This is a genomic window from Mucilaginibacter sp. P4_A11, from assembly GCF_056402535.1.
On sequence record NZ_JBFUHE010000025.1, the window covers coordinates 1 to 57,671 of the forward strand.

Annotated in this window: 44 protein-coding genes and 1 tRNA gene (1 of these 45 running past the window's edge); 14 read left to right on the forward strand and 31 right to left on the reverse strand. The window is 40.4% G+C overall.

Annotation, left to right across the window (positions count from 1 at the left end):
• Positions 1-14 precede the first annotated feature (14 nt).
• From AC1DUD_RS29610 to AC1DUD_RS29625, 4 genes are all read left to right on the forward strand, one after another.
• Positions 15-110 (forward strand): hypothetical protein, encoded by a 96-nt coding sequence (locus AC1DUD_RS29610; protein WP_477361193.1) that lies wholly within the window; start codon positions 15-17, stop codon positions 108-110.
• A gap of 468 nt (positions 111-578) precedes the next feature.
• Positions 579-2,300, forward strand: a complete 1,722-nt coding sequence (gene dptF / locus AC1DUD_RS29615; protein ID WP_477381302.1) for a DNA phosphorothioation-dependent restriction protein DptF — start codon at positions 579-581, stop codon at positions 2,298-2,300.
• Positions 2,301-2,303: 3 nt separating this feature from the next.
• Positions 2,304-3,764 carry a DNA phosphorothioation-dependent restriction protein DptG gene (gene dptG, locus AC1DUD_RS29620; protein ID WP_477381304.1) on the forward strand — a complete coding sequence of 487 codons (1,461 nt, stop codon included), beginning with the start codon at positions 2,304-2,306 and terminating at the stop codon, positions 3,762-3,764.
• 5 nt (positions 3,765-3,769) lie between these two features.
• The gene (locus AC1DUD_RS29625; RefSeq protein WP_477381306.1) at positions 3,770-9,097 is read left to right on the forward strand and encodes a helicase HerA domain-containing protein; all 5,328 of its coding nucleotides are present in this window, start codon (positions 3,770-3,772) and stop codon (positions 9,095-9,097) included.
• A 31-nt stretch (positions 9,098-9,128) separates the two neighbouring features.
• Here the strand turns inward: AC1DUD_RS29625 and AC1DUD_RS29630 are convergent, their stop codons facing one another.
• The 7 genes from AC1DUD_RS29630 to AC1DUD_RS29660 all read right to left on the reverse strand — a co-directional run bounded on the left by AC1DUD_RS29630 (position 9,129) and on the right by AC1DUD_RS29660 (position 21,755).
• The gene (locus tag AC1DUD_RS29630) at positions 9,129-11,153 is read right to left on the reverse strand and encodes a ParB N-terminal domain-containing protein (RefSeq protein WP_477381308.1); all 2,025 of its coding nucleotides are present in this window, start codon (positions 11,151-11,153) and stop codon (positions 9,129-9,131) included.
• On the reverse strand, positions 11,140-11,772 hold the full coding sequence (locus AC1DUD_RS29635) for a hypothetical protein (RefSeq protein WP_477381310.1): 633 nt from the start codon (positions 11,770-11,772) through the stop codon (positions 11,140-11,142). The genes AC1DUD_RS29630 and AC1DUD_RS29635 overlap by 14 nt, the downstream gene beginning before the upstream one ends.
• A gap of 1 nt (position 11,773) precedes the next feature.
• Positions 11,774-12,877, reverse strand: a complete 1,104-nt coding sequence (locus tag AC1DUD_RS29640) for a phosphoadenosine phosphosulfate reductase (RefSeq protein ID WP_477381312.1) — start codon at positions 12,875-12,877, stop codon at positions 11,774-11,776.
• The gene (locus AC1DUD_RS29645; protein ID WP_477381314.1) at positions 12,874-16,095 is read right to left on the reverse strand and encodes a hypothetical protein; all 3,222 of its coding nucleotides are present in this window, start codon (positions 16,093-16,095) and stop codon (positions 12,874-12,876) included. The genes AC1DUD_RS29640 and AC1DUD_RS29645 overlap by 4 nt, the downstream gene beginning before the upstream one ends.
• Positions 16,085-16,957 carry a DUF4007 family protein gene (locus tag AC1DUD_RS29650; protein ID WP_477381316.1) on the reverse strand — a complete coding sequence of 291 codons (873 nt, stop codon included), beginning with the start codon at positions 16,955-16,957 and terminating at the stop codon, positions 16,085-16,087. Before AC1DUD_RS29650 ends, AC1DUD_RS29645 begins: the two co-directional genes overlap by 11 nt.
• Positions 16,958-17,244: 287 nt before the next feature.
• Positions 17,245-17,646 carry a hypothetical protein gene (locus AC1DUD_RS29655; protein WP_477381318.1) on the reverse strand — a complete coding sequence of 134 codons (402 nt, stop codon included), beginning with the start codon at positions 17,644-17,646 and terminating at the stop codon, positions 17,245-17,247.
• 8 nt (positions 17,647-17,654) lie between these two features.
• The gene (locus AC1DUD_RS29660; protein WP_477381320.1) at positions 17,655-21,755 is read right to left on the reverse strand and encodes a protein NO VEIN domain-containing protein; all 4,101 of its coding nucleotides are present in this window, start codon (positions 21,753-21,755) and stop codon (positions 17,655-17,657) included.
• Positions 21,756-22,473: 718 nt separating this feature from the next.
• Here AC1DUD_RS29660 and AC1DUD_RS29665 point away from each other — a divergent pair.
• Positions 22,474-23,619 carry a redoxin domain-containing protein gene (locus AC1DUD_RS29665; RefSeq protein ID WP_477381322.1) on the forward strand — a complete coding sequence of 382 codons (1,146 nt, stop codon included), beginning with the start codon at positions 22,474-22,476 and terminating at the stop codon, positions 23,617-23,619.
• Between the two features lie 287 nt (positions 23,620-23,906).
• Here AC1DUD_RS29665 and AC1DUD_RS29670 read toward each other — a convergent pair whose 3' ends face one another.
• The 4 genes from AC1DUD_RS29670 to AC1DUD_RS29685 form a co-directional block, all read right to left on the reverse strand.
• On the reverse strand, positions 23,907-25,454 hold the full coding sequence (locus tag AC1DUD_RS29670; protein WP_477381324.1) for an MFS transporter: 1,548 nt from the start codon (positions 25,452-25,454) through the stop codon (positions 23,907-23,909).
• A 111-nt stretch (positions 25,455-25,565) separates the two neighbouring features.
• Positions 25,566-26,138: a TetR/AcrR family transcriptional regulator gene (locus AC1DUD_RS29675; RefSeq protein WP_477381326.1), complete on the reverse strand. Its 573-nt coding sequence runs from the start codon at positions 26,136-26,138 to the stop codon at positions 25,566-25,568.
• Positions 26,139-26,201: 63 nt separating this feature from the next.
• Positions 26,202-27,716, reverse strand: coding sequence for a catalase (locus tag AC1DUD_RS29680; RefSeq protein WP_477381328.1), 1,515 nt, complete (start codon positions 27,714-27,716; stop codon positions 26,202-26,204).
• Between the two features lie 14 nt (positions 27,717-27,730).
• Positions 27,731-28,216 (reverse strand): ankyrin repeat domain-containing protein, encoded by a 486-nt coding sequence (locus tag AC1DUD_RS29685; protein WP_477381330.1) that lies wholly within the window; start codon positions 28,214-28,216, stop codon positions 27,731-27,733.
• Positions 28,217-28,738: 522 nt separating this feature from the next.
• On the opposite strand from AC1DUD_RS29685, the gene AC1DUD_RS29690 reads away from it, so the two are divergent.
• A complete protein-coding gene (locus AC1DUD_RS29690) occupies positions 28,739-28,864 on the forward strand; it encodes a hypothetical protein (RefSeq protein WP_454801432.1) in 126 nt (41 codons plus the stop codon).
• 151 nt (positions 28,865-29,015) lie between these two features.
• Here AC1DUD_RS29690 and AC1DUD_RS29695 read toward each other — a convergent pair whose 3' ends face one another.
• The gene (locus AC1DUD_RS29695) at positions 29,016-31,343 is read right to left on the reverse strand and encodes a sensor histidine kinase (protein ID WP_477381332.1); all 2,328 of its coding nucleotides are present in this window, start codon (positions 31,341-31,343) and stop codon (positions 29,016-29,018) included.
• 381 nt (positions 31,344-31,724) lie between these two features.
• On the opposite strand from AC1DUD_RS29695, the gene AC1DUD_RS29700 reads away from it, so the two are divergent.
• Positions 31,725-33,353, forward strand: coding sequence for an NADP-dependent glyceraldehyde-3-phosphate dehydrogenase (locus AC1DUD_RS29700; RefSeq protein WP_477381334.1), 1,629 nt, complete (start codon positions 31,725-31,727; stop codon positions 33,351-33,353).
• 118 nt (positions 33,354-33,471) lie between these two features.
• On the opposite strand, the gene AC1DUD_RS29705 is transcribed toward AC1DUD_RS29700, so the two are convergent.
• The 8 genes from AC1DUD_RS29705 to AC1DUD_RS29740 all read right to left on the reverse strand — a co-directional run bounded on the left by AC1DUD_RS29705 (position 33,472) and on the right by AC1DUD_RS29740 (position 38,972).
• Positions 33,472-33,927, reverse strand: a complete 456-nt coding sequence (locus AC1DUD_RS29705) for a macro domain-containing protein (protein WP_477381336.1) — start codon at positions 33,925-33,927, stop codon at positions 33,472-33,474.
• Position 33,928: 1 nt separating this feature from the next.
• A complete protein-coding gene (locus AC1DUD_RS29710; protein ID WP_477381338.1) occupies positions 33,929-34,768 on the reverse strand; it encodes a PRTRC system ThiF family protein in 840 nt (279 codons plus the stop codon).
• Positions 34,765-35,478: a PRTRC system protein B gene (locus AC1DUD_RS29715; protein WP_477381340.1), complete on the reverse strand. Its 714-nt coding sequence runs from the start codon at positions 35,476-35,478 to the stop codon at positions 34,765-34,767. Before AC1DUD_RS29715 ends, AC1DUD_RS29710 begins: the two co-directional genes overlap by 4 nt.
• Positions 35,475-36,572, reverse strand: a complete 1,098-nt coding sequence (locus AC1DUD_RS29720; protein WP_477381342.1) for a hypothetical protein — start codon at positions 36,570-36,572, stop codon at positions 35,475-35,477. Before AC1DUD_RS29720 ends, AC1DUD_RS29715 begins: the two co-directional genes overlap by 4 nt.
• 53 nt (positions 36,573-36,625) lie before the next feature.
• Positions 36,626-36,844, reverse strand: coding sequence for a PRTRC system protein C (locus AC1DUD_RS29725; protein ID WP_454801439.1), 219 nt, complete (start codon positions 36,842-36,844; stop codon positions 36,626-36,628).
• A 17-nt stretch (positions 36,845-36,861) separates the two neighbouring features.
• Positions 36,862-37,425 carry a hypothetical protein gene (locus AC1DUD_RS29730; RefSeq protein ID WP_477381344.1) on the reverse strand — a complete coding sequence of 188 codons (564 nt, stop codon included), beginning with the start codon at positions 37,423-37,425 and terminating at the stop codon, positions 36,862-36,864.
• A 43-nt stretch (positions 37,426-37,468) separates the two neighbouring features.
• The gene (locus tag AC1DUD_RS29735) at positions 37,469-38,512 is read right to left on the reverse strand and encodes a DUF932 domain-containing protein (RefSeq protein WP_477381346.1); all 1,044 of its coding nucleotides are present in this window, start codon (positions 38,510-38,512) and stop codon (positions 37,469-37,471) included.
• Between the two features lie 67 nt (positions 38,513-38,579).
• A complete protein-coding gene (locus AC1DUD_RS29740) occupies positions 38,580-38,972 on the reverse strand; it encodes a single-stranded DNA-binding protein (RefSeq protein ID WP_477381348.1) in 393 nt (130 codons plus the stop codon).
• A 563-nt stretch (positions 38,973-39,535) separates the two neighbouring features.
• On the opposite strand from AC1DUD_RS29740, the gene AC1DUD_RS29745 reads away from it, so the two are divergent.
• Positions 39,536-40,303, forward strand: coding sequence for a Cthe_2314 family HEPN domain-containing protein (locus AC1DUD_RS29745; RefSeq protein WP_477381350.1), 768 nt, complete (start codon positions 39,536-39,538; stop codon positions 40,301-40,303).
• A gap of 297 nt (positions 40,304-40,600) precedes the next feature.
• Here AC1DUD_RS29745 and AC1DUD_RS29750 read toward each other — a convergent pair whose 3' ends face one another.
• From AC1DUD_RS29750 to AC1DUD_RS29760, 3 genes are all read right to left on the reverse strand, one after another.
• Positions 40,601-42,925 carry a tetratricopeptide repeat-containing sensor histidine kinase gene (locus AC1DUD_RS29750; RefSeq protein WP_454801444.1) on the reverse strand — a complete coding sequence of 775 codons (2,325 nt, stop codon included), beginning with the start codon at positions 42,923-42,925 and terminating at the stop codon, positions 40,601-40,603.
• A gap of 262 nt (positions 42,926-43,187) precedes the next feature.
• Positions 43,188-43,919 carry a hypothetical protein gene (locus AC1DUD_RS29755; RefSeq protein WP_477381352.1) on the reverse strand — a complete coding sequence of 244 codons (732 nt, stop codon included), beginning with the start codon at positions 43,917-43,919 and terminating at the stop codon, positions 43,188-43,190.
• A 136-nt stretch (positions 43,920-44,055) separates the two neighbouring features.
• Positions 44,056-44,727 (reverse strand): Rossmann-fold NAD(P)-binding domain-containing protein, encoded by a 672-nt coding sequence (locus tag AC1DUD_RS29760; protein ID WP_477381354.1) that lies wholly within the window; start codon positions 44,725-44,727, stop codon positions 44,056-44,058.
• A gap of 607 nt (positions 44,728-45,334) precedes the next feature.
• On the opposite strand from AC1DUD_RS29760, the gene AC1DUD_RS29765 reads away from it, so the two are divergent.
• The gene (locus tag AC1DUD_RS29765; protein WP_477381356.1) at positions 45,335-45,970 is read left to right on the forward strand and encodes a GIN domain-containing protein; all 636 of its coding nucleotides are present in this window, start codon (positions 45,335-45,337) and stop codon (positions 45,968-45,970) included.
• A gap of 249 nt (positions 45,971-46,219) precedes the next feature.
• On the opposite strand, the gene AC1DUD_RS29770 is transcribed toward AC1DUD_RS29765, so the two are convergent.
• Positions 46,220-47,539: a site-specific integrase gene (locus AC1DUD_RS29770; protein WP_477381358.1), complete on the reverse strand. Its 1,320-nt coding sequence runs from the start codon at positions 47,537-47,539 to the stop codon at positions 46,220-46,222.
• A gap of 218 nt (positions 47,540-47,757) precedes the next feature.
• Positions 47,758-47,831 (reverse strand) — tRNA-Asn (locus AC1DUD_RS29775).
• 317 nt (positions 47,832-48,148) lie between these two features.
• Here AC1DUD_RS29775 and AC1DUD_RS29780 point away from each other — a divergent pair.
• Positions 48,149-49,063, forward strand: a complete 915-nt coding sequence (locus AC1DUD_RS29780; RefSeq protein ID WP_477381360.1) for a PfkB family carbohydrate kinase — start codon at positions 48,149-48,151, stop codon at positions 49,061-49,063.
• Between the two features lie 60 nt (positions 49,064-49,123).
• Here the strand turns inward: AC1DUD_RS29780 and AC1DUD_RS29785 are convergent, their stop codons facing one another.
• Genes AC1DUD_RS29785 through AC1DUD_RS29800 form a run of 4 tightly spaced genes read right to left on the reverse strand, consistent with a single transcriptional unit; the run spans position 49,124 to position 51,436 of the window.
• Entirely contained in the window at positions 49,124-49,366 is a 243-nt protein-coding gene (locus AC1DUD_RS29785) for a cytochrome b5 domain-containing protein (RefSeq protein WP_477381362.1), read from the reverse strand.
• On the reverse strand, positions 49,363-50,043 hold the full coding sequence (locus AC1DUD_RS29790) for a lycopene cyclase domain-containing protein (RefSeq protein WP_477381364.1): 681 nt from the start codon (positions 50,041-50,043) through the stop codon (positions 49,363-49,365). Before AC1DUD_RS29790 ends, AC1DUD_RS29785 begins: the two co-directional genes overlap by 4 nt.
• Positions 50,040-50,585 carry a hypothetical protein gene (locus tag AC1DUD_RS29795; RefSeq protein ID WP_477381366.1) on the reverse strand — a complete coding sequence of 182 codons (546 nt, stop codon included), beginning with the start codon at positions 50,583-50,585 and terminating at the stop codon, positions 50,040-50,042. The genes AC1DUD_RS29790 and AC1DUD_RS29795 overlap by 4 nt, the downstream gene beginning before the upstream one ends.
• Positions 50,585-51,436 carry a phytoene/squalene synthase family protein gene (locus AC1DUD_RS29800; protein WP_477381368.1) on the reverse strand — a complete coding sequence of 284 codons (852 nt, stop codon included), beginning with the start codon at positions 51,434-51,436 and terminating at the stop codon, positions 50,585-50,587. Before AC1DUD_RS29800 ends, AC1DUD_RS29795 begins: the two co-directional genes overlap by 1 nt.
• 82 nt (positions 51,437-51,518) lie before the next feature.
• Between AC1DUD_RS29800 and AC1DUD_RS29805 the strand changes: the two genes are divergently transcribed.
• Both AC1DUD_RS29805 and AC1DUD_RS29810 read left to right on the forward strand, forming a co-directional pair.
• Positions 51,519-53,000: a phytoene desaturase family protein gene (locus AC1DUD_RS29805; RefSeq protein WP_477381370.1), complete on the forward strand. Its 1,482-nt coding sequence runs from the start codon at positions 51,519-51,521 to the stop codon at positions 52,998-53,000.
• A 102-nt stretch (positions 53,001-53,102) separates the two neighbouring features.
• Entirely contained in the window at positions 53,103-53,711 is a 609-nt protein-coding gene (locus AC1DUD_RS29810; protein ID WP_477381372.1) for a helix-turn-helix domain-containing protein, read from the forward strand.
• Between the two features lie 90 nt (positions 53,712-53,801).
• Here AC1DUD_RS29810 and AC1DUD_RS29815 read toward each other — a convergent pair whose 3' ends face one another.
• A complete protein-coding gene (locus tag AC1DUD_RS29815) occupies positions 53,802-54,338 on the reverse strand; it encodes an RNA polymerase sigma factor (RefSeq protein ID WP_477381374.1) in 537 nt (178 codons plus the stop codon).
• Positions 54,339-54,601: 263 nt separating this feature from the next.
• Positions 54,602-55,621 (reverse strand): UDP-N-acetylmuramate dehydrogenase, encoded by a 1,020-nt coding sequence (gene murB, locus AC1DUD_RS29820; protein ID WP_477381376.1) that lies wholly within the window; start codon positions 55,619-55,621, stop codon positions 54,602-54,604.
• A 395-nt stretch (positions 55,622-56,016) separates the two neighbouring features.
• Here murB and AC1DUD_RS29825 point away from each other — a divergent pair, with 395 nt between their 5' ends.
• Positions 56,017-56,394 carry a BlaI/MecI/CopY family transcriptional regulator gene (locus tag AC1DUD_RS29825; protein ID WP_477381378.1) on the forward strand — a complete coding sequence of 126 codons (378 nt, stop codon included), beginning with the start codon at positions 56,017-56,019 and terminating at the stop codon, positions 56,392-56,394.
• 5 nt (positions 56,395-56,399) lie between these two features.
• On the forward strand, positions 56,400-57,671 hold the 5' portion of the coding sequence (locus AC1DUD_RS29830; protein WP_477381380.1) for a M56 family metallopeptidase. Its footprint extends 723 nt past the window's final position; 1,272 of the gene's 1,995 nt are visible here — the first part of the coding sequence; it begins with the start codon at positions 56,400-56,402; the stop codon falls past the right edge of the window.

Below are 57,671 nucleotides of genomic sequence, written 5' to 3' on the forward strand. Positions count from 1 at the left end.
CCATCGCTGATGCGATCCTTGACCGCATTGTTCACCACTCTTTAAGGGTCGAATTATATGGCGAATCACTAAGGAGAAGAAACTCTAAATCAGAAAATGTATTTTTGTAAAAATAATAGTTGTTAAACCGGACAAAAACATCCGCTCCAAAGAGCCTATCTGTACAACAACTTTACTCTCTTTCAAACCCTAACTCAGAGGGGTCACTTTAGATTGGCGAAGAGGGGTCAATATCATTGGTATATCCACCTTAAGCAAAGATTGGGGCATCATTAATTATCAACGTTTTTTAACTCTGTTATTTGTGCTGGTTGCATATTATCACAGTACTTCTATGATTTGATCGACTAAAACAAAACTTATTAAATCTTTAAAAAAGCGTTAATGCATCGTGAGTTAATAAAAGTATTTTATAAATCTAAACAATGTCAAATACTTACCAAACACTTCTTAAATTCACTATTCATTTATCGTATATTGTAGTTTATTATTACAATATTTATAAAATTTAATCGCAACATTGACTTGTTTTCCGGAGCTGGAGGCTTTTGGAATAAGTAAACCTAAGCTATTTTTTGATGTTCAAATCACTTTTAGACAAACTCAGCATATCTTCTAAAGAAGCCGTAATCGACGGAAATTCTAACAGTTTCGATGAATTCAAAACCTATTTGCATCTTAACCGATTTGTAGAACAAAAATTTGAAGAGATCGTTTTATCAGCTGTTAAAAGCCCCTTACCTCAGCTCATTCTATTGTCAGGTAATGTTGGTGATGGAAAWTCCCATATTCTATCCAGGATGTTCATGAAATATCCAGAAGAAATGAAGCAAGTAGAGGTACGAAATGATGCTACGGAAAGTCGTGATGTAAATAAAGATTGGGTAATGGAGCTTAGGGACTTTCTTTCTCCCTTTACTTCTAAAAACTTAAAAGATCCAAACAATTCGGCTAAAAGAATTGTCGCGATAAACTTGGGCGTACTCTCCTCATTCTTAAATCTATCTAAAGAGGATTTTCCCGAATTGGCACAGTTTGTCTATGCGAATGGTATCATAGATCGCGTTTCTTTGGGTAATAAGTTCGATGAAAAATGTAATATTCAATTCATTAATTTCGCAGATTATAACCTTTTCACGCTTTTATCTGACAAGGCTAATTCCGCATTAATTTACGACCTCTTAAAAAAGGTAACGAATCCGGTTAACAGTAATCCGTTTTTCTCCGCCTTTAATCAATATTATTATTCCCATCCGAATAGTGACGCTTGTCCAATGCGGTTCAATTACCTGCAATTGTCTAAGAGTGATGTTCAAGAAGGCTTGGCAAATCTTGTCATTCATGCCATTATTAAATTTAAGCTTATTCTGTCGGTCAGGGATCTATTGGATTTTCTATACAATCTAATTGTCCCAGCCGAGTTCGCGCCTTTAACAGGAGAGGAAATCAAGGATTTATTCCTGCTTGGAAAAAATCCGAAAATGATGCCGAATATTCTTTATAACGTTCTGTTTGACAACACCGGAAAATCGGAGCTTTTTGATTCTTTGACGCTTCTTGACCCTGTGCGTTACCGAAGTTTTACATTGGATGACCTGATATTTAAGGTTAGCTCTACCAGTAATCCGGAAAAATTATTTGAGGAATTTGGCTTGGATTTCAAATTTACCTGGCTTGCTAACCAAAACCCCTTATTGGATAAACCTTTGATTGTAAAGACTTTTATTCGCAGCTTATTTCTTAATAAAAATCAATTCTTCAAGGAAGAGCTAAATTATTATCACTTATTCACCAAATATCTTTTCGCTTATTACACAGGGGACAAGAAAGGATTATTACCACTTTACAGAGATCTTATCAAGGCGATCTATTACTGGAATGGTAATTCAAAATTGGATAAGGAAGTAAATATTCCGATAGGCAAAAAACAACTGGAGTATAACATAACTCAGTCAATATTGCTAAAGGCTGATGTAATAATTCAGGAAGGAATTTCTGCAACTAAAGAAGTGAACGAATTCGACACAACTTTTCCCATAGGCATCATTGTAAACAACGATAAATTATCTTTTAAATTGGATATTGACTTGTTCGTTTTGCTACAAAATGTTATTAAAGGCTATAGTCCAAACAGGCTAGACCGAGAAAGTCACGTCAATTTCCAGCAGTCAATTGATCAAATGACGGTTCTTGCGGGCCAGGATCAGTCGATCAATTTCGAGCGCTTAGGCGGGAGTACCCGCGAGAAATTCCAGTTAAGTTTTGATCCTTCATTCGGGTATGAATTCTTTAAATTATAATTAATGGACTTCAAAATTAACGAAATAGAGTACGCCAAAGTCTTTGATAAAAAGGTATTCAACCATACGCGTGGAAGGCTGCTTAAACTTTTTCCCCTATCCTCTGAAAGACCGGATCTAATCGATTCTATACCAGATATGGAGTCTTTTGTAGGCATTACTGGCGAATTTTTCCGAGCTTGTCACGACATGCAATACGCCCATACCCCAACCAATAAAGAACTGCTCGACTCGGTTATTTCAACTGTGACAACTGATGAGCCGACACAATTGAAGGCCATTATTACTTCCCTTTTATTTGATGAGAATGATGATGTTTATTTATTCAGCGCTCAGATTTTGCCCCATTTGAAGCTGAGGTCTAATAACAGTAAACTCCAGGTTCTACAGGAATTCGTAGCTAATTTGCTGATCGACGATGAGGTAAAGGCCTTGATTAGACGTTCTAAAGGCGATAGTCATGAAAATATTTTATACAACCTTATCATTGAACATCTGAATAAACTATCCTCCGAAACCGTGAGAGAATGGAACAAAGAAGGTTATTACCACGGCCAACTGGCTTCAGATATCAGGGCGCTGTTTAAAACGGATTTGGCTAATTTATCGAAGCTGCAGGAATTCTACATTGCTAACGTTTCTCAGCTGATAAAATATTACTACTTTCATTACATTACTCAGCAGAGTTTGCGTTCCGCCGATCTCTTTGATCAAAAAAGAGAGATTCACCCCCTCTATTTTACACTGAATTGGGAAAAATTGTCAAGATCCCGCCTCGCATTAGAGCATGGCTGGAAAAAGGTCGAAAGCAATGCGACCGCCTTGTTTGCCCACGCTAATACCCTGGAATTGTTGAATATGATAAGTTTCAACAAAAAATTCGTTTGCGCACAGGGGCCTTTTACCTACTGGGAGATCCGTGAAGACGTTCAAAAAATGACTCAGGACGAAGAAAATGATTTTACAGCATCTATTTATAAAATTATTCGCGCCTATCGTCAAAAGATCGTAGACGTTAGCTGGGAATCATTTGATGAAATTTATGAACCCCCACAAGGCGACATATATCAGCAATTTCATTCTTTGAGCCTCATTCATCAGCTATTTTCCGCGATTAAGTATCAATTTGAGAATAGCGCACGCAGTACAAGTTATCGGGAATTTGGAAACTGGTATAAGACATTCGTTAAAAGTAGCTATTTCAAGTTACGTGGTTCTTTAGGAGGTTCACTTAAAATAGATCGCGATTTGTTGCTGATGATGACGGAGCTTTCAATTATGTCGCAGGGCGACGGACAGGACAAAATTCTAGTAAGTAAACTTTGGGATCAACTCGAACTGCGCGGAATTTACCTGGACGAAAAGACCAAGCAGGCGGTCATTACCTTTTTCGGCAAGATTAATACATTAGAAAAGAAAAGTGATAGCGGTGACGCACAATACATTAAAAGACTTTACCGGTAAAACGAATGGAAAATAGCCTATATTTTTACTTATCCCAACTGATATTCAGGTATTTTCTGAAAAGAGACATCCATCATGGCAGTCGCTATCAGATATATTTTGAAAAACCAGAACACGTGAAAAACCTATATGAATGCATGAAGTTTTTCGCAGCAACTGCTTATGAAAAGGAAATTGCCGTTGGAGAATATTCATTTTACAACTATGATAGTTATTACCTCGAATTTAACGGTAAAAAGCTGATTATTGCATCGCACCCTAATGGGGATTTGCTGACCGGGCTTCGCAACTATTTTGATCAGATCAAAGGTTTTGAGACAAATACTGCTATCCTTTTTTTACACAATACAGAACTGGAAAGTATTATCAAAGGTGCTGAGAATTTGGCTAATAAAGGTATGCCACTTCATATTGAAAGCGTACGCACAAATATCATTCAGACCTTTAGTGATGAGGAGGAGAATAGTTTCTCTAAAACGCAGAAAGAGTTTTTGAGGCAGCTTCTTAACCTGGAGAATGTTGACTATCAAGTGGAAAGCACCAATTTATTTGATCTGAAAAAATATCTGGACATCTTGAACAATAAGCAGTTGGAGCGGGCTGACTACAATAGTTTAGGTGTCTTTTATGATGAACAAGTACAGAATGGTGCGGTTCCAAAAGCCCAGGTTGCTAGCCGGCTGGCAAAAAACAACAAATGGTTCACTGAAATTTCCCGAAACGAGCAACTGGGAACATTACCGGATTACCTGGGAAAAGTCTTCGATAAAGAAGGTCAAAATAAATTAAAAAACCCGACTAATTGGGTTAATGTTTCCTTTGATGACCTGTTGAAATATGAAGATAATCGAGGAAATATCAAGTTCAATGAATACATTCCTAATACAGATGAACAAAATGAGGATCTTGATGTCATTTGGGATAAAGCCGACGGACCGTCAAAAACCGCCAGTCAGAACAGAAATATTTTAATTTTCAACCCAAATCATAAAGCTGAAATTAAATTCAAAATTTTTTTCAAGCGAAAGCCATCTATTAAAAATCTGATTGTTCATGGGGCATCAGCGATTGTTTCTGAATCAGAAAATTGTTTTGATGTCACAATTTCATTAACCAAACCTCAGGATTTTCAAAACTGTTATTTACAATACCACGAAGAAAAAGAAGGCAAGAAGAACGACCATAAATTTAAAGTATTGGTTGTTCCATTCGGCGCTCATCTATTTGTCGGTGTCAAAGCCATTTTTAAAGTTCAAAAGCAAAAAAATGGTTTGGAGTTTTTCTCCGACAGTGATTTAATATTTAACGACCAAGGCGCGGAGACGGATCCAATTCCTTTTGAAAGTAATCGAAAATATGAAATATCGGAAGATAAACAGCTTATTCTCAAACTTGATGAGTTGAATATCACTGATAGCAGTGAGTTTTCTTTTACGCTCGCCTATGATCAGGCTTCAATTTTTTCACGGGTTACCATAAATGGAATCAAGCCGATTGGATTAACCGGATGGCAAGTGTGGCGTAAAAAAACGGGCACAAAGAAGTCTGTTCATTATACAACCAAAATTGACGAAAAGAGCGGCCGTACAAACATTCTGCTGGAGCATGGTAATCAAATTTTTTTTCCAACAGGGGAGTTTAGGGAAACCTTATTACTTGAGGAGAAAATTATAGACAGCGGCAAAGCCTATCATCGCTTGCTTGCAGATAACGAGCTGGATGGTTATGACCAGTCATTACCAACGGAGTTTAAGCTGGTTTACGATCATATCATTGCTTATTTCCGGAACACCAACCGGGGTATCTACAGGTTACTGCCGAGTACGGCTTTCGTTGATGAAGAGCTCAAGCAGTTATATGTGAAGTACGTTCAACTTTATCTGCATTACATCAGTGAGATTGAGCCTAATCAAGTATTGTCTGATCAGCATTTGGCTTTGCTTCGGGTAGCCAGTGTACAGGACAGTTCCATATTAAACAGATTTAGGTTAACCCCGCTACATCCTTTGATTGTAGCTTACCAGTTAAAACTTTCCGAGCGGGCGGGTGACCAGGATCTGCCATCGCAGATATTCAACAAATTCACAGCGCTCAATTTGCTTCCGTATATTAATAATGGAGTTAACCCCAAGGATTATTTTATCGCTGTAAGTCAAGAGCACAGTCCTGAGTGGATTTTCTACGTCAGCGCACAAATGGAAGGTCAGTCCATCAATAGGAAAAATGCTCCGCAAATCATCGCATCTAAAATCAAAGAATTTGTCAAGCATTTTTCTTTCCTATATATTGATGTAGAAGCTCCGATCCGAATAAATTTAATCAACGTTGGTGATGGACTGGAAGCATTGAAAGGGGTATTCCAACACCTAATAACAACCATTAAGCGGTTGGCAAAAGACGAAAAGAACCTGATGGATGTTCATCCAATTCTGATTAATATTTATGGTTCTGGCAGTTATATCACCAAATTCGAACAATTTTCAAAGTTCGATGATGTACAGGAAATAAAAAAAACCTTTCAAATTGACTTATCCGAGATTGATGATCTGATTCATCCGGATGATCTGTTACGCCTGTACCATCAAAAAGTGCAGTTTTTTATTAAAGACGATCAGGGATTAAATCAGGATTACGAATATGCCCATATCTCGTTTTATCAATTTAATGAATCGGACCTGGAAAAATCTGATAATAATACCCGGGAGATTTCAACCGGAATTTCGTTAGAAGGCATTATGAGTGACCTCCCCTCGGTATTTAACCAGGGAAATTATCGTACGGGATTTGGCGTAAGATCGATGCCTGATCAACCTAATGTATTAACCGAAATAAGCAAAAAGCTCAATTCAATTGCACACGTTTCCGGCACTTCCAGTATTTACAAAAGCGATTTGGCTTTCGCATCTGTAATTAATACGAATGTTCGGGAAAGGTTGACAATAGTCTATGAAAAATCCCAATGGATAACTTTCATAAATCCGATGGTTGATTTAAGTTTTTTCAAAAATGACCAAGATGTCGTAATCATTCACTATACTGACCAGTACGGAAATTCTTCGGGATATGATTCCATTACAATAACTGCAAAATGGGAGCAGTATCAATTTATTTTAAAGGAATATTTAACCCCAAAGGTTGAGAACGTCGAATCAGCCATCAAGCCTGTAATTAATATGTTCAATGCAATTAATGGCTATTGGTTATTGAAGCTTGGTTCTCAAAATCTTTATGAAACTATCCAAAAGGAAAAGATAAGTATTCTTTCCGCTGTAAAAGAAATGCTTGCGATATTGGATCATCCTAACATAACTTGGGTGATTCTATCTTTAGAAGAAATACTCAGGGTAACCGGTTCCGCGGGTCTTTCGCAATCAGATGGTTTATTTACTAAAAAGAATCTTGATAAGACAGGCCCTTACAGTGATGATCTATTATTGATTGGGCTGGAGGTTATCGATGAGCAATTGCAGTTGTATTATTATCCGGTAGAGGTTAAGATTGGAAATAACAGCGCGGATACTATTGCTAAAGCTGTCGTTCAGGGAGAGCAGACTTTTTCACTGTTAATGGAAACGCTTCAGCAAAAAGGATTCGCAGGTACGATCTATCGAAATTATTTTTCCAAATTAATATTAACTGCGGCACAGAAATTGGCCCTTTACGATGTTTGGCCAAGCTATGCTAAAAAATGGGAGGAAGTAGAATTACTGAGAGGAAAGCTGCTCAATGATGATTTCAGAATAAAAACGCTAGATGCCCAGATTGGGAATTTTGCCGTGTTATCCTTCAAGAATAATGAATTCATGAATAGGGGAATTAAGTATGGCCGCACGGAAAAAGCTTCCTACCTGCTAATAAATCTTTTCCAGAGTGACGGATTAAATGATCTTGTTCAGACAGTGGACGCCCTCCAGGCACGTTATAACGCGCCTACAGCGGTAGGTATTACAACCGATGATTTAATGGCAAGCGTTTATAACTTAAGTCCTGAAGCGCTTACCGAATTTCGTAATATAACATTTACTGAAGTTGATGAATTAGAGGAAACTCAAGTCGGTGAAGACAGTGCGCTGCCTATAGAAGCCGAAGATCATACGCCAATTTACTCGGCGGAATTTACAGCGGATGATGATGATACTTCGGCACCGTTGATAGCGGCAGAGCCCGCTGTAAGATATGAGGTAAATATCAGCCGCCCTTTAACCGTAAAATTCGGTCACCGGGCCAATGACGGTCGTGTAGTGGAATGGCTGCCCACTTCTACCGATAAAGTGATGCATACCAATACAGGAATTATTGGTACAATGGGTACTGGTAAAACTCAGTTTACGAAGTCGCTGATTACCCAGCTGTCCAGAAATGGTGCTGCTAATGTTGATGGTAAAGATATCGGCGTATTAATTTTTGACTATAAGGGTGATTACATCAAAGATGATTTTGTAAACGCTACTAATGCAAAAGTTTATAATTTATACCACCTTCCATATAATCCATTAGCGTTATTTGTGGGTAAGAATCCCAAAAAACTTCTACCTCTGCATACAGCCAGTACTTTGCAAGACACTATTTCAAAGGCGTTTACGCTTGGAAACAAACAACGAGCCTTATTAAAGGATCTTATTATGTCAGCTTATGCAAAAGCAGGTATTGATAAGAGTACAGAAAGCACCTGGGAAAAGCCCGCCCCAACTATTGCGGACGTGTGTGATATTTACCTTTCCGACGATGATTCCAGCATAGATAGCCTGCATGCTGTATTAACCGAGCTGTATGACTTTGAAATTTTTGAACCAGACGGTAAAAAAGCAATCGGACTTTTCGAGTTGCTAGAAGGCGTTACCGTGATTAATCTAAGCGGTTACAGTTCTGAGATTCAAAATTTAGTTGTTGCGATTACTTTGGATCTCTTTTATTCGCAGATGCAAAACTATGGACACAGTAAAATTGAAGGCAACTTTCGCCAGATCAACAAAATGATTCTAGTAGATGAAGCGGATAACTTTTTAAGCAAGAATTTTGAATCATTGCGTAAAATTTTAAAAGAAGGGCGTGAGTATGGTGTGGGAACAATTTTATCTACTCAGTTTCTCAACCATTTCGCAACCAGTGACAACGAATATTCGAACTATATCTTAACTTGGATTATTCACCGTGTAAATGAGATTAAGGAACGTGAGGTCGGATCATTATTTGATTTGCCAAATAAATCAGATAGAGAGGATTTAATAACAACTATAAAAGGGTTAGAAAAACATTACAGCATCGTAAACTTAGCAGGAAGTAAACCAATCAAGATAAAAGATACAGCATTCTGGGAATTGATAAATGGCTGAATTTGAGCCGGAATACACTCTGGCTCAAATGTTATTTTTTAGGAGGTGGATTAAACTTCGCTATCAATTCGTTTACAAGTGTTGTAGCGACGGCTTTTTCATCAACACCCGGTATTTCTACGACATTCGCTTTTTTGAACAGCTTATCTAGTTCATCTTTAGCAATTTTACCCCATTTGTTAACGTTTGTAAGCTCAATTATGTCAATACTTAGATCTGCATCAGAGATGTCATCTTTTGTTTCCCACCAGGAGTTAAATGACCGGTTGATACTGCTCTTAAAGATCCTGCCGTCAGGGGAGTCCAAAAAGTTCTTTTCGTGGTAATATATCCTTTCACCATTTTGGATTACACGCAATATCAGCTTTTGATATGCAGGCCAAATTTTAGGGTCAACTCCGGGAATCAATGCCGACTTGATATCATTTAAGATAAATACCCAATCATTATGCGGAATCGCATTGATTGCGTTGATAAAATCTTCCACACCGTCCGAAAAAGATTCGTTTCCTTTATATACATCGAGCGCCATAAAAAGGCCAACTTGAAATGCCTTAGTGTTCGCTGATTCGTAAGCGGAGTTTACCTGATTTTCTGGAATTGGCGTAAAATACGCAGCTCGCAGTTGTTTAAATTTCTTTTCTATTTCGTCAATTCCAGTGATATATGACTTGAGGGTATTATTAGCTTTCCCTTTAATAGCCTTGCTTTTAAAAGTATAATATAAGCCTTCGCCGCCTGAAAACACCTCATCCCAAACCGTTCTTAACGTGGTATTCATTTCATCATCGTACCATTCTCCGATTTGTGCACACGCTTTATAGTGGGGTTGGAAAAGTTTAAAATTGTTAAAAATTGAATATAATACAGGCTGTAGTCGAGATAAGTACTCGCTTTCGAAAGCGTCGATTTTCTTGTCGTCTACTATTGCGACGATTTTATTATTCAAAGATTCTTCATCGGGGCTAATATCCGTACTATTGAAGCTTTGAGAGTCAAATATTTTTGAAAATTCAAAAACATTATTCTTGAAAAAGTTTAGGCTTTTATAATCATTGAGGTCATTGTACTTCCTCGAACCCAGCGTCAACCAGGACAATATTTCATAAATAAACTCAGGATTAGTAATGGCTAGTACATTATTTGAGGAAGTGTTTATGTCGGAATCTTTGTCGAACTCGGAGTGAAACAAAGAAAAATTGTATAGTTCAAATGAGTGCTCATTAGCAAGTGCTGAATAAAAAAACCTAGTCATTAAAGATGGGATTTCATAGTCGTTCAGTAAAATCTTTCGCGATTTACTTACTTTTTTCGCAGAATTGTTCACGTCTACAAATAACCTTCGTGAAACGAGTTTAGGATTGAAATCCTCTTCCTGATCTTCAAACCAAATCAAAGTGATTGGCAAATCTGCCTTTAGGTTTTCACTTGAAACAACATCCTTATAAAATGCAGGATAAACACTGCTGTCTTTATCAGAAAAAGCACCGCTAGCTACTCTAAATGCATTTGCACGATGTTGACCATCAAGCACAATTACATCGATATCGCTGATATCTATTGATAATATTCCCAGCTTGCTGGTTACATCACCTATATTAAAAAGCTCTAGTTTCCATCGATCCTCATAGTTGAAAATTTCATTGTTGGAACCATCAGTAGCTTTGCTTTTGGTTACATTGGGATACTTAGAAGAGGATTTCAGATTTAATAATGTTTTAGGCATTAACACTCCTAAAACCGCCGGAAAAAAAGCAATGCTTTTACCTTGCGTCAAATACGGAACTAGCTCATAGGCCACTCTGTAATCGTCTAAATTGCGTTGTAACAAAGAAGCCAGATCTTTGATCTCACTCGCTTTCACGCGCTCTCTCATAGGCTTTAATTCCTTCAACAAAGCATATGAGTCCACGTCCTGCTCATTACCGGACGCCATTGTAGAAAAATATTTAACCTTTACCGCTTTCTGCGGTAAATCAAATGATCCAAACATCCCATGTAGGGTGATGTATTTCCTTTGATTCGTGGCTTTTCCAGCTATTTTATTTCCTACCATATACAGGGTTATAAGTGCGGTTTAAATACTTTTCTACCTTTTGCAGATCACTCCAAATATACGTTGATGGCATTTCGATTGTTCGGATGACTAATGCGTTAAGGCTTATTTTGTTGAATGACGTTATGCTATGTCCCACTCTTTGCGCAAAATGAGCGGATTCTACAATTGTGTCAAAATCCGTTTTTCCAAGAGGGGGCGGGGTCATTAATTTGACTTTTTTAAAATAGATGTCCTGAAGCTCTTTTGCGTGTACAGCAAGACGTGATTTAAGATCCTTTGAAATTCCAATATATAAAGGTGGGCTAAAAGCCAAACTTGCGACTTCACACAAATCAAAATCGAGGCCAGGGTTATGGTAGTCCGAAGCTTTATAGGAGTGTTTAACCTCGCCGATGTAATTTTCTTTCAGGTGCCCAGTAACTTGAACCCCTACCTTTTTTTGTTTGAAAATTTTAAAATAGTCGTCAGCGTTTGACCTATCCATTTTCAGGTACCATGCATAGATGCCTGGCACATTTGGTATCTTATGCAAATCCGCCAAACTATAGACACAATGGTCGTTGATCTTTGAAGTTTTTAGGGTACTGATCCAAAAATTATCAATGGAATTGCTCATATTAAATGAAACATGACGCGCAGCCTACCTCTTCAGCATCATCCAAAAGATCAAGTAAATAGGGCGATGTGTTTTTTACGCTATTGGTCCTTTTTAAATACTCTAATTTGATTTGGCGTGTACGTTCTGGCTTAATAAGATCCATCAATGATTCACCATCATTCCAGGTGTGGCCACCTTCCAGTTCATACTCAGTTGCTTCTTTAAAAAGATCTGGGTGTTGTTCATAAAGCCAGATCCATTCGATTTTTTGTTGGTAAAAACAAAAGAAACAACCAGAACGGCTTCGCGAATATGATCCTTTAATACCGTCGACTTCGAATTCAATGGCTTTGTAATACTGTGGTACGCCAACATTGCTATCTTCTAAAATATCGAAGATATCTTGTCTGACCAGGTTATCCTGATTATCCAATAACGGAAAATTTTCTTCTCTGGAAAGTGGATAATCTGTCATTTTAATAAAACCGTTAACGACGAGGTTAAAGTCAATGATATCTAAGTTCAATAACTTGTTGACTTTAGTGGTAATATCAAATTGTGGAGTTACCGGTGTAGCGAGTACCTGACTAAAACGGTCAGTGATACCTTTAGAATGCAAGCCTGCATAAATCGACATCAATAGTTCGTTGTTTACTGGTGCAAATACCTTGCGCATGACATCTTCACTCCAAATGTTCCTTCGAAAGGGAAAGATCGACTGAATATTAGGTTTAGATGAGATGTAACCTTCCCGATCTTCATCCCCTCTAATACCCACATAGGAAATAACTGGATCTGTACCAATAAATCGCTCAAATAAGTCCAGTTTTAAAGTCTTTGTGCACCACCGATTCAGCGGAGAAGGAAGGAATCCTCCCAATGTTTTGAGTTTATGATCGAACGGCGATTCAACGCTGTTTTCAAACGCTTTGAGTTTAATAATCTTTTTACCCAAATAAACTTCCAAGTTATCAATTAACTCATAAGTCTCGTTAAGTTCTTTTCCCGTATCACAAGTATAGTATTCGATATCGAATTGGGGGTAATTCTGATGCATATAAATGGCCAGGGCAGCACTATCCTTACCTCCAGAAATACCTAATACGTGACGAACCTTTTTCATTCATTTTCGATTAAGTCCTTTAACAATTTTGTTAATGCAGCAATATTAACGGTTCTATCCGCTGATAATGTCCGCTTCAGGTCATCTTCAGCTTTTCCAATTGCCTGGTTCAGGTTTTTAGGCACTCTGACGATTTTTCTTTGTAAGCCTTCACCGAATGAACTAATATCCAGATGAAGAACATCTTCCTTACTTTCTTCGTAATTAATCTGAGAAAGCTCAGTCAGACTATCGAGTTCTAATATCGTAAATTTTAATTTGTCATAAAATGCCCATTCTGTCTCATCGTTGAACTTTTCCAGCGTTACCCCCATGACACCTTGAGCGATGGAATTAAACCAGGCTGTGCGATCATCCAATTCGGAATTGATCCGCTGCACAATAACCTTTTGTTTTTGAAGTAATAAATGCAGGCGAATTTGACGGTAGCGATTTTGCAACTCTGTTTTAACCTCAGGAAAAACCATTTCTCCACCTACAACATCGTTGGTCAAAAATGCCTCAACCCGATTGACCAGCTCAGCGTAGCATGTGCGCAGTTCCCGAATAGCCGTTTGCAATACTTCAACATATTGCTGGAGCTTTTCAGGTGATTGTTGCAAGCCTTGTAAGGTAAAGCCCAAAGCTGCAGGAAAAGCTTCGAAAAATGTTTGCTCAGGATCTTTTGCTTTTACAATGGCTTCTCTTAAACGCATTGCTTCGGCACTTAATCTTTGGGTGTTTTTAGCGTAATCAGGAAGCCCTTTGTAAAAAGTCAGGAATGGCTTTATTGTATCGACAAAATCCTTATTAGTCAGATGTTGCTTTGTTGTTTGCTCAACTAAAACACGATAATTGTTAAACAAATTTAATTTTACTCCGCCGATATCGAATGCTTTAACTTCGTAATCTGCCGGAGACTTAATTAATATCTCCAGGATTTCATCGTTAATATTGGCGACATAGTTGCCTTTATAAAACAACGAAAAATCATTTCGTTTGATAAAGAGAAAGCTAACCAGCCAGAAATCAATTAACCCCTGCTTTAATTTGAAGGGTTTAAGCGCCAATAAATCATTCAGCTCTTTTACCGAACGCCTTGAAGCTCTGGAACTATCCAAAAATTCATTGCTAAAGCTCCATAGAAATTGAAAGTCATTAGCCTCGTTAACCGCTATCTCATAATCGTTGTCCTCATGATAAAGGGTAATTCCATTACTCTCTAGTAGGGATAAATAGATAGTTTTTTCCGGCGGATATTTATCTTTTGCAAAGCCCAACTGCGGTTTATCCCAATTGTTGACTAAAGCTTTGATATAGTTACGTTTAGCTGTATGTATTGATGGTGATATTTTGTTTTTGTTGACCAGCTCATTTTTAAAAATGGGCGCATGGCTGTAAACATCATTGATAATTGCCGACAGTTGCTGATTGAGCGCACGTTTACTGGGAATATTTAATACCTGTCCGCGATAAATCCAAATTACCTCGCGCTGGTTGTTATAAGTGCTGTTCAGTATTTTATGCGTCAGCAAATTTTGCTGATGCGTAATTATATTTGTCAGCTCCTTGACTGCTATATCGTCATCTGTATTTTCCTCAATTACCTTCTTAGTTTTTTCAATCTCAAAAAGAAGATCTTTAATATGTCGCGCGTTTTTATAAAAACCGTAAAGGATAGCTTCAGTTTGCCCGGCTGAATATTGAATGAGATCCGTCTCTTTCAGGTTTTCATTAAAGATAAGATTGATAAAGCCGTCAATTTCTCCTTTTGCAACTTTCTTTTGTGGAATTGTAGAAATCAAATATTCAAATAATCTGRGAGTTCCCCTGCGGTACGAAACTTCCTTGGCTACGACCGGCGGAAATTTATAGTATTTGTTGATGAGTCCGGTGACATCAACAACTTGATCAACCTTGTTACCTGCTTCGAATAAAGCTAATTGTATATCCAGGTCTGTGCCTTCAAAAAGGACATACCTCCGGCTGTAATTTCTGAATAAAATAACCTTGCGGTTTTCAAGCTGAGTCAATAAATCAGCGGCATTTAACATGTTAAAACATGTCGCCGCATATTGAATAAGAAACGGTTTGTCTATAATAGAGCCATTAGCAGCAAAGATATTGAACAGACCGATTGTCTGGATCAATTGCGCTATGCCCGTAAGATCTTCATTAAATATCCGCTCCGACACTTCAAGCGCATGTTGAATGCCTCTCCAGGCTGCAATGTCTCGGTTATAAGGTGAGTTAATATAAGAGTAAAAGTTGTAGATCAGATATTGATATACGTTAGCAACATTATAAAAATTTGGGCTAGCCTGTTGATGTGCAAATATGCTGGTGTGGTCCGTCGATTTTAAAAATGAAAACAATGACCGTTCATTTTGCCCATAACGCTGCAAAGCAAGCGTAACCATATTGGCGGCAAAAATATCCAGCGGGAATAGTTTTTCGGCAATTTCAAGAAGGTATACCGGATTGGTGTCAAACGATTTCGATGTCAGGAATAATTCGATCACCTGCGCAATAGTATCATTGGGGATATCAGCAGATCGCTGTGACTCCAGATGGCTGGCTGCTAAATAAAGCAGTTGCTCTACTGGCTCATTAAAAGTAATTTCCCGGAAACGTCCTTTTATTTTCGACCATTCCTGTTTTTGAAGTGACGTTAGCGCCAAACCATAAGCGTCAATGCTTTGATGAATGGTGGAAATTAAAATAATGCCTCTCTTTGGATCATTAACAAATTCTAAAAGCTGCTGAATGAAATACAGTTCCTGTTCAGGTTGATTTGCGGCAGCATATTCTAGAAATTTACCAAACTCGTCAATGCACAGCAGTAATAAAGGATTTTTATTTCCGAGGTCATGATAAGCATTGAATAATTCTGAGAAAATTAATTTTTCAGAGCCCTGGGCTTCCAGACCAAAATGTTCCTCCAAAGCCTGTTTTAACGATATGTAACTGCCGACGATATTAATGACGCCAGTACTTGCCGCCTTGATGAAAGGTATGTCGAAATGATTTGATTTCTTGCTGAAACTTCTTTGGAAAGCCCAAAGGAAAGAAGATTTTCCAGTTCCGTAAGATCCAATCAGCGAGAACGAGTGAACACCACTTTTGAAGTCACTACCTATTTGAGCGGCTGAACGCTTTGCATTCGCAGTTGGTATATAACTGATCTCCCGTTCAGCATCCCTAACGATATTGACAGATGTATTATAGTTAGTTTGCATAGTAACGGGCTAATATCTCAAATGGGTCATTCAGTTGTTTAAATTGCAGTTCTCTAACACCGGCATGATCGCTGAAAACTACCTCAGGATATTTTTTAGCGATATCCTGGATTTTGCTGGTCAAACCAGTACGGTTGATAGCAAACACAGCACCGGCTTGCCCTGGGTCCTGTTCAATATTAGTTAAGTTAATAGAAGCACTTTCGCCGGCGTTATCAAGAATGGTATAGAAAATGATTTCTTCCGGTATTTCTTTCTTTTCAGAATTCTCAACGGCATAAAAATCCTCATCACGTTTTCCTTTATGCCTAAGTAAATTTAGTTCGGTAAAAATTCCGGAAAAGCTATCTTCGGTATCCTTTTGTTGAGCATCGGTTCTGATATACATTTTTAACAGTACCCCGAAATCGTCACCTAGGGTATTTTCATTAACGATAAAAGGATTGGCTTCCGCTTTTCTTTTGACAAAAGCAATAAAGTTTGACCGAGAAAACTCGATACGTTCGCGTCGCAGTTCATTAAAAATCAAATTATAGGATGACGCAGTACTTTTCTTAATCAAATGGTAATGCAGCAACCATAAACTAGCTTCATCTTCCAGATAGGGGTCCCATCCATCATCGGCAAATATCCGATGTGCAAGCTCCGTTAAATTATCATTGTTATCGAGCAGGTCAAAAGCACGCATCCAATAGCGAATAGCAGAAACCATATTCTTTCCTACACCAAGATAGACGACCGCATCTTCTTCATGAAAAGACCGGTTTGCCAGCTTATGATCATACCCCTTCTTTAGCCACTGCTGGCGGCATTGAAATGAGTCATGGCCCGAGAAGCTATATTTAATGTTGGTGCCTATCATAGGTTGAATTTAAGCATTGTCATTATATAATGACAAACTTAATTATAATTTTAAAAAAATACTAAATTTGTTAGCAATATTAATGTGTGACAGGATGATTCTCATCCGAAGTTTTCAGGCCACGAATATACAAGTAGTTTAATTAATGGAGAATTAGGTTCCTAGTTATTTGATATCTACTTTAAAGGCGAATCGGTTTATCCCTAAATGATCGTTTTCAATTAAATTAAGAATACATTGAAGCCTAAAATTACGAATGAATTGTAACGCATTGTTTCAAATTATAGTCAAAGTTCGCTCACTTCATCCTCGGAAATCAAGTATACGATCAACCCGAGTTTGTCAAGGGATGGCTTTATGGACATCAGCAATTTCCTATGATTCTCAGGAAAAGCCATTCCGAAATGATTGGCTTGCCCTGGAAATTCGTTGATGATAGAAAGTGTTTTTAACAAGGCCACACTTACATGTGACCAGATCTGGCTGGGTTTAAAAGGAAGCCCGAATCTGGCCGAACCGTAGCGTGCACTGGTCTCGCCTTTCACTTCGATATAATGCATTCGCCCGGTAGTACATTGTGCTATCAGGTCTATGCCTTTTTGCCTGGTTGTAAGCTGTTGTTTTATAACAAAGCCTTTTGAAGTTAAATGATCGGCAAGCAGTTGGGTAATATGATTTTCAGTTAGCATGAAAATTTTTAAATAGTAATCGTCAGCGGAAATTCAAGAGGTCTGATGTCCCCCCGTAGCAGTGCTTCAAGCGCTAAGCATCGAACCGATATATTGGGAGCGCTACCTGCATTGTTTACTCGATATACGTAATAATTTTTTGGATTTGAAAGCATGCAATTCCACTCGCTTTCCGGCATCATAAAGTGATTGTTTGACATAAAAGTAGTCTTGACTTCTATGTAGTCGATCACCCCGTCTTTTTTTAAGGAAAAGTCATAAGGTAGGCCGCTATCAAGCAACGTGCGTAAATCCGCCGTGATCAGCGCTTTATTATTCCAGACAACTTCCACGCTCGGTCGATCAACCGGACCTGCAATAAAGCCGGTTTCGTTTTCGATAATATCTGTTCCCGCAGCCCAGTTTTCAGTTTTCAACTGTTGGTACACGTATCTCTCCCCCTGATTACCGAGCAGTTTTAAAAAACTGTTATCACTTTCCAGAACGACGAGGTTGGTATTGATTCCTAAAAATATAATCACTTCGCCAGTAAAATCGCATGCGGCAATTTTACTATCATCGTTGATTTGATCTTTGTACAAAGCAATATTAGGGAATATCTGGTCGGGGCTTTTGAGTCCGCCGTCAAGACACGGAATAGAATTTTTGTTAACTATTCCCGTCCTGAACTTAGAGTTTGTGTTTATTTCATCTACCTTAAAATATTTTTGAAAGTATGGCCAGAACCGTAGTGCGAAATCGTAATGAATAAGATTCTCCATATGGTAAACCTCGAAAAGGTTGCCGGTGCCGGAAAATGCAATGATCTCTTTTACTCCAGCAACGGTTAGTAAATTACGCCAGTATTCGGCGTCCGCAGGTTTTTCAATTAGAACAGGAGAAACAAAACCTGTGTAATAACCGCCCATAAGATCTTCCATGTCACTCTTCGGCGCGAAACCGTTAGAGAAATAAACGATACCGGCCTGACATGCCGATATTGTACCGTTCAGTAAGGGCAACTGTATATCTTTTAGTTTTTGCTTACACGCGTTGTCGTTCATAATTATTGATGAATAACTAAAAATATAGCGCCAGACCTTTGCTGCAGTATCGAAATCCGTGATCGGCAAACTGGATATTATCTTGAGAAATTTCTTTTTAACGACGTCAGCTTCGTTCAATTCAGTTACACCTGCCGCGAGAAGAAAAACTTTCCAATCCTGTTCTGAGGTTCTGTCATAGGCGGAACTGTATTTTGGGCTCACCAAGTTATCTAGTTCATAGTCTGGCAATATGCTGCTGTTCTGCGGGGAACCGAAAAAGCAATAGGCAGAAGCCTGAAGTCCGTTTTTTTCCGTTAGCAGCTTCAGGCTTTTCAGCACATTGTTTTCCGTTACATCAAATTTGCTTCTGTTATTCCGGTATACTTCAAATATGAACCTTGTGATGACAAGGCAGTTTTCCTCAGTCAGCCTATTGGCCGATATAAGGTTTTTTACGTTAAGCCGGTATAGTTCCCACCCTTCAGATTTTCTCGCGCCGCACTCATAGAAAAGAGATCGCCAATCCTCGATTTCTCTGGATGCCTCGACGTAATCGAAACCGGCAAACAACAGTCCGGTAAGCCCGATCTGAGCGGCAACCTCTTCAATCTGATAGGTGGTCTGGTAATTGCCGGAAAGATAACACTGATTAAGCGAAGTGAACTGCTTGTCGGCAGTACGGACATAAAAATTAGCGAGTTTTGCTTTATCGTTGGCTGCAAGCGACTTTCTGTACTTAAAGATGAAGCGCCAGAACCCAAGGTTTATTTCCGGATCTGAAATCATTTTATTAATCTGCAGATAGCGGGGAAGAATATCCTGTATATATCTTATCGGATCGAATTTACTGATGCCGAGCTCGTTAATGAGGATCATTTCGAACTCCGTATTGCCGGCTGCAATTTGCTCCAAGTCATCACTAACGAAATTCAGGCCGGTATCAAAAGAAAGTGCTTCACTATCGTGCCTATCTATATAAATGAAAAGCTCATCTGGGGTTTTAAGAACACCATCCCTGCTGAGTACTGACGGAAACTTTTTTAGTATCCCGGCCTTTTTACCTTTGTTCAACAAACGGATAAACGAGGCATTTTGCTTTTTGTCCGACTTCGGGCTGAAATTTTCTAACAGAAAAAGTCTGTAAATATCACTTTCATCAAAAACGGTAACTTCGAATCCATATATCTCCGGTTGGCAAAGTTTATCCGACGCATACAGAAGGTGATAATGAATTAGCTCTTTGTCCGGATAGAGTTCCTTAAAACTGGTTTGAAAATGGTGTCTAAATATGCCGGTCTTGTCGAGTACCGCATCGCTGACTTTCAATAACTCCGGCTTGACTGCTGCGGGAATGAACGGCACTTCTGAAATTGCTTGTGCTAAACCAGCATTGAATTTTTCATGTATTTCTTTAACATCGGTCTGTATTTTTGGCAAAAGCTGCAAAATGGAGTCCTGCAGATTCTTGACCCTGTTTTTCAGGCTGTACAAAGCAATTTCGGCGATCCAGCAAATACTTTGATATCCGATATTATAAAACAGGTAGATGTTCCAGAGATTCTCTTGGATGATTGTTTCACGGTTTGTGGTAGTAATGAAGTCAGCGTTCACAAGGAAAGGTAGACCGAAACGGGTGTCGTTTGTCGGGAGATAATTAAAAAGGATTGCCTCGTTTTCCTTCAACCTAACAATTTTCTCTTCCTCAATCTTTGCAGCGAAAGCTATCGTTGTTCGGCTTAGTCCGGCAAGTTTCTCCGGAATATTATTAAGATCTGAGCCATCCAATTTTTTAAAAGATAATTTTTCCCCGTCATCGAAAATCATAATCGGCACATCAACTTTCTTGAAAGCCTCATTATTGATCTCAATATTATAATTGCCCCGATCTGTGATGTAAGTAACAAGATGATTTTCCCTGTTTTCCTTATCCGTACTTGTGATAGTCTTTAAATTGCCCTCAACCTGGATATCGACCGTAAGGCCGATTGTGTCAGATGAGGTATTTATATTCCGCACGTGCCGCAAAAACAGTAAAAACCTTGGCTCGCTGAACAGATTTTTTAAGATAAGGTTATAGTTCTTTGCTACAATTGTATTATTCCCTATTTTCAGGGCGATACCAACTTCCTCCCTGAAAAAGGCAGGTACATTCTTTATTTCTTCGGGATAGTCATGATAGTTGGTCCAAAGCGGTTTAATCTGCCAGGGAATATTCTCGATCATCACCATCTCTTGCTCTTTACCCTTGTACCGGGCGAGGAAATTCCTTTTTGCATCGTCATGCAGATCGGAAATATGTGACTGATAAAGTTCTTCAAATTCAATTTGTTTATAGTAATCCTGATCGAAGCGAAAACTGAATCCCCCTGAATGAATATAAACCGTCCTAGCGTCAGAGAATACAGACTTGAATCCGATACCTTTATATCCCGTTTTTTGAGAATCGGCTTTTTTAGTGCTTTTCCCGGCATCAGCTATTGCAGATACGTTTTCAGAAGTAAAGGGAAGTCCGTTATGTAGGAAAATAAAAAAATCCGTTTTCAACATGAAGTCAATTGATACTCCCTGCGGCGATTTCGGCATGTCATCCGCGTTTTGAATCAGCTCAAATATGAAACGTTCAGTTTGAGTATATAATTCAAGTTCGTTTAAGCGAAGTTGCCTGGCAGTACGGGCGGCATCATCCGGAGATAAGCCCCTAATGTTAAAAATATCCTTTATAAAATGCTCATTACTGCTTTGTGATAACTCGTATCCAGGTATGGGAATAATAGGCTTTGAAAGGTCCACATTAAGCGCATATGGATTTTTTTCCCTCACTCTTTCCGGGGCAAGGCTACAATAAAACTGGTAGAATGTCCCTGAAACAAGAGTGTCAGCGACGCGACAGTATGCGCTTACTTTACCATACCTCTCGGGATAACTAATAGGTTTTTTGTTGAGCAGAACTGAATTAAAAAATGCGCCCTTTTCGGTTTTCACTAGCTGTCCGATAAATTTCAGCTCAGGGATATTCCAGTGTTTTTGTAATTTTCTTACGATATCTATCTCAGATTTGCTTGAAGGAAGTTCTTTTGAAAACATAAAACGTTGTGATAAGTTGAGAAGTGAAGATAACTTTTTACTTATAAAATTCCTTGAGAAAACGCTATTTTAAGTAGCCAGTTCCCAATAGGACTTCGAAGTTCTAGAAAGTTTATCTTTTCCGAAAATTCAACTGCAGTTAATTATATCTGCCGATTTTAGGTTAGCCCGCTCCCGATCTGTGTCCTCCAACTGGAGCAGGGTTTAATTAATTTAGAATTGATAGTATCCGCAAGAAGCGGCCAAAAAGTATAATCAGCAAAAAAGGGGGTTTGGGAAACTTTCCTTACGGCTAATTTACTAATTTTATTTTTGGCCGGTAGCGGAACCCAATCGTTCTTAAGCAACCTTTAACTCATTTAAAATTTTCAATTGTTCTATCATTTGGTTCGAATTATGTCCAGTTTGGGGAGCCCCAAAATCAATGATTTAACCCCACTCGCCAGAGTGAGATTTTTTTATTCGCATAGTTTTTCAATATTCGCATAGTGGAGTCAAAATTCCTTAGTTTGGCAATAAATCCTATTTAAGCATTCATTTGCTTTAAAAAACGACTGGCTAAAAAAGTAAAATTTATTAGTTAAGCAAGGCACGATAAATACCGATTGGTATATATTTACATTACTTTTGTTAATAAAAAGGATAGCGATTGCCGAAGGAGAAACACCTTAATAAATTGAATTACTATCAGAAATATAAAATAGATTAAGCTATAACAATGAAAAAAAGTTGGAAGAATGTATTCGCACTTATTGCGTTAGCCATTACTTATGGAGATTTGAAGGGACAGGATTTACACTATGAAATTAAGGCCCAGGTCGGGAAGTATTCAGATCCCGCCAAAGCTTACCTGATGTATTTTAAAGACACGCAGCAACGTGTTGACTCTGTGGGTATAATCAATGGAGGTTTCGCCTTTTCTGGATCGACCGACAGCCCAGGTCCTGCAACCCTGTTTATTAATACCAAAGGATCAGGATGGATGTCGAATGATGCAGGTTTCTTAAACTTGTATCTTGAGCCTGGTAAAATATCAATCAGCGATAGCAGCTCACTGGACAAAGCGAAGCTTTTGGGCGGGCTATTGAATAAAGATTATAGCGAACTGAAACTGGCCTTTAAAGAAACAGACGAAAAGTCAGACAAGGCAAACGAATTATTTTTTAATGCATCTCCGGAGAAACAGCAGGTAGCAAACTTTAGAGATAGCATTGTCAAAGTAATCCTTCAGATAGAAGAAGAGAAGAAGTTGGTCGCATTGCGTTTTCTAAAAAACCATACTTCGTCTTTGGTTAGCTTAACCGCCTTAGAAAATTATGCCGGCCTATACCCCGATTCCAGATTGGTAGAACCAGCATTCAATCTTCTGTCGGCTGACGTGCGTGCAAGTAAAGCCGGCGTTAAGTACGCGGGTAAAATCGCCGAGATGAAGAAAACGGCCATAGGCGCAATCGGGCCTGACTTTACGTTAACGGATACGCTGGGAAAGGCAGTATCCTTACACGAATTTAGAGGTAAGTATGTTTTGGTAGACTTCTGGGCAAGCTGGTGTGTTCCTTGCCGCGCAGAGAACCCAAATCTGATAAGCGCTTACAATTTATACCAAAGAAAAAATTTCACCATCCTGGGTGTTTCGTCAGATGTGACCAAAGCAAAATTCGCCTGGCATAAGGCAATTCGTGACGACCATTTGCCATGGGTACAAATAGCAGATCTTACAAAAGGCTCAAAAAATGAAGCGATGGTATTGTATGGGATCAATAATATCCCGCAAAATGTGTTGATTTCTCCTGAAGGGAAAATTATCGCAAAAAATCTGCGTGGTGACGATCTTAAAGTCTTACTCCAAAAGCTGCTTCACTAATCGTTTTTACGCCATTAAAGAAACCAGTAAAATACGCCCTATGTCCATTCCACAACCTTGGGAAGCGGACACAGGGCGTCACTATATTAACAGTGCCTTGAAGTGGAAATTTTACTGTTCAAGGTTCTTCAAAGCTTCGGCTACCCGGTTACCATTATCGACTTGCCAGGAAACCAAGACCTAATCCCCTTCATTCCGCATTTAATTCTTCTTTTTTAGAAAATCAATTTGCTTCTCATTGCACTAATGCGATATCACATCTGCAATTCTATTGTTAAGATCAATAATTACTTACCTGCCTTTTTGATCGCCATATTTCTAACAAAAACGAAACCCATTAAACCGCCTATTAAACCGAGCGTACCCGATATACGCATGATATTACGATAAGCACTTATAAAACTTTGCCTATACGCTTTTTTTACCTGCTCCTGATCTCTTGCAAAAAGTCCGGGCGGCACTCTGGCACCGCCTAAATTTATCGCTTGCGCCATTACAACTTCCCTTTTTGTGTCGTCGAGTTTAATAGATCTAACTTGTTCTGCCAATGCGCCTGAAAAGAACAACACTGCAAGCGCACCAAATATGGCGTTAGCAAATACAGCCGCTATTCTTGTTACTGCGTTGTTAATACCGGATGCCACGCCGGACAAAAGGGCATCCGCCGAACTCATTACGGTGGTCGTTAATGGTGCTACGGTGAATGACATTCCCAATCCAAACACAAGAATGCCGGGAAAAAAGGTAGTCCAATAGGCTGAAGGCCCTTCGGTTTGTTTGATAAAAGATAGCATGAATAAGCCCGTACCTGCGACTGCAGGGCCGAAAATGAGGAATAGCCGCGGACCGTATTTATCAGCAAGGCTACCTGCAAACCGTGCGATGGTGATGATCAGTAACGTAAAAGGAAGAAAAGTAAGTCCCGATTGTAATTGACTATAGCCTTGTATCTGAACAAAATTGAGCGATAAAAACAGCATCCCGGCACCCAAACCGGCGTATAAAAAAAAGGAAAGCAGATTAGCCCCGCTAAAAGTCAGGTTATTAAAAAGCTGCAAGGGCATCATGGGATGTTTACTTTTTCGTTGTATAATGATAAAGATTATCAATAAAACAATACCGGCGAACAGGGGGCCATAAGCATGCCAGCTTTGCCAACCCACAGCTGGTACGCGAAGAAAACCAAAGGTTAACGATGCAAGCCCTAAGGTGATGGCAATGGCGCCGGGATAATCGATAGTATGATCTGCATGGTCATCAATTTTCTCATCGACCCTGAGCCACAGCATCAATAACGCGATGACGCCGATCGGCAAATTAATAAAAAAGATATAACGCCACAGGCCAGCATCAGCCAGAGCACCGCCCAGGATCGGCCCGGCCATCATGATTATGGTCGTAAACGCAGACCAGGTACCGATAGCTTTGCCTTTTTCTTCTTTATTGATCGATGCTGAGATCAGCGATAAACTTCCCGGAATCATCAATGCTCCACCTATGCCCTGAATTATGCGGCATACTACCAAAACAATAACACTACCGGAAAATCCACAGGCTGCCGAACCGATCAGAAATACACTGATACCAACCATAAAAACTTTTTTCCTGCCTAACTTATCGCCCAGGGAACCGCCAATCAGCATAAGTGAGGCAAGTATCAAAAGGTAGGCATTTAAGATCCAGAATAGATCGGTACCACTGGCGTTAAGACTCTTTTGCAAAGCGGGTAAAACCACATTTAAAGCCGTACCGTCAATAAAGGCCATTGCTGAGGCTAGTATGGTAGACACCATGACCCACTTTCCTGCAGGACTTTTCAATGATACTGTTGTCATAAGTAACTGATTCGGATAATGATATAAAAGTAACTAATAAAGCAAAGCTTGCCGCGTTAAACCCGGATGTGACTTTTGAATATATTTTCCATATGGATCTGATTCTAAAGTTTAGCTTGGGGCGATGGTTGAACAGGATAAAGAATTTAAGAGTCCGTAAGTTGTTAGCTCATGAGCTTGAATAGCCGTCTCCAATGAATAGGGTTGATAATTAAGCACCATGCGGATCTGCAGGAGAAATAATTCAGCGACCTGGGCAGCAGGCACCTCTGACCGATACCAGCCGCCCTGAATCCCCTTGTTGATTTCCTGCTCAAGCACGTTTCTTAAAAACAATTCCATAAAATTTAAAAGTAACGACCTGGCTATGCTATGCTCATTCAGTACTTTATCATTAAACAAAGGTTTGAGCGCAGCGATGCGGCGCAGCAAACGTTTTTGCTGCTCCACAGCAGATGAGCCATCGCTGACTCCCTCCCTGTCCGAATTGATCTTTGTGCTTAATCGCCTGATGATCTTTTCGAATACCCGTGTTACCAGCTGATCTTTATTTTCATAATAGACATAGAAGGTTTTTTTTGAAATCCCGGCATGTTCACATAATTCGTCGATTGTGATGCTTTTAATACCGTAAGTAGAGAAAAGGCGTTCCGCAATCTCTATAATATGTGATTGTTTGTCCATAGTTTCCACCTGCCTTTTTACAAATTCTTTAAGAAAGTCACGTAAACATATTCTGTCTCTTGTCTAAACACAGCTTCCACCTTTAATAACAGTCCGGCCTTTTATGATAACATCCACAGCAGTTGATACCCTGCTGCCATATTCCGCATGGCATTGGGTTAACAGCGCAATCATTTTATCCTGAATTTCCGGTGTAGCGTCGGCAATACCGCCTGCAAGATTGCCAATCAGGTCTTCCCGTTCCCATTCCTGAAAAGAGAGAAACAGCTCACCCGCCTGTGAGAAATCATTTGTACGGGCGATCCTTTTCCTGACCAGTTTGGCAGCATAAAAAGGTTCATGATCCGGATAACACCTTTTAGCTTCTGCTAAGCCATTATTGCTTGATGGCTCATAGTTAACATGAGGGTTTGCACCTTCTGCGACATCGACGTGGTAAGCCATTTGTCCATCACGCTGATTTGTCGCCACAATACCTTTTGGCGCGTTGATCGGCAATTGCAGATAATTGGTACCCACGCGGTAACGTTGCGTATCTGAATAAGAAAAAGTGCGCCCCTGAAGCATTTTATCATCTGAGAAATCCATACCATCCACCAGGACACCTGTTCCGAATGCAGACTGCTCTACTTCTGCAAAATAGTTCTCCGGGTTCCTGTTTAGTATCATCTTACCTACAGGGTACCAGGGAAACTGTTCAATCGGCCAAATCTTCGTATCATCAAGCGGATCAAAGTCCAGTTCCGCGTGCTCGTCGTCACTCATGTATTGAATATTGAGTTCCCATTCCGGAAAGTCCCCTTTTTCGATGGCGTTGTAAAGGTCCTCTGTTGCGTGGTTGAAATTGGTGCTCTGAATTTCGTTCGCCTGTTGCTGGGTCAAATTCCTGATGCCCTGCAACGGTTCCCAATGATATTTGACCAGCACGGCAACACCATCGGCATTCACCCATTTATAAGTATTAACACCTGAACCTTGCATTTGCCGGTAATTGGCCGGAATGCCCCAGGGAGAGAACAACCAGGTGATCATGTGCAGCGTTTCGGGTGAATTACTTATAAAATCAAACTGGCGACCCCCATCCTGGCGGTTCGTTACCGGATCAGGCTTAAAAGAGTGGATGAAGTCAGGAAATTTGATCGCGTCCCGGATAGAAAATACCTTTAAGTTATTTCCTACGAGATCCCAGTTACCGTCTTCTGTGTAGAATTTTACAGCGAATCCACGCGGATCGCGGAGCGTTTCCGGAGAATGGCCACCATGGATCACGGTTGAAAAACGGACGAATACCGGAGTCTGCTTACCTTTTTCCTGGAACAACCTGGCGCGGGTTAATGTAGAAACCGGTTCATTCCCGATAGTACCGTAGGATTCAAATATGCCGTGTGCGCCGGCTCCCCTGGCATGGACGACTCTTTCGGGAACCCGCTCCCGGTCGAAATGAGAAATTTTTTCTAAAAAGTGATAGTTTTCCAGCGTTGCAGGCCCGCGGTCACCGATAGTACGGGTATTTTGATTGTCGACAACAGGATGCCCCTGACGGGTGGTAAGCGGTTTGGAATTTGAGTTATTGTTCATAGTTCATTCGTTTATTACGATGATTGGGTTTGCAGGCTATTTATCGAGGCCACCATTATTTCGTAGCACTGTTCATTTTCCTGAATCCGGGCGTAGTCAATAGGGTTCTTATTGAACCGGTCTTTGCTGAGCGGATCTGCACCATGTTTTAGCAACAGGGAAACAATCGAAAGCTGCCCAAAAGTTGCAGCGAAAGTCAACGCGGTGGCACCATTCTCATTCCGTATTCCAAGATCAGCTCCGGCTTTAATTAACATTTCTGCAAGTTCAAAGTAGCCTTTAAAGCATATTCCCATCAGTGCGGTATTTCCTTTACTATCCTTGTAATCAATTGAGGCACCAGCCTCGACTAAAATAGCGGCACACTGCAGATAATTATAGTAGGTCGCCAGGATCAAAGGCGTATTGCCGTTCGCATCACGGATATTTGGCGAAATCGTTAGCAGTTCTTTTTTAAGTCTTTCAGTATCGTTCGATCTGACTGAGGTAAATATATCCATAGTATAAAAATATAATGGTTTCTCATGATAAGCGTTAATGACTCAGCAACCTGATCCATCGGTAGATTGCTCAAGGCAATAACTTTAGCATGATAACATATACCATCTTGATGCCATTTAGTAATTGTTTGTCTATCAATAACTTAATTACTCACTATCCTTTTTTTGTTACCTTATATCGTTAATATACCTGCCAGATTCGAAATTTGGTTAGAAGCAAGTACCGATAAATTTTTACCTATAGCTTACAACCGCTGTTTTAAAGCCTGAATTGATCAGAAAAATTGGAAAAGATATGACGAGTGTCGTCTTATTGGAGGGCACACATCGGAAGTATGGCGCAGAAAAGGCTTTTTGGAAATTGATAAGGCGTAAAGACACCGCGTTTACGTTTAGCTACGTGAGGATTAACGAAATACCGTAGTGCAACAATCTTCATTAATTACACAAGTATCTGTTTTACAGTGTTTTATATATTTGGTCGGCAATTTGAATATCTGTACTAAACTTATTCAAATCATTATGGAAACATTCCTGTATATATTGACTAAACTGGTTCTACTAGGATGTGTGGTAGCTATTCTTTATGTGGCATTCACGCCCGAAAAAGAAACTGAGGATTTTTTTGGCCCTGGCAATAACTATTAGCGTGAAGAAAAATACACTACTTAGTTGCTGAATAACGGGGTTATAATTAAAGCTTCGGAAGTTTAAGGGATTTATTATCGAGCTATATGTAATTATATGTTTGCGTAAAGCTTTTGGCATAGTTGTTTAACTATCTTCACTTGATAGGCAACTAAATTGCTTCTAGCTCTTCAACCATTAATTTCACATCTTTAAAACGAACAGTTATAGTCGTTCCAGATTTGCTTTCTATATCAAATTCACCCTGGATCTGGCCGGTGAGCCCGCGCATCAGATTCATACCTAAAGAGTCTCGATATTCATCGGCATTTTTTTCAGGCATACCGATCCCATCGTCGGCAATTGTCAGGGTATAAATCTTCTCTTCGTTTAGTTCCATGATGATTTTGATCCGTCCGTTGTCCCTGCCTTTGAAAGCGTACTTGAGACAATTTGTTATCGCTTCATTAAGAATCAAGCCGATCGGAATCGCCTGAGAGATATCCAACTCGAAAGAGGGCGTATGAAGTTCAAATATGATGAAATCTCCTTCATTGAAACTGTCTTTTAAATAGCCGACCAATTCAGGAATATAATTGGACATATCAATGTAGGCCAGGTTATCGGACTGATATAGCTTAGTATGGATCAATGACATGGCTTGCATCCTGCGCTGGCTATTCACGATCGCGTCCAGTGCAAATCCACTTTCCAGATAGGAAGATTGGATATTCAGCAGGCTCATCGTTATCTGGAGGTTGTTTTTTACCCTGTGGTGAATTTCACGCAGCAACCATTCTTTTTCTTTCAGCAATGTCGATTGCTTTTCACTGAGATGGATCAGGTCATCGTTCTTCTTGTTGATCTCCTCTTGTTTATCCGTTAAAGCAAGGTGCTGGGCCTCCAGACGACGGTTGTTACGTTGCTTTAACCTGAACCTGTTATATAGTACGGCTATAACCAGCAACAATAAACCCGAAGCAGCGATGATCCAGTTACGGATAATACGTTCCTGCCGGAAACTGATTTTCTGTAACTGAGCCTGTTTGGTAAGAAGATCTATGTTCTTAGCCTTGAACTGTATATCCCTGTCTTTCTTATCGGCATCGAACTGTACTTCGAGTAAGGCGGCTTGTTTTTTGTTTTTCTCGCTCTTCAAAGAGTCGCTAAAGAGCATGAAACGTTGTAAATGACGGACAGCCGAAAGCATTTTTCCGCTCGCTGAATCCGCTCTAAAAAGATGTAGGTCATCGTTATCATCCAGTCTTATGATAGCTTTTGCAGCATTGCGGTACTTGGTATGTGCAGCTATGTACGAATAAGTTTTTTCAAATTGATTTGTCGCCTGATAATATAAAATTATACCAGAAAATATTTCGACGTAAACGTTTTGGTCGATACCCTTTGAAGCAAGAAGTTTTTTACATTCATTGAGGTAGACCTCAGCAGATTTAAAGTCTTTATGCAGGCTATATGCCCTTATCAATAAAGTTGCAAACCGCGCTTTCCAGGTAATATCCTCCTGAACCAGCTTAAATGATCTTACACTATTAATTCTCTGGATAGCCAAATCCGAGCGTTTATTCCTCAACAGCGCTGCAGAGAGGTTAAGTGAAATCTGAACTATTGCCACCGAATCCTTTAACTTGTAGGCTTGATTCAGGGATTTTTTCATGTAAAAGATACATTTAGGCAGATTATCTGCATAGGAGTAAGTTAAACCTGTCCTGCCATAAATCGTACATAAAAGTGTGCTGGAATCCTCATATTTCTCAGCAGTTTGTACCGCCAGTAAATTATACTTTAAAGCTTCGTTGATATCACCTAAATAAAGGTAACCATAGCCTAAAAGATCATAGACTGCATGAACCTTTTCAAACCCGACCGCCTTAAACAGGGACAACGAGTTTTTAAGATCTTTTATGGCATCCCGGTATTGTCCGTTCCAGATTTCCAGATCGCCTAAATAAGTTAAAAGGTTAGCAGCACGTTCTTTTTGCCCCGACCTGATGTATAATTTTATAGCTTTTTGAAAATAGCCGATTTTAGGCAGCAACTGGCCCTCATCATTCGAGTGAATGTCACCAATGATATTGTAGGCATCGGCCTGACCGTTGATGTCATTCAATTGCTGCAATATGACCAGGGCCTGTTGTGCAGTCCTGATACATGCGGCTTTTTGTCTGGTATGGCTTAAAATCTGAGCACCGATCAATAAGGTATATCCCTTACCACGTAAAAAATTTAGCTTATTGGCAAGTTCCCCGGCTTCCCTGTTCAGTCTTATAGCGCTATCAATTCCTGCAGATGTCACGCCGGTCTTCATAATTAAATCTTTGCTTTGTTTTAGCAGCACTAAAACCCGGTTAGTGTCCGGCCTAACATAATTCAAGCTGGTTTTAACCTGGGCCAATCCATGAAAGGATTGGCACCACGAAAAATTGATACCAGCAAAAAAGAAAAGAAAGGTAGCGAGGGCGTACAGTAAACCGATTTTCATAGTTAGCGCATGGTCTCGAAAATTCAAGCGAATTTCTCAAACTTTTCCTTGCTTAACACCAATCCCATGCCACGGCACAACACATTGATTTTCATTTATTTAACTATCATTTTTATTTATTTAATTACGGTATATCATAAATAAACATACTATCTGCTTAATAAAGTAAGGCACGTTTAGTTTTAAACGGTTACCAGATCTCCGTATTAGAATAATGCTTCATTTCGCATTCCTTCCGGTTATTTTGCGATATATCATAATAGAATTGCGAAGGCAATACACATAAAGCATTGTATTTTAAATCATTAATCAACGGTACACTACTTGTAATTAGTAACTGGCACTATGGTGCCGTTCACTCAGCTAACGTTAAATCATGGTATGCAAGATTTCATAAATTCATTACAAAATATCTTTGTTGCAGAAGACCGGATACCTGCAGATGCCCGTATCGAAGCGATCCATCAGCGCGAGTACCTGGTCAACGGGGAAATACGCCGCTGGGACGGCGAAATTGCCGAAGTTTATTCACCGGTTCAGATCCCGGATGGCCGTGGCGGTATCCAGCGAAAACTGATCGGCAGTTACCCGGTCTGCGGCGCGGATGAAGCAAATGAAGCGCTGGACGCCGCGCTGCTGGCTTATGACAACGGACAAGGCGAGTGGCCGACAATGTCCATCCCCGGCCGTGTTCAATGCATGGAGAAATTCGTGTACCAGTTTATCGGACAGCGTGAGCTGGTGATCAAACTGCTGATGTGGGAAATTGGTAAAACCTATACGGAATCAGCAAAGGAGTTTGACCGTACCGTTAATTACATCAATCATTCCATAGATGCGTTAAAAGATATGGACCATCATTCGGCCCGGTTTGAGATCACCGAAGGATACGTTGCCCAGGTCCGCCCCTCATCGCTCGGCGTTGTTTTGTGTATGGGGCCATTCAACTATCCGCTGAACGAAACTTTCGCAACGCTGATCCCGGCTCTACTGATGGGGAACACCGTTCTTTTCAAACCTCCGAAACACGGCACGCTTTTACATTACCCCTTGCTGTCCGCTTTTAAAGAAGCATTTCCAAAGGGCGTGGTGAACACGATCTACGGCCGGGGGGCTGTAATCACGCCGGGACTAATGGCTTCGGGAAAGATCAATGTATTGGCTTTTATTGGCAGCAGCAAGGTCGCCAATGAATTAAAAAAGCAGCATCCTAAGGTAAACCGGTTACGTGCTGTACTGAGCCTGGATGCAAAGAACGCAGCCATCGTCACGGAACATGCCGACCTGAAGCTGGCTGTCAGCGAATGTATCCTGGGAGCGCTGTCTTTTAACGGACAACGCTGCACAGCGATCAAGATCATTTTTGTACACAGAGCAGTTTCAGCCGCTTTTCTTAAGATGCTGGCAGAGGCGGTGGACGCTTTGAAACCGGGATTGCCCTGGGATGACCAGGTAGATATTACCCCGTTACCCGAACCCCAGAAGCCAGCCTATCTGAAAAACTGTATTGATGATGCACTCACTCATGGCGCAAGCGTGATCAACCAGTACGGTGGGGCAACGGTCGGATCATTTGTTTTCCCGGCAGTAGTTTATCCGGTCAGCAAGGAAATGAAGCTTTACCGTGAAGAACAATTTGGCCCCGTGATCCCGGTTGTACCTTACGACTCTATTAAAGAGCTCATTGCCTATCAGGTAGCGTCGAACCATGGGATGCAGGTTAGTATTTTCAGCAATGATGCGAAAGAAGTCTCTGCTTTGATCGATCCTTTTGTAAACCTTGTCAGCAGAGTGAACCTGAACAGCCAATGCCAGCGTGGCCCTGATAGCCTGCCATTTACAGGCAGAAAAGACAGCGCGGAAGGCACCCTGTCGGTACCCGATGCATTGCGGTCATTTTCCATACCTACGATGGTATCGGCTAAATTAAATGACACCAACAAAGCGCTGATCAACGAGATCGTAAACGATAACGATTCCAATTTTCTAAGCACAAAATATATTTTATAATCCTAATCACTTAACTAAAAGACAACGCCCCATGTCCGAAACATCCCCTAAAGGAAAAATGGACATGGGGCGCACGGGCGCCGGCATCGCCGGCGCGACCGGCAATTTGAGATCAAACTCAAATTCGTGGCATGTAAACCGTTATTGTACTATCTAATCCCTCCAACTGTTTTTCGATCATCAGCTTGACACGCTGCCAATCGAGACCGCCGTTCCCGCATCCCAAAGCCGGGATAGCCGCATTTTCAATATTGGCAGTTAAAATAAATTCTTTGAATGCATCCAAACCAAGCCTGATATAGTCATATTCAGATGGGTTGTGCCAATGTATTTTCGTCGGCATATTGACAATGGTCTTATGACCATAAAACATATGGTAGTCCTTTACCACGCAGAACCCGCCAATGCCGAGGGTTCGGGATTTGCAGGCTTTTGCATACTCTTCAAAATTATACGGGAATGCCTGTTTAAAAGCAAGGGCAATACCCTTTCCCATGACACCGACCAGATTAACTGTATTGACCAACACCGCTGCTTCATCGTTCAGCAGGTTTCCTTTTTTATACTGTATCATCTTAAGCGGTTTTTTTAACAGTTTGGCTAATGATGGCCGTTACCGGGATAGGCTGCACCCGAAAATTCTGTAGGTTCATAAAGAAGCCCCGGTTAATTATTATGCCTTCCCGGAATAATTGCCACAGTAAAGAAGCGCCCATATTAGCCAGTGTAGAATTGACGAACAAGTCCTGCTTGGTGAGTGCTTCGGCCAGTGAACAGCTTGGCGTATTGTCAGTCGTATCGGCTACCTGCAACAAGCTTTTAAACGTTTCCGTCACAAAGGGCAGGTTATCCACAGCCTCATAATTGTCTGACGCAGGTTGGCCAAGTTTGCCGATGGTCGACAGCAATACCTGACCTGTATCACGGCTGTTCCCTAAATCCATCCAATAAAGCGGACGGCTTCGCCGGTAGCTGCGTTCAGATTTGTAATCCGAGAGGATTTCAGCAATGCCGAACCGGGCATTGGCGGTATCCACGCAGGATATGTATAAATTAGTTTTACCGCTTTCCGGCAGGTGTGTTAAAGTATCTTCATCAAACTTTTCAGATACCGCCTTCCAGTTTGTGCCAAAGAAACGATTGATACGGTTAATAAGGGCTACCCCCTTGTTCATGCCGATTTCTGCTGCTGCAAAAAGCTGCCTGCCGAGGTTGGCGGGACTTATTGTATCATCATCATAAACGGTAACCATCAAGCCGGGATAGTCAAGGGCAAGCATGGCTTGGTGCATTCTTGCCAGACAGGTGAGCATTTGGCTGCCTGTACCACCTGCGCCGATAAGCGATACGGTAACAGGATGTTCAGGATTCAACAGGTAACGGTCGGTATAATGGGCGGTCGTTAAAGTTTTCATGACAGGAGGTGTTGAAGTTGGTATTTGGTTGGATTTAATTTGTCGGTTGGAAACGGGGCACCCGATTTGATCAGGGATTTCCACAGCTGAATAATATTGCCTTTTACAGGGCTTTCGCCGTGTATAGTATGACTGAAATAGCTATCGTAAAAATAAGCTTCCCACAATTGCATGAATTTTTCGAGGCAGCAATCGGAAGGAATATGTACCCTGACATTGCCCATACAAATCCTGCCGTCCGTGTACACATTAAAAAACGGGGCTTTATATAAGGTGGATTGCAAACTCAGATCGTTGACGTCAAGGGCGAAAACTTGCAGGCTGCCTTTGCCAGCTTTCCAAAGCAAGGCAGGCACAAGGGCTTTTCCTGAAGGAATTTCAAGAGAGGGGGAAAACAATAACCTGCGTTTCTGTGCCGGGGTATGCCAAATCACCCAACCATCCGCATTACTGTTAATGTGCAGGACATTGGCAGGCATGATGCCCTGCGGTATCAGGTAACCCTGCGATTTCTTTTCGTTCACCATCAAGGCTTTCGCAAGCGTGTTGCTTTCCTTTACGGATAAAGGATGGCCGTTAACCGGCATCCCCTTGTTGTCCATATTATAGCTTTCTATATAAAAGTCACTGTCATTCGCCGCCTTTTTAAAGATCACTAAAGCTTTTACGGGCTGATACAGGTTTCCAAAATGTTCGGTTCTGTCGGTCATGGCTGTTGGTATAATAGGGTACACAGATCGGTGATCAAATCAAGCACTTTTTCGGCATAGGCCAGTTTATCCGTGTAGGCCGTTTGCCGCTCATTGAATACAGTGCGCAACTCCGGCTCCTGGGCGTAGCTACGTTCATTAAAATCGTTTTCCACCATTTCAAAAAGCGTATCGCTGACGGCATCGGTGTTGCTCCCGATAAAACCAATATACTCGTGCATGTAAATGGTCGTATTGCAGCCGTAATCATCTTCGTCCTCTTCAATGGGGCTACTGTGTTCAAAAAGGTTAGCGCCGGGAAAGGTCTGCCACAATCCAAGTGCTTTTTCGGCGACCATAACGGCAGTATGCTGATAAGGTGTTAGCGGTGTGAAGGCGTTTAACTTATCGGGCAAACTTTGCCGAAGTGCCTTATCCATCATTTTCTCCTGAATAAAATCCCCGGCTATCTCCGCATCTGAAAGGCATTTTTGCCGCAGTAATTGTTCTTCTTCGTCCTCGCCCTCTAAATCGTCCATCCACTCGGTCAGTATTTCATAGTTGTAATACATATAAGTATCCTCATCCCGGTAATAGCTGATACCTGCCTCGGCGTACAGGTAGCCGCAAACGGCAGTCAGCAGTTCCGCAGTCGGCAACTGTTCAGGCTGCTGCCATAAACGATAAACCGGAGCGACAGGAATATAGTACAGGGAATAATCACGCCGGAAGCCTTCCTTAACAGACAAACTGATTTGCTGATCTTGCTCAATTATAAAAACTTCCCGTTGACGATGCTTTTTGGATATCGCTTTGCCAGCCTCCTCTCTCGCTAAAAGAATATTATAGGGATAAGGCAGGCTGCGAAAATCGTCAAGGCGGATGCCGTAGTGCTTTTTGAGTTGGGTAAGGGATTTAAAAAAATCCCTTACTGTTTCCCTTCGCTTGGGCAGCGCCTCCGCAGGTATATATTTCGGCGCAAAGCTGTTATTTAAAAAACCATAGGCAGCAGGTTCAGCGGTGCGCTTCTCGGCGTGTTGTCCCTGACCTCCTGAATATCGGGCAGCCTGTTCAAGTCCTATGCGAATGCGGCGATTTGCTGGTGTAGTTTCCATTGCGGTTTTGTTCTTTCGGTTATCAATGCGTTATTTTTCTTTGCTTTCATGATTTATCCTTTCGTGCCGATAGTGGACACAAATTCAAACTCCTGCACATCATTACGGATTTCGGGGCCGACTATTTTGGCGGTTGTCAGGATGGCGTAAAGGTTGGAAAAGTGGTTACAAACCCCTTCCGGGCTTAAGCTGTCGTTAGGGTCTTCCAATCTTAACTTTTCGCCGTTCTCGGTATGGATAAACACACGGGGTAGTTTTTTTACGTTTAACATGGCTATAGGATTTAGGGTCAAAATAATTTCAGTTTATTGTATTGCTCAAGTTTAACCTGCAATTGGCTGCGCAGCTTTTTAATGTCGGCTGCCTTTTCGGGATATTCAGTTTCCGGGGGCAATACCGCAAGTGCTTCTTCGTACTGGCATTTGTCGTTCAGGTCAGCGATGACTTTTAAAGCATCGTCGTATGTTTTCTTTTTGTCGGCTTTCGCTTCGGGCATTTCGTGGTCGGCATCTTTCTTAGGTACGGCAGCTTTGACAGCAGCCGTCTTTTTATCCTGTTCCATTTTAGAGGCCAGCCGGGCGGCCTCGACACTTTTCAGGTGGCTTTCCATATTGGTGATCAGCCCTGCCACCTTTTCAGTCGGCTCGGTTATTTTGAAAAAAAAGGCTTCATCAAGTTCATCGGCCGTACCACTTATGGTAAGGGGTGCAATGAGGTTCACCGCCTTGTCACCGCATGCGGCCGTAAAGAGTTCAGATACCGTAATGATGCCTTGTTCAGTTACGGTCATGGCCAGTTTGAAAGTGCCTGCCACTTTTAAGCTGGCGATATGGTTAAAAAAATTCGTTTGCATGATGATTAAGTTTTAAAGGGGGATTGCTCCCCCTTTGGATGAGTTAATTGTTGATATAGGCATTTACTTCAAGGTGTTGTGCAAAGTCAGCGCAAAGGTTAAATGCAGCCTGCGCCCTCAGCTTGCCGGTGCCGTCCATAAGGGATTGCAGTTTAGCTTCGCCATCTCTATAATTGCGGACATTTTGAAAGTAGCCAGTCACGGCGTTGTATGCTCCAAATACAGTTCCGGCGGTCGTCTCCTGTTGTTGAGAAGGAGCGCTCATGGCATATTCATAGACCTTGTCTACCATGTTGGTGTAGACGGTAGAAAGGTTGTCGTTTTTACCGCTAAGCAGGTTGTCTAAGGTTTCCTTATTTGGCACCATTGCTACCTGTATGAGGTGTTTTACTTCATGGTCAGTAATGCGAACTTTTGCCCATTGGTTAAAAATGCCGCTAAGTTCATCGGTCATTTTATGCGAAATGCCCATGAGTTTATGTGCAACGGCCAAGCGTTCTTTGGCATTAGCGGTATGGCGTATCTTAATGGCGGTGGTATGGTTACGCATGGCAGCGTTAAGCGTATTGTTACAAACAATTCTTACAGGTGTAAATGCGGCAGTAATGCTGCCGAAGCCGTCATGCGAGGTTGTTAAGAAAAGGTATTTCTCAATAAAATCATCCTTGCCGACACGGATATAGCCGGGGAGTTTGGCAGTAATAAAAATGCGTTCCCCCTTGCCAAGTGCGCCTGCTGTTTCGTACAGGATGCCCTCGCCACCTACGATGCTGTCAAAGAAAGTAAACGCATCCACGTTCTGCACGACTTCGTAGTCGTTGCCGACCGTTCCCAATACGGCGTAATTGTCCGTACGCACCGTTGCGAACTTCTCGGGCACATGCTGATCGTCAGACGTACGGCCAAGCGGGTCGTAGGTATACATCGGCCATTTTTCCACCGTGTAGTCCAATCCTGCGAAGCGTAAAGCTTCAGCACTGGTTGGATAATCTTCTACGATGGTGCCGAGGCCATGCCATGCCTTTTCTTTACGGCTGAAAAAACTATATTCGTTAGTTTGCGGATTTATTGCGAGGTTGTGTCCCATGATTTCTTGAAATTGAGGGAGCGCTTTCACGCCCCCGTGTTTAAAATTTGAAATGGATTTGGATTAATTAGAATGGCAGATCGTCGTCGTCGCTTTGTTTGGTTTGCCCTGCTGCGGCTTTGGCAGGCTCTGCGGGTTGCGCTTCTGCCTTGTTAATGGCTGAAAAAAGTTTAATGGTATCGACGTTACAAATCAGACGGGCGTGGTTTTCGCCTTTTCGGTTTGTCCATGGCTGCGCGTCTACCCATCCGGATATTTCAACAATGGCGCCTTTGGTGAGATAATCGGCCAAACCGGGATTCACCCAGTAAGCACAATCAATGAAAGCGGAACGCTCCCGTTTTTCGCCTACCTTGGTTTTATAGCGTTGGTTCAGTGCTACAGTGAAATTGGTTACTTTTTTATCGCCCTTTACGGTTGCGACTTCGGCATTTGCTGTTAATCTTCCTGTGAATAACATAACTTTAATTTTTTAAGTGAATAATTTTTGTTCGCTTTTCTGATTTCGCGTCGTTCCTTTTTGGTTGATTTTTTCAAAAGAAAAACCGGAAAAAAGAAAGCCTTAGGAAGTGCCGGCCAGGCAGGCAAGAGGAAACGGAATAAGTCCCGGAGGGTGGCGCAGGGAGGTACGACCAAAGCCATTATGCCGTAGTCTCTTGCCAACCCAAATACAATTGCCGGCAAGACCTTAGCTGCGCTTTTCTCCGGTTTGAATGAAAAAATTAATTAAACACTGATTTAAAATGCCTTTGGAGCCGCAGGCGATAGCGAAAATCAAAAGTTCAAGTCAGCAGCATCTACAAAGTATCATCAGTTCACACTTCACAAGTTAAGGGAGATAAAACATAACGTAACACCGTAAGGGGTAGCAGTGGCATCCTGCGAAGCAGATACAGCGTACGGCCCGGCCGAAAGCTACGGCAAAAAAGATATTAGATATTTGTATTGAGGGGGCCAAATAAGATCCACAAAAATAGTTTAATCTACGCAGATAGGTTGCGCAGGTTCTTTATAGCTTTGGATATGACAAATGGAGAATTTGCTAAGATGAAAGCTGCGAATACTCAGTTCTTAAAAGCATTCTATAAAATGTACGCGCATTACTATGTAAAGTTGAAGGATGAAACATTTACAACCTTTCATAAGACACCGTTAGGGGATTATCTATGGAGGATTCAACACGTGATCTCAGAGATCGATCAGAATCTGGAAGATATAAAATTTGCAAAAGAGATGTTGCTTGCCTATGATCCCATTGATAAACCACTGAGCAAAAAAGGAAATGCAGCTCAAGCTATAAGGTATCACTATGAGAACTATATTTTAAGAGCAACTAAGATCAAAGACCATTCTTTATCGTTAATCAATGAAGTCATGCGGCTGCAAGTCCGCAAAAGTCCGAACATGGCAAATCAGCTGATCAAACACCTTGATCCTGCTTATAGGGATTTTAGTGTCTTCTGGGGTTACATGAAACAACTTACCGATCATATCAATCCCTACAGAAATCATCTGGCGCATAATGGAACCGTACAACACAAAGATCTTTCGTTGTTAAACGTAAACTATACTTTTGACATCACGCATAAAAACCCTGTTGATCAATTTCGGTTTGATGCCGGAATGACCGGTGTGCAGCGTGAACTTGTAGAAAAGTTTTCCAACCAGGTAAATGTTTATTTAATAAAATCTGATCAGGTGTTTAAAATGATCTATCTGTATCTGGCCAAACCATTTTTGGATAATATGGAGATACTGACGCTAGCGTATAAACAAACACAGAAGTTGTAAGGCTAAAGAGTATTTTCTGTTCACTGATGCTTCTTTAATTTGTAATTATATCGCAAAAAACAATCATGGGTTTTGATCTGACATTGCATGATTTATGCAATAAACGTCAATCTTATTTCGATGCTGTATTACACAATTTGGAAGAATTGATCGATACGTAAGAAAGGAACGCAAAGCAATAAGCCTATTATAGTCAAACTATCGTAAAGAACAAGAGGTTAAAGAAACATTCGAGGTTCTTGGCTCCCTTTTCTTAACAAACACAAATATCCAAAACAGAGACAACCTGCACTTTAGCTATTTCTTACTTAATTCTTCTATCATTAATTTAACATCTTTAAAACAGATAGTCACTGTTGTTCCATTTTTATTTTCGATACAAAAGTCACCCTGAATTTGTTGAGTGAGTCCACGCATCAGGTTCATGCCAAAAGATTTTTTTTTATCACCCTTATTGTCGGGCATGCCTATTCCGTCATCAATTATTTTCAGGATATACACCTCGTTATTATCCTGTTGCATTACAATCTTAATTCGTCCGGTGTTTCTCCCTTGAAATGCATATTTAATGGCGTTTGTTATTGCTTCATTAAGGATAAGGCCGACCGGAACTGCTTGTGAAATATCTAATTGAAAAGAAGGAGTATGGAGTTCAAAAATAATAAAATCTCCATCACTAAAACTATCTTTCAAATAGCCTACCAATTCAGGAATATAGCTGGACATATCAATGTACGCTAAGTTATCAGATTGGTAAAGCTTTATGTGAATTAAGGACATTGCCTGCATACGACGCTGACTATTCACTATTGCATCAAGCGCAAATCCTGTTTCCAGATAGGACGACTGGATATTTAGTAAACTCATCGTAATTTGAAGATTATTTTTTACCCGGTGGTGAATTTCTCGCAGTAACCACTCTTTCTCTTTCAACAACGTAGATTGTTTTTCACTCAGATAGACCAAGTCCTCATTCTTCTTATTAATTTCCTCTTGCTGAACCTGTAAAGAAAGATGCTGGGCTTCTAAAAAGCGATTGTTACGCTTTTTTAATCTAAACCGATTATAAAGTATTGCTATCACAAGTAATAACAATCCCGAAGCCGCAATTATCCAATTCCGGATTATACGTTCCTGCCGGAAACTGATTTTTTGTAATTGAGTTTGCCTGGTAAGGAGTTTTATATTTTTAGTTTTGAACCGAATATCTCTATCTTTTTTATCTGCTTCGAATTGTATTTCCAGCAGTGAGGCTTGCTTTCTGTTTTTTTCACTCATTAAAGAGTCGCTCAAAAACATGTAGCGCTGTAAATGCCGAACTGCCGAAAACATCTTCCCGGCAGCTGAATCCGCCTTGAAAAGATTCAGATCGTCATTGTCGTCTATTGGTACGGACACTTTGAGTGTTGTTCGATACTTTATATGTGCAGCTATAAATGGATATGTTTTCTCAAATTGATTCGTTGCCTGATAATATGCGATGATACCAGAGAACAGCTTGACATACACATTTTGTTCAATGTCCTTTAAAGCGATAAATTGCTTTACCTCCTTAAAATAGATTTCAGCGGATTTATAATCTTTTTTTTGGATATAAGCTCTAAGTAATAATGTGGCAACCCGCGCTTTCCCTGAATTGTCTTCTTGAAAAACTTTAAATGATTTTACGCTATTGATTATCGGGATGGCTTCAGCAGCATTCTTGCTTTTTAGCATACTCCCTCCAAGGTTCAGCGAAATTTGAACTATTCCTACCGAATCTTTCATTTTGTAAGCCTGGTGCAACGCTTTTTTTTGATATTCAACAGCCTTTTGCCAATTGTCTGCAAATGAATAGGTAAGGCCTGCTCGGTTATAAATAGTACTTAACAATGTGCCTGATTCGCCATTGGTCTCTGCCGTTTGAACTGCTAGCAAATTGTATTTTAAGGCTTCATTGATATTGCCTAGATGAAGGTAATCGTAAGCGATTAAATCATAAGTAGCCTGGAGCTTTTTATAGCCGATCGACTTAAAAATTATCAAAGAATGATTAAGATCTTTTAAAGCATCGTCATATCGAGAACTCCATATCTCAAGATCTCCCAAATAAGTTAGCAGTATAGCTGCACGTTCTTTTTGGCCAGACTTAAACAGCATATGTATTGCCTTTTGAAAATAGCTAATCCTTTTCACTATTTGGTCGTCATTATTAGACAAACCATCTCCGATTATATTGAATCCGTCAGCCTGGCCTGCAAAATCGTTTATTTTGGCAAAGACTTTTATGGCCTGTAAAGCGGTTTTGAATGACTGATCGTTTCTTTTCCTCTGTCTCAAAATCAGCGCGTAAATAAGAAGTTCATTGCCTTGTCCACGCAAATAATTGAGCTTGTATGCGAGATGCCCGCCTTGTTTCATCATTCTTTCGGAACTATCGACTTCAGCCTTCGTTACATCTGACTTCATAATCAAATCCTTACTGCTTTTGAGCAGCAATAACACTTGATTGGTATCAGTTTGAATGTGATTAGTGTTTGGAGTAGCTCGATCTAACTCAATAAAGGATTGACACGATGCATTATAAGTAGTAATAAGAATAAAAAACAATACGGCAACGGCGATATATAAACCTGGTTTCATGATCAGATACTGCGAAATAAAAATTAAGATTATAGTCTTAAATTATCGCTCGCAATGCCAACGTTATGCCATACACCAATATCTTGTTTACCAATAATTTACTAAGAAAGAGCAGGCTTCCTGTTGCCCTATATCGTAAATAAACATTTTTTATCCGAAATAAAGTATCCTCAAGCGCTGGATGTCAAGTATGTTAATCTTGATTAGGATAACAACCTCACCTAGCCCATTTCATTAAGTTATGAATGACGACACTGATCTATTATCTTGTTTTCAGCTGATTTATTTTCTTGAAAACCGCAACATGCAGAAATATTAAAACAACAGGAGCGAAAGCCGCAAAATACGAGAATGGGAACAGGTCGATTTCCCGAATACCTAGCTCTCCCGGACCAAGGTTGCTTTTTAAGATGATGACGGCGATAATTAGTAAATTAACCACGTCAAAAATTCCTATTATGCTCCAGGCATAAACCACGGGAATTCTCCAGGATTTCCCTTTCGTATATATCATGGCAACGGGATATGCCAGCACTGCGGTAATAATATCGCCCAGTCCGGCAGAAAAAGCAAATCCGGCGGGAAGAAGGTTATAAAAATATAGGAGGATGAAATATATACCTATTATACGGAACACATGTAAAGTGATCAGGGATTCCAGTGTTATCGCCCGCAATAAGTCTTTGTAAAGTCCTGTGTTTCCTACGATCCCGAACAAAATAATCGCTAAGGGAAAGCCGGCACATATTATACCCATAGGCGGTATCGTATCCTTATCCAGAATACCAAGCAGGGCAAGTGCTGAAGCGTAAATAAAAAAGGCTGTAAAAAACACGATGATGACCAATTGAATGCGATTGGATTTACCCAATGACATACCTGCGTTGATGGCAGCTTGCCTGAAGCGCCTGGCAAAAAAACCGTGAGTAATAAAAAAACCAATGATAAATGAAACGATTGCCCATAAAGGCATACTTGATACATAATGTGACATGTCGTATTGATTAAATTAAGTTATAAATTGAAGTTTAAAAAGCCGGACTCAACTTGCCAAATGGCAAGAAATTAAAAAAGGTAAATTTTGAATATTTGTATCTGACGCTGTATAAATATGATGTATGAATTAATAATTAACTCCTTGCCAGTTCGATGATATCCCGCCCTTTGAATATTTTTTGGCTGTAACCGTAACGACCGACCTTTATCATTGCTAATGCCAGTTCGTTTAAGGAACAAAACCAATCAGGAAATATCAACCGACCAAAAGGAAAAAGCCAGGAAAGAAATTTATAAAAGGGGTGAGTGTTTTTTGCGCCTTTAATTGGCAAGAGCAAACCAGGACGGAAGCAGTAAACATCGCGAAATCCAACCTTCATCAGATCATTTTCAGTTTTACCTTTTACCCTAGCCCACATGGTACTACCTTTTTCAGTACTGTCCGTCGCCGCTCCAGACACATAGCAAAAAGTCATATCGCAATTAACCTCATAAAGAATCCTGGCGAACTTCAAGGTTAGATTATACGTAATATCATTATACAGTTCTTCGGTTTTTCCAACTGAGGTTGTGCCTAAACAAAAAAAACAGCTATCGTAGTCTTTCAATGAAGCCTTTACCGTTGAAATATCAGACAAGTCACTGTGCAAAATTTCAATCATTTTAGGATGTGAAAAGCCAACTGTGTGCCTGTTAATTACAAGTACGCTGTCAATATTATGATCATCAAGGGTTATTTGGAGGACTCCTTCCCCAACCATTCCGGTTGAGCCGGTTATAATGACTTTTAACTTTGATCTTTTCATAATAATTGTAATACGACCTATACCATACACTTTTATTGCCAAAACATAACTATTTGTTTATAAGTGCGTTATATTTTAAACTTAATTTAATAATACTTTATTTCGAAAATAAGCAACTCTTGAAACGCTATTTAGTGGAATAGGCTGAATCCCGTTATTGTGAGAATGCAGTACTACTAAATTACTAGGTTCTTTGTAGGCAAATATTTTCTGTGAATCATTCGGCATTTTTTAGGGCAAAAGTTTTGAGTTAGCATTGATGATGGGTTACTATTGGTGAGCGATTATCGTCTTCATTTAGCGAAATCGAAACGGACTATTAATTGTAATGCAGGTTCCATAAAGACACTTAACTTCATAAGCTTGAAATGTTAGAATGCTACAAGTAAGATCACTGCCTTGAGCAAGAGATGCTAGCAATCCTTAATCTCTTGGAATAAAAGTCATCAGGACCCCTAAAGCAGCACTTGCTTCCGATACACTCAGGAGAATAAAAAGGAAGGCCACTACAGTTAACAATAATTAACACTGATTATTAATAAGTTAACAACTCGGTGGCATCAAATAGGATAATTTTGTCCAACAAAAAATTAAAAAAATAATTATCATGAAAACAGCTATCCATACCATTGCCGCCATCATATTTCTAATGATCTTAGCAAGTCACCCATCCTTTGCAAGGAATGAAAATAACCATAATAAAAAGTTGATCAGTTTGCCTGGGGTTAGTAGAGTGAACAAAATTGAAGCTAGGGGAAAGATTGACCTCTATATCATGTACGGAGATAGTGATAAAGTAGAAGTAAATGAATGCTATTATCAGCAGAATGCTTTGGTTCAGGTCGAAAAAGGAATATTACGAATCACGTCCTATAATGATGAAAGAATCAAGGTTTGGGTGACGGTAAATGATTTGAGAAACTTACTAGCCTATGATGAAGTATACATTCTATCTATAGGACGATTATCGACGCTTGATCTTACCATTGAACTTAACGACCAGGCTTACGCAAAATTGAATATCGATTGCTTTACGACAGATATAAGGTTGGATGATAATTCCAAAGCTGATCTTGAAGGATTTGCGATGAACAGCAATTTACTTGTCAACTATTCGGCAACAGCAAACATTACGAACTTTATAGCAGATACCTTTAACCACAAACGCATTGCTGCTGCTGAAAGGTTTGCCGTCCGATTTCTGGCAAGTACCGAACTTTCACCCGAATTGATAAAGTTGTGAACATCATAATGGCTGATTTATAGATCAGCGGCGACAGCTTGCAAAATAATATAAAGCTCGTGGTACTAACTTTCAGCAACTCAAGAAACCTAGCCTTAGACTATCAACTACATTATGTAAGATTATAAGTGTATATCGAGTGCATTGCTTATTAATATCATTGAGAAATGGAATAATACACAGAAAAAGCCTTTAGATACCAAATCCAATTACAGAGCCACCAACCAAAATTGGCTGGTGGCCCTATACTCAAATTAATTTAGGCAACATATAATTAGCAATTATGGGCGAAAACATGGGTTGTACTTTACACGTCTTCACCCTATGCTTTTCCCGTATCAGGTTTATGACCGCTTCCTGCACTTCATCAACTATTGACCAATCTTTTGCAATGTAAATATCCGTTGTCTTATGGCCATTATCTACGTGATTTAGCGCAAGTGCAATATCGTCTTTGGATTTGCGACATGTGTTTCTTGCCAAAGTGCCGAAAGAGTGTCGAGCCCAGTAGAACGTAATATCAGGAATTTTGGTTTGCAGTTGCAATTCCCGCATCCCAATACTAATTGCTTTATTTAGATTGCCAATAGACGCATAGCGGCCATTCAGGACGCCGTCATATTTGGCGAGCAGCTTCTTTGCCTCCTTGGGTATCTTAATGCTGATAAACGCTCCGTCTTTGCGCCTATCAGACGTTTTAGATCGTTTGTACTCGATCCTACCGTTATTGATAGAATAGTTTGCCTTATACAAGTCAATTGCGTTAATTCCGCACAGGTAAAACGATAGCATGAAAAGATCCCTCGCCATCTCGCGCCGCGACTCAGGCTTCACGATGGCCTGCTTTATAGTAATAATTTTTGCACTCTCAACATTTCGCTTTTTCGTTTCTGGAGCATCGACTATAGTGAAATCGGTAAAAGGGTTGAATTTAATCGGAACAACGCCAATCGAAGGCTTGTTATGATGAGCAACTGCCGCCGAGAACAGGCCACTGAAATCCCTTAGATATACGTGCACCGATGCATCCCCCAAAGGTTTTCCTTTTTGCACATATTCTCTGCCTAGCCTGTCGATACGATGCATCATCCGCTCATTCCGCAGGAAAACTTCAAATTTCTTAAGAAAATCCGGGGTAATCCGCTCGATAGGAAGACTCTTAGCCCGCCCTGTGAAATCAACAATCAGGTTACGAACCGTATTGAAGTTTGCTGCAGTCTTATCTTTTGATAAAGCTTTTAATTGATTAATGTACGATTCGCAAAATTGAAGGAAATCAATCTTTTGTTCCTTCTTAAGTAGGAACTCTTTTATTTCCGCCGCCGTTATGCGTTCGACCATTTCCTCATGGTCACAGATAATCCGCCGATAGCCATCAAGCGACCTATTGACACAAGTCAAGATGAACTGATCTTTGATCGTTCGATCCTTCTTTAAATGTTTGTCGGTTACATAATGCTCCGTGTCAATAAAGACGCGGTCACGTTTGTGGGTAATACAAATTTTTACATTGTAGGTACCATCCGCTTTTTTGTGATGTTTTAGAATTTTTGCACTTACAGTGGCCATTTTAAATAAATTGGCACAAATAGGACTGTTACACAACTGTTACACCTATTTGTGAAGTTCAACAAAAATTTCTGCTTAATTGGAAATTCTTCGGATGATATAGAGCACTGGAAATAGTGGACCATTTGTGGCTGCTAAACCGGCGAAAACTGCGTTTCTACGCAATTTAAGCAGTTTTCAGGTAAAAAAAAAGCCTCACGGACATGTGAGGCTTTTTGCTCCTGAGGCTGGGCTCGAACCAGCGACCCTCTGATTAACAGTCAGATGCTCTAACCGGCTGAGCTACTCAGGAATCTAATCCGGTTTGGAGTGGGGCAAAGGTAAAAACTCATCTGATATTTCACAATTTTTATTTAAAAAACTTTAAAATATTTTTCACTTACTTTTTTACTTGCTGATTTCCTGACATTTAAAATTCCATTACATACTATAAGCTCTTTAATACCTGGCAGATTCCCCTGTAAATCTTGTTCATTCTTATGTCCGGTTTACAAAATCTGCCTGAATAATATTTTTACTGATGAAAATTGGCATTACAAATGGATATCAATGAATGATTATCCCTTAATTTTCACAATATTTGCGGCGAAAAAATATAAATATCTTTACATGAGTTTGTTAGTTATTGGCACTGTGGCGTTTGATGCCATTGAAACCCCTTTTGGTAAAACCGATAAAATAGTAGGCGGCTCTGCAACTTTCGCGAGTTTAGGCGCTTCTTACTTTTATGATAAAATAAAAATTGTTGCTGTTGTTGGCGATGATTTCCCACAGCACGAAATCGAAGACCTTCAAAAGCATAATGTTAATACCGAAGGCCTGCAGATAAAACAGGGCGAAAAATCTTTTTTTTGGAGCGGCCGTTACCATAACGACATGAACAGCCGCGATACCCTCGTGACTGAGCTTAACGTACTGGAAGCTTTTGATCCCATTATTCCTGACAGCTACCAGGATTGCGAATACCTGATGCTGGGCAACCTTTCACCGCAGGTACAGCAAACGGTTATTAATCGCCTTAAAAACCGCCCTAAGCTCATTGTAATGGACACCATGAACTTTTGGATGGACATTGCCATTGACGAGCTATTGAAAACCATACAAATGGTTGATGTGTTAACCATCAATGATGCTGAGGCACGTCAGCTATCGGGTGAATTTTCACTGGTTAAAGCTGCCCGTAAAATATTAACCATGGGCCCCAAATACCTCATCATCAAAAAAGGTGAACATGGTGCATTATTGTTTCATGAAGATAAAATCTTTAGCGCCCCTGCCCTTCCGTTGGCCGAAGTATTTGACCCAACAGGCGCAGGCGATACTTTTGCAGGTGGCTTTATTGGCTATATGGCTAAAGTGGGTACCGTTAACTTTAACAATATGAAAAACGCCATCATCTTTGGTTCAGCACTGGCCTCATTCTGCGTTGAAAAATTTGGTTCAGAAAGATTAAGAAACCTTAGCGAAGAAGAGATAGCTAACCGTATACAAGAGTTTGTAGGACTGGCTAAATTTGAATTGTAAAAAGCCCTCCTAACTCCCCCCAAAGAGAGGACTTTTAAAAAACAAGCCCCGCTTAGTTATCTATGCGGGGCTTAGTTTTCCTACTGTTTTAAACTTTTCAAATACCGTTTCTGTATGCGGGGCATCGGCAAGTTCATCTGTAAGGTCCTGGCCCGCCCAGTGTTCGTAGTGTTTTCCATTGCGCCATAAGCGGCTTTCAGTTACATCATAAATATCGCCTTTGTAAGCCACCCAGATCTGTGGCTTATCCTGACCGTTTCGTAAGGCCAGTTGTGATTTAGTATATATGGGCAGCTCACTCATTTGCTTAATTTCCGCTGTTTAAAATACTCAAAGAAACCAATATTCATCAGCAATAAAGTCATCAGGTAAAAATGATCCTCAAACGGGATAGTACCAATGCGTTTCCCTATGTTTTCGGCATTATTATACATCACAATTGGTATGGAGGTTAATATGCCATTCACTACATAAAACGGCAAAAGCGCTACAAAATATGCCAGGTAATACCGGTTTAGCCAATCTGCCTTAAAAACGTATTGAATCAATAGTACCAACACCAGTAATAAACTAAAGGTAACGGCCGTATAAAGCCTGTCGTGATAAAATATCAGCATTAGGATACTAAGTAATACTACCATGCTGCTTATAATGCTGGTAAGCCTAAAAGGCATTAGCCATTTAACATAGTAATTGAGGCAGGCATAAATAAATATACAGGCAAATGGTACGGTTAAAAAGAACAGCATTTCCTCAATGGGTAACCCGAAAAATTTCAAACCGACAATATATGCCGGGTTAAACGACCATACACCCTTAATGGTAAAAAGCACATCCCAAAATAAAAAAAACAAACCTGTAACGGTCATGCCTGGCCATATAAATTTCCAGCTTTTGTGAAAAGCCACCCTTTTATCAAACGAAAGCACCACGGGAAAAAATACCGTTAGCAGGTTGATCAGAAAATAGGTGTATCTCACGTAAGTTCGGTTAAATGTTTATTAAGGATTTGAGTTTGAGCAGGTGTACATCTTTTGGAATGGAGCAGAAATTTAATGATTGCTATGGTCAGTTCCTTATCTGCCGAGCCGTAGTTCTTTTTATCCAGTTGCGCTATAATAGCTTCACTATCGGTAGCAAGGTCTTTGTTGAAACCTAAAATAGAGGGCACGTTATGTTCTATAGAAAAGCGCATGAACCGGATCTCGATATTATGCGGATCGGCCGTCACCGCCTGTTTAAATACCTTTTCTGACCTGTTAAGATATTTTATTTTAGAATAAGGATTCCAGGCATGCTTGGCTTTTAAAGCAAGTAACGCGCCTATAAAGCCATTCACAATACCACTTTTTTCTTTAATATGATCGAGGCTGCTATATAACGAATCGGTGATTTTGCTTTTATCAATAGCGATCACCATTTGCTTACGCAATACTTTCAGATTAGGTTCATCGGCCTTAACCGGTTGAAATAAGAATATCAGCGCCAATACATTGGCTACAAAAAAAATCTTCCTGGACATTAAATAACGTTTAATTTTTGCTGCAGTACAGCCTTGATGTACAAACTCATTTTGCGGACATCAGAAATCCGGACACGTTTCTGCAGTATTATATTGGCCGGGGTATAACTTATTTTCTTAAACAGCTGCAGATAGTAAATATACGCAATGTAAACCCCAAGCCTGGTACCAACCGGCAAACGTTTTATTCCCTCAAAGGCTTCGTCAAAATCATGCTTGATTTCGGCCTCGATGGCCAATTTATCCTGTTCGGTAAAGTTGTTAAAATCAATCCCCGGAAAATAAGTGCGTCCGCGTTCAGTATAGTCGGCCTTAACATCCCGCAAAAAGTTCACTTTCTGAAATGCCGCCCCGAGGCTTCGTGCCTTAGGAATCAAAGACTGGTATAAAACATCATCGCTGGTAAACACCCGTAAACACATTAAACCAATAACCTCTGCCGAGCCGTAGATATATGTTTGGTAACTATCCTGATCGTAAGCTTTATTATCCAGGTCCATTTCCATTGATCGCAAAAAAGCTTTGATCAGTTCATGCTCGATGCCATACTGATTAACCACCTGCTGAAAAGAATGGATCACCGGATTAGTACTTATCCCCTCTTTAATAGCCTTAAAAGTTTCCTCTTTAAACCTGCATATCAGTTGCTGCTGGTCATAATTATGAAAAGTATCAACAATTTCATCGGCATAACGCACAAAACCATAGATGGCATAAATAGGATACCGGAAACTTTTATCGAAAGTTTTAATGCCGAGACTAAAGGATGTACTGTATTTTTTAGTTATCAGTTTACTACATTCAAAACATGCTTCATCGTACAGGTTCATCATCGGCACTCGCGTGGTCATTTGTTCAAAAGTACAAATTCAAAGCGGTATTGTTTTTTTATGGGCCTAAAACAATTTGCTTACTTTAGGCTTCACATTAAACATGAGCAGCAGCAAGCATATTATTGTTATTGGTTCGGGCTTTGCGGGTTTATCGGCGGCCTGTGTTTTGGCCAAAGAAGGATATAAAGTTACTATACTGGAGAAAAACGATCAGGCCGGTGGCCGAGCCCGGGTTTGGGAACAGGACGGCTTCCGGTTTGATATGGGGCCAAGCTGGTATTGGATGCCCGATGTGTTTGAAAACTTCTTCGCGCTGTTCGGTAAAAAAACTGCTGATTATTATCAACTAAAAAGGCTTGATCCCGGCTATCGGATTTATTACAGCCAAAACGAGATACTTGATGTACCTGCAAACATGGCCGAACTCGAAGCCCTGTTTGAACAAACAGAGCCTGGCAGCAGCAAAGCATTAAAAGAGTTTTTAGCCCAGGCGGAGTATAAATATAAAGTTGGTATGGGCGAATACGTTTTCCGCCCCTCCCACTCCATCACTGAGTTTATTGATTTTAACCTCATCAAAAAAAGCTTAAGTATTCAGCTGCTTACAAGTATGAGCAGTCACGTACGCAAGTATTTTAAAAACCCAAAACTGGTTAAATTGCTCGAGTTTCCGGTATTGTTTTTAGGTGCTACCCCACAGAATACCCCGGCCATGTACAGCATGATGAACTATGCCGATCTTTCGCTGGGAACCTGGTACCCCATGGGCGGTATGAACGAGATAGTAAAAGCCATGGTCAGTTTGGCAACGGAACTTGGGGTTGAAATAAAATTGAACACTGAGGTCACCAAAATTGAAGTAAAAGATAAACAGGTTGATAACATACAAACCACCCGGGGCGTATTTACTGCCGATCTTGTAATTGCCGGGGCCGACTATGAACACGTTGATCAGCATTTACTTGATGGCCCCCATCGCAACTACACAAGTAAGTACTGGGATAGCCGTACCATGTCGCCATCAAGTTTGCTTTTTTATATCGGCACCAATAAAAAAGCGCCGGGTATACAGCATCATAATTTATTTTTTGATGAGGATTTTGAGCTGCATGCCAAAGAAATTTACACTACACCGCAATGGCCAACGGATCCATTGTTCTACGTTTGCTGCGCATCAAAAACAGACAGCACCGTTGCTCCCGAGGACGGAGAAAACCTGTTTTTCCTGATGCCGATAGCTCCGGGATTAAATGATGACGAAACCATCCGCGAAAAATATTTCAACCTGATGATGGACAGGTTTGCCCACATCACCGGCCAGGACATCCGTAATTCAATAGTGGTAAAGCGCAGCTATGCGTTAAATGATTTTAAGGCCGACTATCATTCATTTAAAGGCAACGCCTACGGATTAGCAAACACACTTGCCCAAACCGCATTTTTTAAACCTGCAATGCGGGCCAAACATATCAGCAACCTGTTGTATACCGGCCAGCTCACTGTGCCGGGGCCTGGTGTGCCGCCGGCTATTATATCCGGGCAGGTAGTGGCGGCAGAGGCGATGAAGAAGCTGGCGCAGTAGGAAACACCCATACAAAACAGCAATGTCATAAACATGACGTAAACAAGTCGGCAGTTAATATCTTTATACAGCTATACTTTTGTTCAGCAAAATATATAAAATATGAAAACCTATAACCCCGGAAAAAAGATCAAGGAACTGCGTAACCGTAAAGGATTAAGCCAGGAAGAATTAGCCGAACAAGCACACCTAAGTTTAAGAACCGTACAACGAATAGAAAACGGTGAAACGGAAGCCAGGGCCTATACCCTTAAAAGACTGGCAGCTGCGCTAAATATTACCCCGGAAGATTTAACAGAATCACCTTACGAATCAACAGAAATTTTGAATAATGATAGCAGAAACTTCTTGCTGCAATTCAATTTATCAGCCTTAAGCTTCATAATATTTCCGCTGTTAGGAATAGCTTTGCCACTGGCTTTATGGTTATCAAATAGAAAAAAATTAAAGGATATAGATAAACCTTGTAAACGGCTTATCAACTTTCAAATTTCATGGAGCCTGTTTATCGCAGTAACAATAATTATGCTTTTTAATCATGAATTTTTTCATATCCCCTCATCTATATTGAACCTTGGCGCGGGCGAAATTATATTGTTGAGTATGCCGTTATTTTATGCTGTAAACTTTATTTATATCATTTTTAACAGCGTACTGGTATATAACACCAGGCAAATATTTTACCAGCCGGCTGTACCTTTCTTAAGATAAACCGAGTTCGTTAACAACAACCAGTATCTAAACAAAAAACCCGCCTCATGGGGCGGGTTTCCTATTATATGTATATATGATGGAGTTTAATTAATTCTCGGCGTAAACGGGTTTGGCGATGCCGTTATCATATGCCTTAAGGTTTTTCTTAAGCAGCTTACGTGCTACGTGTATGCGGGTTTTTACAGTACCGATCGGAATTTCCAGATGATCGGCAATTTCATGGTATTTATGGCCTTCAAAATACATGGTAAAGGGTACATAATAATCTTCAGGAAGCCTGTCTAAAGCTTTTTTAATATCATCCATTACAAACTTGGCTTCGCCCTGGTTTTTTGTTGAGCTGAATACCAGGTTCGGTGATGAAATTTCATCACTTTTGGTAACGAAGGTGCTCATTTTAACAAAACGGCGATAGTTGTTGATGAATGTGTTTTTCATGATGGTATATAACCATCCTTTTAAATTAGTGCCTTCCTTAAACTTGTTATAGTAAGTTATGGCCTTCAACATTGTATCCTGGACAAGGTCGTTAGCATCGTCTGCGTCGTGCGTGAAATGTAAAGCGTATGATCTTAAAGAAGTCGCCTGACGTAGTACAAGGGTGTTAAACTCAATCTTTGTCATTTTGTTAAAGTTTTGTGTTAACAATTAGACAAGCATGATGCCATTAACCTAAAGCGCTTTGTAAAAACTACATATTTGAACATTAGTATTGAAATCCAACCATTGTGTATTTTTTACACTTTAGTTACAATTACTATACTGAAAGACAGAAAGTTATGAATTTACCACACAAGAAAACAAACTTATTCAGGGGCAATTTGTAACAGGAATGTTATTTAGAACAAATTTTATTTAAAATGAAAATTCACTTTAAATAAACTTATTTAACTAATAATATTAACCTCCCGTTGTAGTGTAACGCCAAATTTAGTGTACACACTGTCTATGATTTGCGACGAAAAATCATACACCTCCTGTCCGGTAGCGCCTCCATGGTTCACTAATACCAGGGCCTGATTCTTCCATGTTCCTGTGTGGCCAGCAGTTTTCCCCTTCCAGCCGCACTGTTCAATGAGCCAACCGGCGGCCAGTTTTACGCCACCATCAGCAGCAGGATAGTTCACCACATCAGGAAATTTAGCCTGAACTGTTGCAAATTCTTCGGCACTGATCACCGGGTTTTTGAAAAAGCTACCGGCATTACCGATGGTTGAAGGATCGGGCAGTTTAGATACCCGGATATGCGCCACCACTTGCGATACATCTTTTATAGTAGGGTTTACAATGCCCCTGTTTTGCAGCTCCTGCCCTATTGCACCGTACTGGATATTCAGATTAGGAATAAGCGATAAATGGAATTTTACCGATACTATAATATACAGCCCTTTCAATTCCGCTTTGAACACACTTTCGCGATAGCCGAATTTACAATCTTCTTTGCTGAATGATTTGAAAGTACCGGTCGCTATTTCAAAAGCACGGCAGCTGTGAAACACATCTTTCAGTTCCACCCCGTAAGCGCCTATGTTTTGGATGGGCGATGCCCCTACAGAACCCGGAATGAGGCTCAGGTTTTCGATACCGGCATAACCGTGGTCAACACAATAGTTTACCAGGCCGTTCCATACCTCACCGCCGCCAACTTCTACATAAACATCATCATGACTAATGCGGTGCTCGATACCCCGGATATTCATACGGATCACCAGCCCGTCAAAATCGCTAACCATTAACATATTGCTGCCGCCGCCGAGTACCAGTCGCTCAGTTTGCTGCCATTGCGGATCGGCAAACAGCTCTGTTAGCTCATCTTCATGGGCTATTTCTACAAAGTAGCGGGCGCGGGTATCAATACCGAAAGTGTTAAAGTTTTTGAGGGATACGTTTTCCTGTATTTGCAGCATGGTTTTTTGATGTCGGATGTTCGGTGTAAAAGTAACCAAAAGATAAGGATTGTCTGAACCGGGATTTTAGAACGATTTTTGGGATGGGCAGGATTTTCTTTTGTCTGAACCTGAATTTTTAGAATTAAGAAATGACCAGAATTTTAGAACGATAAGCAAATTCCATAAATTCTTTAATTCTAAAAATTCAGGTTCAGACAACATCATACAGGAAAAATCCAATAAAATCTCAAAAATCCCGCAAAATCCCGGTTCAGAAAAATAGCCAACCACTCACCTAATCAACCACTCACCACCACCCAACCGTTAAAATTTGTTAAATATTTTCCAAATCTCTTGCAAATACGAAATTCATCGTAGATATTTGTACGAAGGAATTCGTAATAGAGAAACAGATGGAAATTAAAGCAACAGAAAGCGAACTTGAAATTTTACAGGTAATTTGGAAAAAGGGCCAATGCACCGTACGTGAAGTTCATGAGGAGCTTGCTAAAAACAAGGATGCCGGCTACACCACTACCTTAAAACTCATGCAAATTATGCACGAAAAGGGAATGGTTGAGCGCGACACCACTTCAAAAACACATTTATACAAAGCTTTATTCACAATGGAGCAGGCGCAAAGCAACGCTTTGGATAAAATCTTGTCTACTGTATTTAAAGGCTCTACATCCGATTTAGTGATCCAGGCGCTTGGCCAGCACCGCGCATCAAAAGACGAGATTGACGCTATTAAAAACTTTTTGAATCAATTTGATCAGGATAAAAAATAAACGTTATGGAAAACTTATTCTATAATATAAGCCAGGTGTTAGGCGTAACCATTTTACAATCGTTATGGCAGGGATTGCTCATATGGTTTGCTTTAAGATTAGTGTTCATTTGCGTGCCGCAATTATCGGCCATTAAAAAGCATAATTGGGCTATGGGCGCTATGCTTACTTTAAGTGCCTGGTTTATATACACGTTTATCCATCAGTTCAGGCTGCATGAGTGGATCAATTACACATCTGCCAATGCACCATCTTTATTACCACGTTTCTACCTGCCGCTGCACGAAGTAGCAGCCAGACCGCAAAGTAGCTATTACGAATACTTTATAAAAGGCTATCTGCCCTATATATCGGCCCTTTACTTTGCGGGATTGGTTTTTAACCTGCTTAAGGTAAGCTTAGGCTGGCAAAGGATCAGCCTGATAAAACGTACCATGGTACCTGCCGACAGGCTGCAGGACTTTGCCGATGAGCTTTGCCAAAAGTTAGGCATTACTAAAAATGTGTGGGTAAACTTTAGCCGTATGGTTGACGCCCCTTGCATGATTGGCTTTTTAAGCCCCATTATTTTGTTGCCGATAACCCTTACTACATACTTATCGGCTACCGAGGTTGAAGCCATTTTACTGCACGAGCTATCGCACATTAAGCGTAACGATTACCTGCTTAACCTGGTGCAGCAATTTATTTCCATACTATTATTCTTTAATCCCTTTGCCCAATTAATTAACCGCATTATTAACCAGGAACGTGAAAACAGTTGCGACGACCTTGTTGTGCAAACTACGCAGCAACCGCTCATCTATGCGCACGCCCTCCTTAAACTGGAGCAAACCAGGCAGCAGCATTTACAGCTGGCCCTGGCTGCTAACGGCAAAAAATATCATTTATTAAACAGAATTGAACGCATCATGAAAACAAAGAAACCTATAGGCAATATCCGCCACCTGCTTGTGGCCATTGCCATAATGGCTGCGGGCGTTAGCAGCATTGCCTGGCTAAACCCCACTATAAAAGATGGCAAGCTAACTGTTAAAAAAGTAACTGCTCCCGCTGCCTTACACGCCATATTTGTGGATGACACCGTACGTAAGGCAAAAGCCAAAAAAACTGCAACCTATAAAAAGAAAAACCAGGCCGAAATTGTTAAAGCCAAACAACGTCACAATGATTTTAACTACGACGGTTTTAACGATGCCGAATTGGAAAAATTAAGTGCCGACGTAAGCAAACAAGGCGAGCTGATCGGTAAATACTATGCCAGCGACTCCTTCAAA

Coding starts and splice junctions, on each gene's coding strand:
- dptG (WP_477381304.1), top strand. CDS start 2,304: ATGGACTTCAAAATTAACGAAATAGAGTACGCCAAAGTCTTTGATAAA.
- AC1DUD_RS29625 (WP_477381306.1), top strand. CDS start 3,770: ATGGAAAATAGCCTATATTTTTACTTATCCCAACTGATATTCAGGTAT.
- AC1DUD_RS29630 (WP_477381308.1), bottom strand. CDS start 11,153: ATGGTAGGAAATAAAATAGCTGGAAAAGCCACGAATCAAAGGAAATAC.
- AC1DUD_RS29635 (WP_477381310.1), bottom strand. CDS start 11,772: ATGAGCAATTCCATTGATAATTTTTGGATCAGTACCCTAAAAACTTCA.
- AC1DUD_RS29640 (WP_477381312.1), bottom strand. CDS start 12,877: ATGAAAAAGGTTCGTCACGTATTAGGTATTTCTGGAGGTAAGGATAGT.
- AC1DUD_RS29650 (WP_477381316.1), bottom strand. CDS start 16,957: ATGATAGGCACCAACATTAAATATAGCTTCTCGGGCCATGACTCATTT.
- AC1DUD_RS29655 (WP_477381318.1), bottom strand. CDS start 17,646: ATGCTAACTGAAAATCATATTACCCAACTGCTTGCCGATCATTTAACT.
- AC1DUD_RS29660 (WP_477381320.1), bottom strand. CDS start 21,755: ATGTTTTCAAAAGAACTTCCTTCAAGCAAATCTGAGATAGATATCGTA.
- AC1DUD_RS29665 (WP_477381322.1), top strand. CDS start 22,474: ATGAAAAAAAGTTGGAAGAATGTATTCGCACTTATTGCGTTAGCCATT.
- AC1DUD_RS29670 (WP_477381324.1), bottom strand. CDS start 25,454: ATGACAACAGTATCATTGAAAAGTCCTGCAGGAAAGTGGGTCATGGTG.
- AC1DUD_RS29675 (WP_477381326.1), bottom strand. CDS start 26,138: ATGGACAAACAATCACATATTATAGAGATTGCGGAACGCCTTTTCTCT.
- AC1DUD_RS29680 (WP_477381328.1), bottom strand. CDS start 27,716: ATGAACAATAACTCAAATTCCAAACCGCTTACCACCCGTCAGGGGCAT.
- AC1DUD_RS29685 (WP_477381330.1), bottom strand. CDS start 28,216: ATGGATATATTTACCTCAGTCAGATCGAACGATACTGAAAGACTTAAA.
- AC1DUD_RS29690 (WP_454801432.1), top strand. CDS start 28,739: ATGGAAACATTCCTGTATATATTGACTAAACTGGTTCTACTAGGATGT.
- AC1DUD_RS29695 (WP_477381332.1), bottom strand. CDS start 31,343: ATGAAAATCGGTTTACTGTACGCCCTCGCTACCTTTCTTTTCTTTTTT.
- AC1DUD_RS29700 (WP_477381334.1), top strand. CDS start 31,725: ATGCAAGATTTCATAAATTCATTACAAAATATCTTTGTTGCAGAAGAC.
- AC1DUD_RS29705 (WP_477381336.1), bottom strand. CDS start 33,927: ATGATACAGTATAAAAAAGGAAACCTGCTGAACGATGAAGCAGCGGTG.
- AC1DUD_RS29710 (WP_477381338.1), bottom strand. CDS start 34,768: ATGAAAACTTTAACGACCGCCCATTATACCGACCGTTACCTGTTGAAT.
- AC1DUD_RS29715 (WP_477381340.1), bottom strand. CDS start 35,478: ATGACCGACAGAACCGAACATTTTGGAAACCTGTATCAGCCCGTAAAA.
- AC1DUD_RS29720 (WP_477381342.1), bottom strand. CDS start 36,572: ATGGAAACTACACCAGCAAATCGCCGCATTCGCATAGGACTTGAACAG.
- AC1DUD_RS29725 (WP_454801439.1), bottom strand. CDS start 36,844: ATGTTAAACGTAAAAAAACTACCCCGTGTGTTTATCCATACCGAGAAC.
- AC1DUD_RS29730 (WP_477381344.1), bottom strand. CDS start 37,425: ATGCAAACGAATTTTTTTAACCATATCGCCAGCTTAAAAGTGGCAGGC.
- AC1DUD_RS29735 (WP_477381346.1), bottom strand. CDS start 38,512: ATGGGACACAACCTCGCAATAAATCCGCAAACTAACGAATATAGTTTT.
- AC1DUD_RS29740 (WP_477381348.1), bottom strand. CDS start 38,972: ATGTTATTCACAGGAAGATTAACAGCAAATGCCGAAGTCGCAACCGTA.
- AC1DUD_RS29745 (WP_477381350.1), top strand. CDS start 39,536: ATGACAAATGGAGAATTTGCTAAGATGAAAGCTGCGAATACTCAGTTC.
- AC1DUD_RS29750 (WP_454801444.1), bottom strand. CDS start 42,925: ATGAAACCAGGTTTATATATCGCCGTTGCCGTATTGTTTTTTATTCTT.
- AC1DUD_RS29755 (WP_477381352.1), bottom strand. CDS start 43,919: ATGTCACATTATGTATCAAGTATGCCTTTATGGGCAATCGTTTCATTT.
- AC1DUD_RS29760 (WP_477381354.1), bottom strand. CDS start 44,727: ATGAAAAGATCAAAGTTAAAAGTCATTATAACCGGCTCAACCGGAATG.
- AC1DUD_RS29765 (WP_477381356.1), top strand. CDS start 45,335: ATGAAAACAGCTATCCATACCATTGCCGCCATCATATTTCTAATGATC.
- AC1DUD_RS29770 (WP_477381358.1), bottom strand. CDS start 47,539: ATGGCCACTGTAAGTGCAAAAATTCTAAAACATCACAAAAAAGCGGAT.
- AC1DUD_RS29780 (WP_477381360.1), top strand. CDS start 48,149: ATGAGTTTGTTAGTTATTGGCACTGTGGCGTTTGATGCCATTGAAACC.
- AC1DUD_RS29785 (WP_477381362.1), bottom strand. CDS start 49,366: ATGAGTGAGCTGCCCATATATACTAAATCACAACTGGCCTTACGAAAC.
- AC1DUD_RS29795 (WP_477381366.1), bottom strand. CDS start 50,585: ATGTCCAGGAAGATTTTTTTTGTAGCCAATGTATTGGCGCTGATATTC.
- AC1DUD_RS29800 (WP_477381368.1), bottom strand. CDS start 51,436: ATGACCACGCGAGTGCCGATGATGAACCTGTACGATGAAGCATGTTTT.
- AC1DUD_RS29805 (WP_477381370.1), top strand. CDS start 51,519: ATGAGCAGCAGCAAGCATATTATTGTTATTGGTTCGGGCTTTGCGGGT.
- AC1DUD_RS29810 (WP_477381372.1), top strand. CDS start 53,103: ATGAAAACCTATAACCCCGGAAAAAAGATCAAGGAACTGCGTAACCGT.
- AC1DUD_RS29815 (WP_477381374.1), bottom strand. CDS start 54,338: ATGACAAAGATTGAGTTTAACACCCTTGTACTACGTCAGGCGACTTCT.
- murB (WP_477381376.1), bottom strand. CDS start 55,621: ATGCTGCAAATACAGGAAAACGTATCCCTCAAAAACTTTAACACTTTC.
- AC1DUD_RS29825 (WP_477381378.1), top strand. CDS start 56,017: ATGGAAATTAAAGCAACAGAAAGCGAACTTGAAATTTTACAGGTAATT.